Annotated in this window: 47 protein-coding genes and 1 tRNA gene (1 of these 48 running past the window's edge); 28 read left to right on the forward strand and 20 right to left on the reverse strand. The window is 66.9% G+C overall.

Going from position 1 to position 44,772, the window contains the following annotated elements; all coding sequences use genetic code 11:
• Window positions 1-888, reverse strand: the 5' portion of a protein-coding gene (locus QUV18_RS21370) for a long-chain fatty acid--CoA ligase (RefSeq protein WP_366914694.1). It extends 750 nt beyond the left edge of the window; the window shows 888 of its 1,638 coding nt (coding positions 1-888); the start codon lies at window positions 886-888; the stop codon falls past the left edge of the window.
• Window positions 889-1,042: 154 nt separating this feature from the next.
• Here QUV18_RS21370 and rpe point away from each other — a divergent pair, with 154 nt between their 5' ends.
• Complete coding sequence (gene rpe, locus QUV18_RS21375; protein ID WP_300896170.1) at window positions 1,043-1,741, forward strand: ribulose-phosphate 3-epimerase; 699 nt, start codon at window positions 1,043-1,045, stop codon at window positions 1,739-1,741.
• A 319-nt stretch (window positions 1,742-2,060) separates the two neighbouring features.
• Complete coding sequence (locus QUV18_RS21380; RefSeq protein WP_300896171.1) at window positions 2,061-3,344, forward strand: acetylornithine deacetylase/succinyl-diaminopimelate desuccinylase family protein; 1,284 nt, start codon at window positions 2,061-2,063, stop codon at window positions 3,342-3,344.
• Between the two features lie 109 nt (window positions 3,345-3,453).
• Here QUV18_RS21380 and QUV18_RS21385 read toward each other — a convergent pair whose 3' ends face one another.
• Both QUV18_RS21385 and panC read right to left on the reverse strand, forming a co-directional pair.
• On the reverse strand, window positions 3,454-4,638 hold the full coding sequence (locus QUV18_RS21385; RefSeq protein WP_300896172.1) for an alpha/beta fold hydrolase: 1,185 nt from the start codon (window positions 4,636-4,638) through the stop codon (window positions 3,454-3,456).
• Window positions 4,639-4,702: 64 nt separating this feature from the next.
• Window positions 4,703-5,548, reverse strand: a complete 846-nt coding sequence (panC, locus tag QUV18_RS21390; RefSeq protein WP_300896173.1) for a pantoate--beta-alanine ligase — start codon at window positions 5,546-5,548, stop codon at window positions 4,703-4,705.
• Window positions 5,549-5,711: 163 nt separating this feature from the next.
• On the opposite strand from panC, the gene QUV18_RS21395 reads away from it, so the two are divergent.
• The 6 genes from QUV18_RS21395 (at window position 5,712) to QUV18_RS21420 (ending at window position 12,726) form a co-directional block, all read left to right on the forward strand.
• Window positions 5,712-7,187 carry an ABC transporter substrate-binding protein gene (locus QUV18_RS21395; protein ID WP_300896174.1) on the forward strand — a complete coding sequence of 492 codons (1,476 nt, stop codon included), beginning with the start codon at window positions 5,712-5,714 and terminating at the stop codon, window positions 7,185-7,187.
• Between the two features lie 178 nt (window positions 7,188-7,365).
• On the forward strand, window positions 7,366-8,313 hold the full coding sequence (locus tag QUV18_RS21400; RefSeq protein ID WP_300896175.1) for an ABC transporter permease: 948 nt from the start codon (window positions 7,366-7,368) through the stop codon (window positions 8,311-8,313).
• Window positions 8,310-9,125: an ABC transporter permease gene (locus QUV18_RS21405; RefSeq protein ID WP_300896177.1), complete on the forward strand. Its 816-nt coding sequence runs from the start codon at window positions 8,310-8,312 to the stop codon at window positions 9,123-9,125. Before QUV18_RS21400 ends, QUV18_RS21405 begins: the two co-directional genes overlap by 4 nt.
• Window positions 9,122-10,696: an ABC transporter ATP-binding protein gene (locus QUV18_RS21410; protein ID WP_300896178.1), complete on the forward strand. Its 1,575-nt coding sequence runs from the start codon at window positions 9,122-9,124 to the stop codon at window positions 10,694-10,696. The genes QUV18_RS21405 and QUV18_RS21410 overlap by 4 nt, the downstream gene beginning before the upstream one ends.
• A gap of 57 nt (window positions 10,697-10,753) precedes the next feature.
• Window positions 10,754-11,539 carry a hypothetical protein gene (locus tag QUV18_RS21415; RefSeq protein ID WP_300896179.1) on the forward strand — a complete coding sequence of 262 codons (786 nt, stop codon included), beginning with the start codon at window positions 10,754-10,756 and terminating at the stop codon, window positions 11,537-11,539.
• Window positions 11,536-12,726: a crosslink repair DNA glycosylase YcaQ family protein gene (locus QUV18_RS21420; RefSeq protein ID WP_300896180.1), complete on the forward strand. Its 1,191-nt coding sequence runs from the start codon at window positions 11,536-11,538 to the stop codon at window positions 12,724-12,726. The genes QUV18_RS21415 and QUV18_RS21420 overlap by 4 nt, the downstream gene beginning before the upstream one ends.
• A gap of 96 nt (window positions 12,727-12,822) precedes the next feature.
• Here QUV18_RS21420 and QUV18_RS21425 read toward each other — a convergent pair whose 3' ends face one another.
• The gene (locus QUV18_RS21425) at window positions 12,823-13,443 is read right to left on the reverse strand and encodes a cysteine hydrolase family protein (protein WP_300896181.1); all 621 of its coding nucleotides are present in this window, start codon (window positions 13,441-13,443) and stop codon (window positions 12,823-12,825) included.
• A 274-nt stretch (window positions 13,444-13,717) separates the two neighbouring features.
• Here QUV18_RS21425 and gmd point away from each other — a divergent pair, with 274 nt between their 5' ends.
• From gmd to QUV18_RS21440, 3 genes are read left to right on the forward strand one after another with little or no spacing between them, the layout of a single operon-like run.
• Complete coding sequence (gene gmd / locus QUV18_RS21430; RefSeq protein WP_300896182.1) at window positions 13,718-14,764, forward strand: GDP-mannose 4,6-dehydratase; 1,047 nt, start codon at window positions 13,718-13,720, stop codon at window positions 14,762-14,764.
• Window positions 14,757-15,707, forward strand: a complete 951-nt coding sequence (locus tag QUV18_RS21435; protein ID WP_300896184.1) for a GDP-L-fucose synthase — start codon at window positions 14,757-14,759, stop codon at window positions 15,705-15,707. The genes gmd and QUV18_RS21435 overlap by 8 nt, the downstream gene beginning before the upstream one ends.
• A gap of 12 nt (window positions 15,708-15,719) precedes the next feature.
• Entirely contained in the window at window positions 15,720-16,271 is a 552-nt protein-coding gene (locus QUV18_RS21440; protein ID WP_300896185.1) for a methyltransferase domain-containing protein, read from the forward strand.
• A 429-nt stretch (window positions 16,272-16,700) separates the two neighbouring features.
• On the opposite strand, the gene QUV18_RS21445 is transcribed toward QUV18_RS21440, so the two are convergent.
• Window positions 16,701-17,660: a KpsF/GutQ family sugar-phosphate isomerase gene (locus QUV18_RS21445; protein WP_300896187.1), complete on the reverse strand. Its 960-nt coding sequence runs from the start codon at window positions 17,658-17,660 to the stop codon at window positions 16,701-16,703.
• Between the two features lie 116 nt (window positions 17,661-17,776).
• Between QUV18_RS21445 and QUV18_RS21450 the strand changes: the two genes are divergently transcribed.
• Window positions 17,777-18,997 carry an MFS transporter gene (locus tag QUV18_RS21450; RefSeq protein WP_300896188.1) on the forward strand — a complete coding sequence of 407 codons (1,221 nt, stop codon included), beginning with the start codon at window positions 17,777-17,779 and terminating at the stop codon, window positions 18,995-18,997.
• Window positions 18,998-19,033: 36 nt separating this feature from the next.
• Here QUV18_RS21450 and QUV18_RS21455 read toward each other — a convergent pair whose 3' ends face one another.
• The 3 genes from QUV18_RS21455 to QUV18_RS21465 form a co-directional block, all read right to left on the reverse strand.
• Entirely contained in the window at window positions 19,034-19,948 is a 915-nt protein-coding gene (locus QUV18_RS21455) for a rhodanese-related sulfurtransferase (protein WP_300896189.1), read from the reverse strand.
• Window positions 19,949-20,003: 55 nt separating this feature from the next.
• On the reverse strand, window positions 20,004-20,552 hold the full coding sequence (locus tag QUV18_RS21460) for an NAD(P)H-dependent oxidoreductase (RefSeq protein ID WP_300896191.1): 549 nt from the start codon (window positions 20,550-20,552) through the stop codon (window positions 20,004-20,006).
• A gap of 365 nt (window positions 20,553-20,917) precedes the next feature.
• A complete protein-coding gene (locus tag QUV18_RS21465; RefSeq protein ID WP_300896192.1) occupies window positions 20,918-21,499 on the reverse strand; it encodes a TetR/AcrR family transcriptional regulator in 582 nt (193 codons plus the stop codon).
• Window positions 21,500-21,594: 95 nt separating this feature from the next.
• Here QUV18_RS21465 and QUV18_RS21470 point away from each other — a divergent pair, with 95 nt between their 5' ends.
• From QUV18_RS21470 to QUV18_RS21490, 5 genes are all read left to right on the forward strand, one after another.
• The gene (locus QUV18_RS21470) at window positions 21,595-22,050 is read left to right on the forward strand and encodes a cupin domain-containing protein (protein WP_300896193.1); all 456 of its coding nucleotides are present in this window, start codon (window positions 21,595-21,597) and stop codon (window positions 22,048-22,050) included.
• A gap of 263 nt (window positions 22,051-22,313) precedes the next feature.
• Entirely contained in the window at window positions 22,314-22,910 is a 597-nt protein-coding gene (gene pncA / locus QUV18_RS21475; RefSeq protein WP_300896194.1) for a bifunctional nicotinamidase/pyrazinamidase, read from the forward strand.
• The gene (locus tag QUV18_RS21480; protein WP_300896195.1) at window positions 22,911-23,498 is read left to right on the forward strand and encodes a uracil-DNA glycosylase family protein; all 588 of its coding nucleotides are present in this window, start codon (window positions 22,911-22,913) and stop codon (window positions 23,496-23,498) included.
• Window positions 23,491-24,282 (forward strand): SseB family protein, encoded by a 792-nt coding sequence (locus tag QUV18_RS21485; RefSeq protein ID WP_300896196.1) that lies wholly within the window; start codon window positions 23,491-23,493, stop codon window positions 24,280-24,282. The genes QUV18_RS21480 and QUV18_RS21485 overlap by 8 nt, the downstream gene beginning before the upstream one ends.
• Window positions 24,283-24,338: 56 nt before the next feature.
• Window positions 24,339-25,016: an SH3 domain-containing protein gene (locus QUV18_RS21490; protein ID WP_300896197.1), complete on the forward strand. Its 678-nt coding sequence runs from the start codon at window positions 24,339-24,341 to the stop codon at window positions 25,014-25,016.
• Between the two features lie 78 nt (window positions 25,017-25,094).
• Here QUV18_RS21490 and QUV18_RS21495 read toward each other — a convergent pair whose 3' ends face one another.
• The 12 genes from QUV18_RS21495 to QUV18_RS21550 all read right to left on the reverse strand — a co-directional run bounded on the left by QUV18_RS21495 (window position 25,095) and on the right by QUV18_RS21550 (window position 36,416).
• Entirely contained in the window at window positions 25,095-26,027 is a 933-nt protein-coding gene (locus tag QUV18_RS21495) for a glyoxylate/hydroxypyruvate reductase A (protein WP_300896199.1), read from the reverse strand.
• Between the two features lie 3 nt (window positions 26,028-26,030).
• Window positions 26,031-27,170 carry a rod shape-determining protein RodA gene (rodA, locus tag QUV18_RS21500; protein ID WP_300896201.1) on the reverse strand — a complete coding sequence of 380 codons (1,140 nt, stop codon included), beginning with the start codon at window positions 27,168-27,170 and terminating at the stop codon, window positions 26,031-26,033.
• Window positions 27,167-29,110 carry a penicillin-binding protein 2 gene (gene mrdA / locus QUV18_RS21505; protein WP_300896203.1) on the reverse strand — a complete coding sequence of 648 codons (1,944 nt, stop codon included), beginning with the start codon at window positions 29,108-29,110 and terminating at the stop codon, window positions 27,167-27,169. The genes rodA and mrdA overlap by 4 nt, the downstream gene beginning before the upstream one ends.
• Window positions 29,107-29,646, reverse strand: coding sequence for a rod shape-determining protein MreD (locus tag QUV18_RS21510; RefSeq protein ID WP_300896205.1), 540 nt, complete (start codon window positions 29,644-29,646; stop codon window positions 29,107-29,109). The genes mrdA and QUV18_RS21510 overlap by 4 nt, the downstream gene beginning before the upstream one ends.
• Entirely contained in the window at window positions 29,639-30,571 is a 933-nt protein-coding gene (gene mreC / locus QUV18_RS21515; protein WP_300896206.1) for a rod shape-determining protein MreC, read from the reverse strand. Before mreC ends, QUV18_RS21510 begins: the two co-directional genes overlap by 8 nt.
• 146 nt (window positions 30,572-30,717) lie before the next feature.
• A complete protein-coding gene (locus QUV18_RS21520) occupies window positions 30,718-31,764 on the reverse strand; it encodes a rod shape-determining protein (protein WP_057820969.1) in 1,047 nt (348 codons plus the stop codon).
• A 125-nt stretch (window positions 31,765-31,889) separates the two neighbouring features.
• Window positions 31,890-32,690, reverse strand: coding sequence for a DNA-binding domain-containing protein (locus tag QUV18_RS21525; protein ID WP_300896207.1), 801 nt, complete (start codon window positions 32,688-32,690; stop codon window positions 31,890-31,892).
• Between the two features lie 3 nt (window positions 32,691-32,693).
• A complete protein-coding gene (locus tag QUV18_RS21530) occupies window positions 32,694-33,548 on the reverse strand; it encodes a DUF692 domain-containing protein (RefSeq protein ID WP_300896208.1) in 855 nt (284 codons plus the stop codon).
• Window positions 33,549-33,641: 93 nt separating this feature from the next.
• Window positions 33,642-33,905, reverse strand: coding sequence for a hypothetical protein (locus QUV18_RS21535; protein WP_300896209.1), 264 nt, complete (start codon window positions 33,903-33,905; stop codon window positions 33,642-33,644).
• A 112-nt stretch (window positions 33,906-34,017) separates the two neighbouring features.
• Window positions 34,018-34,914 (reverse strand): ABC transporter permease subunit, encoded by an 897-nt coding sequence (locus QUV18_RS21540; protein ID WP_300896210.1) that lies wholly within the window; start codon window positions 34,912-34,914, stop codon window positions 34,018-34,020.
• Window positions 34,915-35,073: 159 nt separating this feature from the next.
• Window positions 35,074-36,147, reverse strand: a complete 1,074-nt coding sequence (locus QUV18_RS21545; protein WP_300896211.1) for a hypothetical protein — start codon at window positions 36,145-36,147, stop codon at window positions 35,074-35,076.
• Between the two features lie 194 nt (window positions 36,148-36,341).
• Window positions 36,342-36,416, reverse strand: a tRNA-Thr gene (locus QUV18_RS21550).
• Window positions 36,417-36,618: 202 nt separating this feature from the next.
• Here QUV18_RS21550 and QUV18_RS21555 point away from each other — a divergent pair.
• From QUV18_RS21555 to QUV18_RS21605, 11 genes are all read left to right on the forward strand, one after another.
• Entirely contained in the window at window positions 36,619-36,780 is a 162-nt protein-coding gene (locus QUV18_RS21555; protein ID WP_300896212.1) for a hypothetical protein, read from the forward strand.
• A gap of 6 nt (window positions 36,781-36,786) precedes the next feature.
• Window positions 36,787-38,055 (forward strand): UDP-N-acetylglucosamine 1-carboxyvinyltransferase, encoded by a 1,269-nt coding sequence (gene murA, locus QUV18_RS21560; protein ID WP_300896213.1) that lies wholly within the window; start codon window positions 36,787-36,789, stop codon window positions 38,053-38,055.
• Window positions 38,052-38,522, forward strand: coding sequence for a DUF2948 family protein (locus QUV18_RS21565; RefSeq protein WP_300896214.1), 471 nt, complete (start codon window positions 38,052-38,054; stop codon window positions 38,520-38,522). Before murA ends, QUV18_RS21565 begins: the two co-directional genes overlap by 4 nt.
• 4 nt (window positions 38,523-38,526) lie before the next feature.
• Window positions 38,527-39,012, forward strand: a complete 486-nt coding sequence (locus tag QUV18_RS21570; RefSeq protein ID WP_300896215.1) for a GNAT family N-acetyltransferase — start codon at window positions 38,527-38,529, stop codon at window positions 39,010-39,012.
• A 44-nt stretch (window positions 39,013-39,056) separates the two neighbouring features.
• Window positions 39,057-40,361, forward strand: coding sequence for a histidinol dehydrogenase (gene hisD / locus QUV18_RS21575; RefSeq protein ID WP_300896216.1), 1,305 nt, complete (start codon window positions 39,057-39,059; stop codon window positions 40,359-40,361).
• Window positions 40,362-40,435: 74 nt separating this feature from the next.
• A complete protein-coding gene (locus tag QUV18_RS21580; RefSeq protein ID WP_300896217.1) occupies window positions 40,436-41,398 on the forward strand; it encodes a LuxR C-terminal-related transcriptional regulator in 963 nt (320 codons plus the stop codon).
• Window positions 41,399-41,530: 132 nt separating this feature from the next.
• A complete protein-coding gene (locus QUV18_RS21585; protein ID WP_300896218.1) occupies window positions 41,531-42,523 on the forward strand; it encodes an MBL fold metallo-hydrolase in 993 nt (330 codons plus the stop codon).
• A gap of 168 nt (window positions 42,524-42,691) precedes the next feature.
• The gene (locus QUV18_RS21590) at window positions 42,692-43,171 is read left to right on the forward strand and encodes a UPF0262 family protein (RefSeq protein WP_300896219.1); all 480 of its coding nucleotides are present in this window, start codon (window positions 42,692-42,694) and stop codon (window positions 43,169-43,171) included.
• A gap of 4 nt (window positions 43,172-43,175) precedes the next feature.
• On the forward strand, window positions 43,176-43,637 hold the full coding sequence (locus QUV18_RS21595) for a low molecular weight phosphatase family protein (RefSeq protein ID WP_300896220.1): 462 nt from the start codon (window positions 43,176-43,178) through the stop codon (window positions 43,635-43,637).
• On the forward strand, window positions 43,634-44,029 hold the full coding sequence (locus QUV18_RS21600) for a ketosteroid isomerase-related protein (RefSeq protein ID WP_300896221.1): 396 nt from the start codon (window positions 43,634-43,636) through the stop codon (window positions 44,027-44,029). Before QUV18_RS21595 ends, QUV18_RS21600 begins: the two co-directional genes overlap by 4 nt.
• Window positions 44,029-44,610, forward strand: coding sequence for a GNAT family N-acetyltransferase (locus QUV18_RS21605; RefSeq protein WP_300896231.1), 582 nt, complete (start codon window positions 44,029-44,031; stop codon window positions 44,608-44,610). The genes QUV18_RS21600 and QUV18_RS21605 overlap by 1 nt, the downstream gene beginning before the upstream one ends.
• Window positions 44,611-44,772 lie beyond the last annotated feature (162 nt).

Raw genomic sequence — 44,772 nt, forward strand, 5'->3', positions numbered from 1 at the left:
GAGGTCCTCGAAGCCCTTGGGCGGCGTGTTGCCGCGTTTCTCGATCTCGGCCTGAAGCCCCGCCCAGACGGTGGGCACGCCCCAGGCGCTGAAGACGTTCTCGGCCTCCATCAGGTCGAAGAGGCTGGCACCGTCGAGGAAGCGGCCGGGCATGACCATGGTCATGCCGGCGAGCGGCGCGGTGAAGGGCAGGCCCCAGGCGTTGACGTGGAAGAGCGGCACGACGGGCAGCACGCGGCGCCCGGAGACGAGGCTTTCGCGGTGGCCGGTGACCACGTAGAGCGCGTGCAGCAGGGTGGAGCGGTGGGAATAGAGCGCGCCCTTGGGGTTGCCGGTGGTGCCGGAGGTGTAGCAGAGGCCCGCGGCGGTGGTTTCGGGGAACTCGGGCCAGTCCATATCGGTCGGCTGGCCGTCGAGCAGCTCCTCGTAGCAGAGCACGTCGAGATCGGTGTCGGGCATGTGGGCGCGGTCGGTCATGACGACGATCTTCATGCCCTCGGGCACGTCGCCCTTGAGCGCCTCGACAAGGCCGATCAGGCTGAGGTCGACGCAGAGCACGCTGTCCTGCGCGTGGTTGAGGATGTAGCTCATCTGCTCGGCCGGCAGGCGGGGGTTGAGCGTGTGGCAGACCGCGCCGATGCCGGAAATGCCGTAGTAGAGCTCGAAATGGCGGTGGCCGTTCCAGGCGAGGGTGGCGACGCGGTCGCCTTCCTCGATGCCCAGTTTCTTCAGCCCGTGGGCGAGCTGCGAGACGCGGCCCAGCACCTGCGGGTAGGAAAGGCGGTTCACGTCGCCCTCGTCGCGGGCGGAGACGATGCCCTGGTCCGGAAAAGCCTCGGCGGCGTAGGTGAGGATGTCGATGATCCTCAGGTCTCGGTGCATCATCATGCCTTGCATGGGGCGGTGCCTTTCGCAGTCTACGTCCTGTTCCGGGGGACGGTGGCACAAAGCCCCGGGGCATTCAATGCGATGCCGCCAGCCTTGACCGCGCGGCGCGGCGGGCCTAACCGGGGGGCGTGCCTTCCCTGCAGGAGAATCCCCCATGCCGTTCGACCGTTCCATCAAGATCGCCCCCTCCATCCTGTCGGCCGATTTCGCCAATTTCGGCGCCGAGATCCGGGCGATCGAGGCGCAGGGGGCCGACTGGGTGCACGTGGACGTGATGGACAACCATTTCGTGCCGAACCTGACCTTCGGGCCGCAGGCGGTGAAGGCGTTCCGGCCGCATGTGACCACCTTCATGGACGTGCACCTGATGATCTCGCCGGTGGACGCGTCGATTTTGGCCTATGCCGAGGCGGGCGCCGACATGATCACCGCCCATGTCGAGGCGGAGCCGCATATCCACCGGACGATGCAGGCGATCCGCGCGACGGGGAAGATGGCGGGCGTGTCGCTCAACCCGGCGACGCCGCTGGAGAGCATCGAATACCTGCTGGATGACGTGGACATGGTGCTGCTGATGACGGTGAACCCCGGTTTCGGCGGGCAGAAGTTCATCGAGAGCGGGGTGGAGAAGACGCGGAAGCTGCGGGAGATGATCGGCGAACGGCCGGTGCATATCCAGATCGACGGCGGCGTGACGCCCGAGACGGCGCCGGCGGTGGTGGCGGCCGGGGCGGATGTGCTGGTGGCCGGGTCGGCGGTGTTCAAGGGCGGGTCTGTAGATACGCCGGAGGTTTACGGGGCGAATATGAAGGCGCTGCGGGAAGCGGTGGCCGGGGTGCAGACGGCGGGGTGACGACTGGCACGCTTGCGCGGAACAAAGGGCGAAGCCCGCCGCGCATCGACCGCTGGCCGGCAGGCGATTGCAGGGCAATCGCCGAGAGGTGGGCCGTCCCGACGGCACGGCGATTTGGTGAGGGCAGCGCGACGTTCTTAGGGTGGAGGGCCTTGGCGGGCATAAAGCGGCATCCACAACCGTTGGATCGCCGTACCACGGCCCGTCGATGCACGGCTTCTCAGCCGATGGATCTAACGATGGCGTCATCAGGTATGGCTGACCTTCCGTTGCTGGCCAAACCGGTGCTACGCTTGCCCCCAAAGGCAAGGAGCATCGCATGGGTATCGCAGACAGGCTGAAGGCGGAGATCGCGGCGCGGGAGGATGACCTCGTCGTGCTGACGCAGGACCTGATCCGCATTCCCACGCTGAACCCGCCGGGGCGGGAGTACCGGACGATCTGTGACTATCTCGACCGGCGGCTGCTGCGGTCCGGCTTTCATACCGAGCTGATCCGGGCCGAGGGGGCGCTGGGCGACAGTGACAAGTACCCGCGCTGGAACATCGTGGCGCGGCGAGAGGGCCGCGCGCCGGGACAATGCGTGCATTTCAACTCTCACATCGACGTGGTCGAGACCGGCCATGGCTGGACGGTCGACCCGTTTGGCGGCGAGGTGAAGGACGGGAAGGTCTATGGCCGGGGCGCCTGTGACATGAAGGGGGGCCTCGCGGCGAGCATCATCGCGGCGGAGGTGTTCATCGAGCTTTGCCCCGGCTATTCCGGCGCCATCGAGATCTCCGGCACGGCGGACGAGGAATCGGGCGGGTTCGGCGGTGTCGCCTACCTGGCCGAGAAGGGGTATTTCAGCCCCGAGCGGGTGCAGCACGTGATCATTCCCGAGCCGCTCAACAAGGACCGCATTTGCCTGGGTCATCGCGGTGTCTGGTGGGCGGAGGTGGAGACCAAGGGCGAGATCGCCCATGGCTCGATGCCGTTCCTGGGCGATTGCGCGGTGCGGCATATGGGGGCGGTGTTGCAGGAGATGGAGACGAGCCTTTTCCCCGCGTTGGCCGAGAAGCGGACGGAGATGCCGGTGGTGCCCGAGGGGGCAAGGCAGTCGACGCTGAACATCAACTCGATCCATGGCGGCGAGCCGGAGCAGGAGGAGGATTACTCGGGGATGCCGAGCCCGTGCGTGCCTGATCGGTGTCGCATGGTGATCGACCGGCGGTTCCTGATCGAGGAGGATATCGAGGAGGTGCAGGCCGAGATCCGCGCCGTGCTGGAGCGCGTGCGCGACGGGCGGCCGGGGTTTGACTACGAGATAAAAGAGCTGTTCCGGGTGCTGCCGACGATGACCGAGCGCGAGGCGCCGGTGGTGACCTCCGTCGCCGGCGCGGTGAGCGAGGTGTTCGGGCGCGAGGCGAGTTACGTGGTCAGCCCGGGCACCTATGACCAGAAGCATATCGACCGGATCGGGCGGCTGAAGAACTGTATCGCCTACGGGCCGGGCATCCTCGACCTGGCGCACAAGCCGGATGAATATGTCGGGATCGAGGACATGGTCCAGTCGGCGCAGGTGATGGCTCTGGCGCTGAACGATCTGCTGGGTGGGGCCTGAGGGTCATCTTTCCGAAGATACTCCAAGGCCGGCGCCTGCGGTGAGCGGGGGATTCGAGTATTTGGAGAAAGATGAAAGCCGAAGGCGCGCCAGGGTGTGACGGCGCGGATCAGTCGCGGGCGAGGAAGTCGAGCGTGGCGGAGAGTTGCTCTTCCCACGCCGGTTCGGAGGGCATGCAGGCGATGTTGGTGCTTTCGATCACCATCAGCTCGGCGCCGGGGATGGCGCGGGCGATGAGCTGGCCCTCTGCGAGGGGGTGGGCGACACAGTTGCGGGGGTGGATGACGAGCGTGGGGATGGCGACGCGGTCGAGGCAGTCCTCGGCATAGAGCCCGTCGACGACGCGGCGCTGTTCGGCGATGTGGTCGGGGCTGCTGGCGGCGCCGAGGAGTTCGATGAACTCGGTCAGTTCCTCGCGGGTGGCGCCGGGCATGAACATCGACAGCCATGCGCGCATGAAGCCGTTGTCCGGATCACCCCAGCCTTCGCGCAGGAGGGCGATGCTTGGGTCGGCCTCGGGGTCGGCATAGGCCGTCTCGCGCCGGGCGCGGCCGCGCACGTAGCCGCATTGCACGACCAGCCGGGTGACGCGGCCGGGGTTTTCGGCGATGTAGCGGATGGCGGTGGGTGTGTTCTGCAGCGTGGCGATCATGGCGAACCGGTCGAGCCCGGCGGCGTCGATCACCGCGGCCATGTCCTCGACATGGGTGTCGATCCCGCTGCCCGGCGTGAGCGGGTCGGAGAGGCCGGAGCCGCGGATATCGAAGCGGATCAGCCGATGCGCGGCGCCGAGCCGGTCGAATTCGGGGCGCCAGATGCTGCTGTGCCAGTCGCGTTCGAGATGTGTGACGTGGTGCCCCGCCCGCAGGAGCGGCGGGCCGGAGCCCGAGACCGCCCAGGCGATGCGGCTGCCGTCGCGGGAGGTGGCGTAGCGGATGGTCTGGCGGCTGGTGGAGGCGGGTGCCGGGCTGGCCGGCGGGTGGCCTGTGACCTCGACCGGCGCGACCAGCTCGAACCCGCGGCGGGTGATCGTGCGGATGATCCCCTGGGCCTTGCCGGTGTCGCCCACCGCCGCGCGGGCGGCGCTGATCCGGGCGCTGATCGCCGCCTCGGAGACGATGCGCCCGCCCCAGATCGTGTCGATGAGCTGATCCTTGGTGACCACCTGCCCGGCATGTTCGGCGAGGTATCTCAGAAGGTCGAAGACCTGCGGCTCCAGCGGTACCGGGGTTCCGTCGCGCCGGAACTGGTAGCTCTCGGTGTCGAGGAGGCAGTTGGCGAAGGCGTAGCGCATCCATCTTTTCCGCGGCTCTGATCGGAAAAGCTTAGCCGGGGCGCGAAGGTTTGGGCAAGCGGGATCAGACCGCGATGTTGTCGATGAGGCGGACGCCGGCGAGCCAGGCGGCGGCGAAGAGGCGGGCGGGGCGCGTGGGGGCGTCGAGAAGGTGCAGGTCGTCGGCGGCGCGGAGGTCGAGATATTCGACCTGGGTGAAGCCGGTCTTTTCCAGCCGGTCGATGGCGGCGCGCTGGAGCGGGCCGAAGGGCTGGCCCTCGGCGAGGCCTTGGGCCACGGTTTCCATTTCCTCGAAGAGGCGCGGGGCGAGGGTGCGGGCGCGGTCCGAGAGCAGCAGGTTGCGGGAGGAGAGCGCCAGCCCGTCGATGTCGCGGATCGTCGGGCAGCCGTGGATGGTGATCTGAAGGTCGAGGTCGCGGGCGAGGCGGGTCACCACCTGCAATTGCTGGAAGTCCTTTTCGCCGAAGAAGGCATCGGTGGCCGTGGTCTGGGTGAAGAGCTTGGTGCAGACCGTGACGACGCCGTCGAAATGGCCGGGCCGCAGGATGCCGTCCATCATGTCGGTGAGGCCCGAGACCGAGACGGTGGTGGCGAAGCCGTCCGGGTAGATCTGGTCGGGGTCGGGCACGTAGAGCGCGTCGACATCGAGGCGGGCGAGCTTGCGGGCGTCCTCCACTTCGGTGCGGGGGTAGTTGGCGAGATCCTCGGGGCTGTTGAACTGTTTGGGGTTCACGAAGATCGTCACGATCACCCGGTCGCAGCGGTCCTTGGCCGCCTGGACCAGCGAGAGGTGCCCGTCATGCAGCGCCCCCATGGTGGGCACGACGCCGATGGTTTCATGCGCGTCGTGCCAGGTGCGGGTCAGGCCGCGCAGGTCGGCGAGGCGGCGAAGGATGGGGGGCGGTGTCATCGGCGGGCCTTCGGGTCATTTGCGTGTGTCGGAGCGGGTTCTATCCGCTGTGCGGAGGGGAATCCACCGCTTCGCGCGCGGCTTGAGGTTGATTGCGCGGCGGTTTCCGGAGAGACTTCGCCCACAGGGTGGGATTCCACGAGGGTATAGGAGACCGGGAAGGATGAAGACGTTCCGTATGGCCGCGTTGGCTTGTGTGATGGCGATGGCGGCGGGGGCCGCGCAGGCGAAGACCGACATCGTCGTGGGGCTGAACCTCGAACCGCCGCATCTCGACCCGACAAGCGCCGCGGCCGGGGCCATCGACCAGGTGCTTTATGCCAATGTTTTCGAGGGGTTGACCCGGTTCGGGCCGGATGGGTCGGTGAACCCCGGCCTGGCCGAGAGCTGGGAGATTTCCGAGGACGGGCTGACCTATACCTTCACGCTGCACGAGGGGGTGACGTTCCATGACGGCTCGGCGCTCGATGCCGGAGACGTGAAGTTCAGCCTCGATCGCGCGCGCGACGGGGACAGCCAGAACGCGCAGAAGGCGCTGTTCGAGGGGATCGAGAGCGTCGAGACGGTGGATGACCTGACCGTGAAGGTCACGCTTAAAGCGCCGGACGGAAGCTTCCTGTTCAACATGGCCTGGGGCGACGCGGTGATCGTGGCGCCCGAGAGCATCACCGAGATCGCGCAGGAGCCGGTGGGCACCGGCGCCTTCGTCTTCGACGACTGGGTGCAGGGCGACCGGATCACGCTGGTGAAGAACCCCGATTACTGGGGGGAGCCGGCGAAGCTGGACCGGGTGACGTTCAAGTTCATCTCGGACCCGACGGCGGCCTTTGCCGCGGTGATGGCGGAGGACGTGCATGCCTTCCCCGGCTTCCCGGCGCCCGAGAACCTGCCGCAGTTCGAGGCGGACCAGCGCTTCCAGGTACTGGTGGGCTCGACCGAGGGCGAGACGATCCTGTCGACCAACAACAAGATGAAGCCGTTCGACGACGTGAAGGTGCGCGAGGCGATTGCCCACGCGATCGACCGGCAGGCGATCATCGACGGGGCGATGTTCGGGCTGGGTACGCCCATTGGCACCCATTTCGCGCCGCATAACCCGGATTACGTGGATTTGACGGAGCTGTCGCAATACGACCCGGAGAAGGCCAAGGCGCTTCTGGCCGAGGCGGGCTATGCGGATGGGTTCACCACCACGCTGAAGCTGCCGCCGCCGTCTTATGCGCGGCGCGGGGGCGAGATCATCGCGGCGCAGCTTCGGGCCGTGGGGATCGAGGCGGAGATATCGAATCTCGACTGGGCGCAGTGGCTGGAGCAGGTGTTCAACGGCAAGGATTTCGGCCTGACCATCGTGAGCCATACCGAGCCCTTCGATATCGGGATCTATGCAAGGCCGGATTACTATTTCCAGTACGACGATGCCGGGTTCCAGGAGATGAACACCGAGTTGGGCGGCGAGGCGGACCCGGCGAAGCGCACCGCGTTGCTGGAGAAGATGCAGCGGAAGATCGCGGAGGATTACGTGAACGGGTATCTCTTCCAGCTTGCGACGCCGACGGTGGCCAATGCGAAGATCCGCGGGCTGTGGAAGGATGCGCCGACGCAGGCCACGGACCTGACGGGGGTCTATTGGGAAGACTGACCGCGGCGAGGCCGTTTTCCGCGCGGAAAACGGGGAAGAAAACGGGGGTTTTCTTGCCCGGAATTTCTGAAAATTCCGGGGCGCGGGCGGTGGCGGTGTGCCGCCGCCGCAACCGGGCGGGAGGTCCGGAGAGGTCGGATTTGAGTATTTCGGCCAAGAAGAAGCCGGGGGTGGCGTGATGCTGCGCTACGTGGGGCGGCGGCTGGTGTCGCTTGCGGTCTCGCTGTTGGTGGCGTCGGTGGTGATCTTCCTGGCGCTCGAGGTCGTGCCGGGGGACCCTGCCGCCTACATGCTGGGGATCAACGCGCAGGAGGATACGCTGGCCGCCTTGCGCGCCGAGCTGGGGCTCGATCAGTCGCGGGTGGAGCGGTACTTCAGTTGGGTGGGCGGCATGGTGCAGGGGGATTTCGGGACCTCCTACACGTACCGCACGCCGGTGGCGGAGATGATCGGCGACCGGTTGTGGGTGAGCCTGCCGCTGGCGGTCTATGCGCTGGTGCTGTCGACACTCATCGCCTTTCCGGCCGGCATCTGGGCGGCGTCGAGGCGCGGTTCGCCCGTCGACTGGGGGGTGATGGGGGTGACGCAGCTTGGCGTGGCGATCCCGAATTTCTGGTTCGCGATGCTGATGGTGCTGGTCTTTGCCATCAACCTGCGCTGGTTCAGCGCCGGCGGGTTTGCCGGGTGGGAGAACGGGCTGCTGGCGGGGATGAAGAGCCTGACCCTGCCCGCCATCGCGCTGGCGCTGCCTCAGGCGAGTATCCTGGCAAGGGTGATGCGCTCGGCGCTGCTGGACACGCTGGGGGAGGACTTCATCCGGACGGCGCGGGCCAAGGGGCTGACGCGGGGGCAGGCGCTCCGGCGGCACGCGGTCAGGAACGCGATGATCCCGGTGCTGACGATCATCGGGCTGCAGTTTTCCTTCCTGCTGGCCGGCGTCATCATCATCGAGAACGTGTTCTTCCTGCCCGGGCTGGGGCGGCTGGTGTTCCAGGCGATCAGCTCGCGCGACCTGATCGTGGTGGAATCGGTGGTGATGTTCCTGGTCTTCGCCGTGGTGATGGTGAATTTCGTGGTGGACCTGACCTATGCCTGGGTCGATCCGCGCCTGAGGGGGCGGCGGTGAGGGGGGCGCTCACTTTCGGGGCCTGCCTGTCGGCGGTGTTTGCCGGGGCGGCGGTGCTGTCGTTCCTGTGGGTGCCGTATGACATCGAGGCGCTGGACATTGCCAACAAGATCCAGCCGCCTTCGGCCGCGCACCCGCTGGGGACGGATCATTTCGGGCGGGATATCCTGTCGATGATCATGGTGGGGGCGCGGACCTCGATTGCCGTGGCGCTGGTGGCCGTGGGGATCGGCATGGGGCTGGGCGTGCCGCTGGGGCTGGCGGCGGCGGCGCGGCGGGGGAGTTGGCTGGACGAGGTGATCAGCCGGGGGAACGACCTGATCTTCGCCTTTCCGAGCCTGTTGATCGCGATCATGATCACGGCGGTGTTCGGGCCGAGTGCCGTGAACGCGATCATCGCCATCGGGATCTTCAACATTCCCGTTTTCGCGCGCCTGGTGCGGGGGGCGGCGATGAGCCTGTGGACTCGGGAATACGTTCTGGCGGCGCGGGTGGCCGGGAAGGGGGCGGTCAGGATTTCGTGGGAGCATATCCTGCCCAATGTCGCCAACCTGCTGATCGTGCAGGGGACGATCCAGTTCAGCTTGGGGATATTGGCGGAGGCGGGTCTGAGCTACGTCGGATTGGGTGCGCAGCCGCCGGTGCCAAGCTGGGGCCGGATGCTGGCCGACAGCCAGACGATGATTTCCTTCGCGCCGCACATGGCGCTGTTTCCGGGGCTGGCGATCCTGCTGACGGTGCTGGGGCTGAACCTGATGGGGGACGGGTTGCGGGACCTGCTTGACCCGCGGCTTCGGAGGGCGCGGCAGTGAGCTTGCTGGCGATCGACGGGCTGGGGTTGCGCATCGGGACTGTGTCGGTGCTGGAGGACGTGTCCTTTGCCGTGGGCGCGGGCGAGATCGTGGGGGTGATCGGCGAGTCGGGGAGTGGCAAGTCGATGACCGCGCTGAGCGTGATGCAGTTGCTGCCGCAGGGGGCAAGCTGCACCGGCCGGATCACGTTGGCGGGGCGGGACGTGCTGGCGATGAAGGAACGCGCGCTCTGCCGGGTCCGGGGGAAAGAGGTGGGCATGGTGTTCCAGGAGCCGATGACGGCGCTGAACCCGTTGCAGACCATCGGCGACCAGGTGGCGGAGACGGTGCTCATTCACGAGCGGGTGGGCCGGGCCGAGGCGATGAGCCGGGCGGCGGAGGCGCTGGAGCGGGTGGAGCTGCCGCAGGACAGGTTTCCGCTGGGGCGCTATCCGCACGAGCTGTCGGGCGGGCAGCGGCAGCGGGTGGGGATCGCGATGGCGATCGCGTTGCGGCCGAAGCTGCTCATTGCCGACGAGCCGACGACGGCGCTGGATGTCACCACGCAGGCGGAGGTTTTGCGGCTGCTGAAGCGGCTGGTGCAGGAGGACGGGATGGGGCTGATGCTGATCTCGCACGACTTGGGGGTCGTGGCGGGGATGGCGGACCGGATCGTCATCATGCGGCAGGGCAAGGTGATGGAGGAGGGGCGGTTCGGGGCGTTGAGCCATCCGTATTCCCTGAGACTGCTGGAGGCGTCGGACCACGTGCCCGAGCGCGAGGGGCAGGCGGGCGAGGTGCCGCTGCTGGAGGTGCGGGACGTGGTGCGGGAGTATGACGCGCCGCGGCAGGGCTGGCTGGGAAAGCCGGGCGTCTTCCGGGCGGTGGACGGGGTGAGTTTCGACGTGCGGCGGGGGGAAAACCTTGGCCTGGTGGGCGAATCGGGCTGCGGGAAGTCGACGCTGACGCGGGCGATCCTGGGGCTGGAGGAGGTGCAGGGCGGCACGATCCGGCTGGACGGGCAGCCGGTTTTCGTGGGGCACAGGCCGAACCGGGATGTCCGGCGGCGGATGCAGGTGGTGTTCCAGGACCCTTACGGCAGTTTCAACCCGCGTCACAAGGTCGGGCGGCTGGTGGCGGAGCCGTTCCACCTGCTGGACGATGCGCCGACGGGTGAGGCGCGGGCGGCGGCGGTGGCCGAGGCGCTGGAGAGCGTGGGGCTGAAGGCGGAAGACGCCGGGAAGTACATTCACGAGTTCAGCGGCGGGCAGCGGCAGAGGATCGCGATTGCCCGGGCGCTGATCATCCGGCCGGAGCTGATCATCCTCGACGAGGCGGTGAGTGCGCTCGACGTGCAGGTGCGGGCGCAGATCCTAGACCTTTTGGCGGGGCTGTCGGACCGGCTGGGGCTGACATACCTCTTCATCAGCCATGACCTTTCGGTGGTGCGGAACGTGACCGACCGGGTGCTGGTGATGCAGGACGGCCGGATCGTCGAGCAGGGCGGGACGGAGGAGGTGTTCACCCGGCCGCGCCACGCCTATACCAGACAGTTGATCGCGGCGGTGCCGAAACTGCCGAGGTCGGCATAGCCAACCGCGCCCGGCTCGCCTACAACTGGGCGGTAAGCCCCCGACACGGAGTTCGCCTTGCGCCTGATCATCGCCCTTTGCCTGAGCCTGACCTTCCTGCCTGTCTCCGCGTCCGCCGCGCCGGAGGAGGATGTCGTCGTCGTGACCAAGCAGGACATCATGGCGCTTCTGGCGCAGATTCCCGACATTGCGCCGGTGCGCGAGGACATGCGCGCGCTGGGCTTCCGGGGGGAGAACCTCGAGCTGGCGGTGGCGCAGAACCGGGCCTTCTATACCGATCCGGTGATCGCCGGGCATATCGCCGAGCAGGTGATGATGGCCTATGCCAACCCCGGCCAGCCGGGGCAGGCGCAGGGGCTGATCTGGCCGCTGATCGACCGGGGGCTGGGGCATCTGCCGACGCGGAAGCTGAAATACTATTTCGAGGTGGAATCGACGATGATCCACGCGCTGCCGGTGGCGCAGTGTGGGCGGATCATCCGCAACGACCTGTCGGCGGAGGCGCATTCGGACACGATGAGCCGGATGGCGGCGCGGCTGAACGCGCCGGCGCTGAAGGAGTATTACGCGATCCAGCTGCGCGCCGCCCGGCTTGGGGCGAGCCGGAATGCGGTGCGGCTGTCACGGTCGCAGTTCGACCGGGTGAAGGCGGGGCTCGACCGCGAGATGGAGGTGCTGATCGCCGGCACGCCGAGGCCCGAATCGATCGTCGATGCGATGCGCGACCTGCGGCGGGCGGACAACCGGCGGGCCTGCGTGATCGGGCGGCTGATGTATGACGCGGTGATGCGGCTGGAGGGACAGGTTCAGCGGGATGCGCTGATCTTCATGAGTTCCCCGTGAGCGCGCCGCTTCGCATCGGCAACCGCGACGCGCGGCGGCTGTGGCTGTGGACGAACGGGTTGTCGGGCACGCCGGTGGGGCCGGTCGATGTGATGGGGATGATCCGGGCGCTGGGATTCGTGCAGATCGACACGATCCGCAACGTGACGCGGGCGCATCATCATATCCTGTGGAGCCGGAACCAGAATTACCGCGAGAAGATGCTCTGGCCCCTGCTGCGACAGCGGGAGATCTTCGAGCATTTCACCCATGACGCCTCGCTTATCCCGATGGATGTCCTGCCGATGTGGCAGCGCCAGTTCCGGCGGTTGGGCGAGCGGGCGGCGCGGCATGGCTGGTACCAGTCGGGGCTGGGGCAGGAGCAGATTTCCAGCATCCGCGCGCGGATCGCGGCGGAGGGGGCCCTGTCGACCCATGCCTTCGAGACCAAGGCGGAGAGCCGCGAGATGTGGGCCCGTCCGCCGCACAAGAAGGCGCTGGACCAGATGTGGTATTCGGGGGAGCTGGCGACCTGTCACCGCGAGAATTTCGTGAAGTTCTACGACCTGGGCGAGCGGGTGTTCCCGGCGCATCTGCGCGAGGGGCCGGGGGAGGCGGAGAGCGCGCTGTGGCTGTGCGACGCGGCTTTGGACCGGCTGAGCGTCGGGACAACCGGCGAGGTGCAGCGGTTCTGGGAGGCGATGGACGCGGGCGAGGCGAAGGGCTGGGCCGAGGCGCGCCGACCGGTGCCGGTGGAGGTGCAGGGGGCCGACGGGGCGTGGCGGGCGGCCTGGGGCGCGCCGGATATCGAGGCGCGGCTGGCGGCGGCGCCGGGGGCGACGAGCCGCCTGAGGATTTTGAACCCGTTCGACCCGGCGATCAGAGACAGGGTGCGGGTGGAACGGCTGTTCGGGTTTGCCTACCGCAACGAGATGTTCGTGCCGAAGGAGAAGCGGCTCTGGGGCTACTACGTCTATCCGCTGCTGGAGGGCGACCGGTTCGTGGGGCGCTGCGAGCTGAAGGCGGACCGGGCGGCGGGGTGGCTGCGGGTGACCGGGTTCTGGCCGGAGCGCGGCGTGAAATGGGGGCCGGCACGGGTGGAGAAGCTGGAGGCGGAGCTCGGGCGGTTCGCGCGGCTGGCGGGGATACGGGAGATTCACTGGGACGTGGCGCGGCCGGGCGAAGGGGTGGTCGCGCCCCGGCCTTGAGCCGGGGTCTCTGGCGGACCGGTACGGGGAGATCTTGGCACGAGGTCCCGGGTCAGGCCCGGGACGGGTGAAGTTTACAGGGCCGCGGAAGGAGTCTTACTCGTTGCCTTGCGCGCGCTCCAGATCGGGCGCGTCGCCCTTCGTCAGCGCAAGCGCCTGATCGGTCGTCAAGGCCGTGCAGAATTCGCCATGCAGCGACGCCACCGACAGGGCATGCACCGTCTCGGGGTCGTGATCCGTGCCGTCCGGGCCCACCCGGTTGGTCGTGGCGCAGGCATCCGGCACGAGGTAGGTGTCGTAGCCCATGTTGCCCGCCATCCGGGTCGAGGTCTCCACGCAGAAATTGGTGAAGAAGCCGACCACGACCAGCCGGGTGATGCCGTGCTGGCGCATGCGGAGTTCGATGTCGGTGCCGATGAAGGCGGAGTTCACGTCCTTCCTGACGATGATCTCGCTGGCCGAGGGTTCGAACCCCTCGATCATCGCGCCGGTGGGCAGGGAGAGTTTCAGGGGGGAGGCGGCCTCGCGGCTGTCATGCTGCGTGAAGATCACCGGCAGGCCGTTCGCGCGCCATGCTTTCAGAAGGCGGGCCATCTCGGCCTCGGCGCCGGGGTTGTTGCGGCGGCCGGTGGGCCCGCCCCAGTGCTCGAGCACGTTCACGCCCTTCTGCACGTCGATGAGGAGGAGGGCGGTTTCGGGGCCGAACTGGCGGATCATGACTGTCCCTTTCATTTCAAGTTGCCGGTGCCGTCGCGCATCCGGGGACGTGGATGTCTGGTACAGCCGCGACGGGGGCGGGAGCAAGAGCGTCAATGCCGGCGCAGCCGGGTGGCCGGTGTCGATCGTGGCGAAGGGCCCCGGCGCGGGGGGCGGGACGGGGGCGCCTGGGGGCGGCGGGCCGGCGCCACAGCCCTCGCGCCCCGCCCAACCCCCTTTTCAACCGGGCGGGAAGCCTTTATCGGGTGAACCCCGAAGCCAAGGCGAGACAGACATGAGCCAGAAGACAGCACTCATCACCGGCGTCACCGGTCAGGACGGCGCCTACCTGGCGGAGTTCCTGCTGGACAAGGGCTACGAGGTGCATGGCATCAAGCGGCGCACGTCGCTGTTCAACACCGCCCGGATCGACCACCTGATCGAGGGGGAACCGGGCCGCGAGGGGCGGTTCGTGCTGCATCACGGCGACATGACCGACAGCTCGTCGCTGACGCATATCCTGCAGAAGGTGAAGCCCGACGAGGTGTATAACCTCGCCGCGCAGAGCCACGTGGCCGTGTCGTTCGAGGAGCCGGAATACACCGCCAATTCCGACGCGCTGGGCGCGCTGCGGCTGCTGGAGGCGATCCGGTTCCTGGGGCTGGGCGAGAAGACGCGGTTCTACCAGGCCTCGACCTCGGAGCTGTATGGCCTCGTGCAGGAGGTGCCGCAACGGGAGACGACGCCGTTCCACCCGCGCTCGCCTTACGCCGTGGCCAAGCTTTACGCCTACTGGATCACGGTGAACTATCGCGAGGCCTACGGGCTTTACGCCTGCAACGGGACGCTCTTCAACCACGAGAGCCCGCTCAGGGGCGAGACCTTCGTGACCCGCAAGATCACGCGGGCGCTGGCGCGGATCAAGCTGGGCACGCAGCAGGAGTTGCGGCTGGGCAACATGGATGCCAAGCGTGACTGGGGTCATGCGCGGGATTACGTCAAGATGATGTGGCTGATGCTGCAGCAGGACAAGCCCGAGGATTACGTGATCGCCACGGGCGAGCAGTATTCGGTGCGGGAATTCGTTGCGCGCGCGGCGGAGGTTCTGGGGATGAGCATTACCTTCGAGGGCGAGGGTGTCGACGAGGTGGGCCGGGACGAGAGCGGCCGGGTGATCGTGCGGGTCGATCCGCAGTATTTCCGGCCGGCGGAGGTCGAGACGCTCCTGGGCGATGCCTCGAAGGCGCGGCAGGAGCTGGGCTGGACCCCGGAGACGAGCTTTGACGAGCTGGTGCGCGAGATGGTCGAGAGCGATTTCGAGGAGGCCAAGCGCAATGGCTGAGCCGGTCTATGCGCTTGCCGGCAAGCGGGTCTACGTGGCCGGGCACCGGGGCATGGTGGGGCAGGCGATCTGCCGCCGGCTGGAGCGGGAGGACTGCACGGTTCTGACCGCGGGGCGCAAGGATGCCGACCTGACGCGGCAGGCGGAGGCGGAGGACTGGATGGCGGAGAACAAGCCGGATGCCGTGTTCGTGGCCGCCGCCAAGGTGGGTGGGATTCTCGCCAATGACTCATTTCCGGCAGACTTCCTTTACGAAAACCTGATGATCGAGGCCAATGTTATCCACGCTTCGCACCGGTCGGGTGTCGAAAAGCTGATGTTTCTCGGATCGAGCTGTATTTATCCCAAGCTGGCCGAACAGCCCATGCGGGAGGATGCGCTCTTGACCGGGCCGCTGGAGCCGACGAACGAGTGGTACGCGATTGCCAAGATCGCCGGCATCAAGCTGTGCCAGGCCTATCGCAAGCAGCACGGGGCGGATTTCATCTCGGCGATGCCGACGAACCTGTATGGCACGGGCGACAATTACGATCTCGAGACCAGCCATGTTCTGCCGGCGCTGATCCGCAAGATGGTCGAGGCGCGGGACGAGGGACGCGAGGAAGTGGTGATGTGGGGAACGGGCAGCCCGCTGCGCGAGTTCATGCATGCCGATGACCTTGCGGATGCGCTGGTGTTTTTGATGCAGCATTACTCGGGGCATGAGCATGTGAACGTGGGCTCGGGGCAGGAGATTTCGATCCGGCAACTGGGCGAGACGATTGCCGACGCGGCCGGGTATAAAGGTCGGATCGTGCAGGACACGTCGAAGCCGGACGGGACGCCGCGGAAGCTGATGGATAGCAGCCGTTTGCACGGGCTGGGGTGGCGGCCGGGGATTTCCCTCGACGAGGGGATCGCGCGGTGTGTCAGGGAATTCGAAGAGATGCGCGCGACCGCGTGAAGGAGAGATCCGATGGGACAATATGACAAGATCCACCTCGGCTGCGGCGTCAAGCATCTGCCGGGCTGGTTTCACGTGGATGCGCTGGCGTATGACCATGTCGACCATGTCGGCCGGGTCGAGGATTTGTCGTTCATTCCGGACGGGTCAGTGAAGCTGATCTATGCCTGCCACGTGCTCGAGCATTTCGGGCGGAACACCTACAAGGCGGCGCTGGCCGAGTGGTGCCGGGTGCTGGCGCCCGGTGGGGTGCTGCGGCTGGCGGTGCCGGATTTCGGTGCGGCGGCCAAGCTCTACATGTCCGGCATCCTGCCGCGCGGGATCGAGGATGTGCGCGGGCTGGTGACCGGGGGGCAGCGGGACGAGTATGATTTCCACGGGATGATTTTCGACGAGGCGTCGTTGGCGGAGGCCTTGAAAGAGGTCGGGTTTTCCGAGACGCGGCTGTGGGATTGGCGGGAGACCGAGCATTCCCACATGGACGATTATTCGCAGGCCTATTTGCCGCATATGGACAAGGAGAACGGGGTTCTCGTGTCTTTGAATATCGAGGCGGTGAAGTAGGGGTTCAGGTGCCCTTCGGGGGTATTGGACCGTGCCCGCCCCGGACGTGATCCGGGGTCGCTGGTCGTTCGAGGTCCCGGCTCGGAGGCCGGGACGGTGGGACGTATTGGCGGGCTGATTTCCGGGGAAATGCAACGTCGGTATCACGTCGGTATTTTGTCGGTATTGCGTCGGTGCGGGGTGTTGGGTTTTCGGGGGTGGTGGGTTTCACCCACCCTACGATTTGCACACGCCCGGAATCGAGCCGAAGGCGCCGGGCGAGCGCCGGCCCGTCCCGGCGGGCAGGCGCTTTGGCGGGTGTTGCGTTACGTTCAGAGGGAAGATGTGCTCGGCGGGATAAAGTGGCAGCCACGGGTGTTGCGGCGCCTCCCCACGGGCCGGCGCTCGCCCGGCTTCGTCAGAGGCCCCGGGTGGGTCCTGGAGGGTGGGTCAGGCCACCCCGGCCCGGAGCGCGTCGTGGATGTGAACGAGGCCGACGAGGTGGTCTTCCGTATCCGTCACCAGCAGTACAGTGCGCTTGTTGGCGTTCATGACGCCGAGCGCCTCGACCAGCAGGGCGTCGGGGGCGGTGACGAGGGGGGAGCGGGTGGCGACCTCGCCGGCGGTGCGGGTCATGAGGCCGTCCATGTTCCGGCGGAGGTCGCCGTCGGTGATGATGCCGGTGAGGCGGCCGCCGGAGACGACCGCCGCGACGCCGAAGCTTTTATGGGTCATCTCGACCAGCGCCTCGCCCATCGGCGTGTCCTCGGCCACGACGGGCAGTTCGTCGCCCTTGTGCATGACCGCCGAGACCAGCAGGAGCTGCGCCCCCAGCGTGCCGCCGGGGTGGTAGGCGAGGTAGCTGTCCTTGTCGAAGCCGCGCAGGCGCATGAGCGCCACGGCGAGCGCGTCGCCCAAGGCCAGCGTGCAGGTGGTCGAGGTGGTGGGGGCCATGCCGATGGCGCAGGCCTCGGGCGCGTCGGGGAGGGGGAGGACGTGGTCGGCCTGACGCCCGAGCGTGCTGTCGGGTTTCTTGGTGATGGCGATCATCGGGATGGCGAAGCGGCGGGTGTGGCCGATGATGTCGGCCAGTTCGCGCGTCTCGCCGGAGTTGGAGATCAGGATCACCGCGTCGGCGCTGGTGATCATGCCCATGTCGCCGTGGCTGGCCTCGCCCGGGTGGACGTATTGGGCGGGCGTGCCGGTGCTGGCCATGGTGGCGGCGATCTTGGCGGCGATATGGCCCGACTTGCCCATGCCCGAGACGATCACCCGGCCGGGCACGTTCAGCAGCAGCTCGGCGACGGTGTCGAAGCTGTCGGGCATCTCGTCGCGCAGGCGGGCGAGCGCCGCGCCCTCGATCTCGAGCACGTCGCGGGCAATGTCGGTGGGGCGGGGGGAGGAGGTCATCTTGCCGGCTCCGGAGCGTTGCTTGTGGCGCAGCCATACCGTGCTGTCGCGTCGAGGCCAAGCCCCGCCGGTTTTCGCGCTGGCGCATCGCCGGGCGCGCGACTAACGTCGCGGCCATGACAGGCCCTGATGTTCTCGACAGCCGGTATTCGTGGTTCCGCCTTGCCGTTTCGCTTCTGATCGCGACGGTGGGGAACGTGGGCATCTGGGTGATCGTGATGGTCATGCCGGCGATCCAGGCCGAGTTCGGCATCGACCGGGGCGAGGCATCGTTTCCCTACACGATGACGATGATCGGCTATGCGCTGGGCAATTTCGCGGTGGGGCGGATCATCGACCGGTTCGGGGTGACCGCGGCGCTGAGCCTGTCGGCGGTGATCATCGCGGGCGGCATGGGGCTGGCGGCGATCAGCCCGTCGGTGCTGTTGCTGGCGGGGCTGCAGCTTGTGATCGGGTTCGGCACGGGGGCCAGTTTCGGCCCGCTGATGACGGATGTGTCGATGTGGTTCTTGAAGCGGCGGGGGATCGCGGTGGCGATCACGGCCTGCGGCAATTACCTGTCGGGCGCCGTGTGGCCGCTGATGCTGGCCGGGGTGCTGGAGGCGGACGGGTGGCGGGCGGTTTACGTGTGGCTGGCGGTGATCACGGTGGTGACGATGGTGCCGCTGTCGTTCCTGTTGCGCCGGCGGGTGCCGCTGGAGGCGACGGCGCGGTCGGACGCGATTTCCAGCCTGCGGGCGAAGGCGGCGGGGTTCTCGCCCCGGACGCTGATGCTGATGCTGGGGCTGGCGGGGATCGGGTGCTGCGTGGCGATGTCGATGCCGCAGGTGCATATCGTGAGCCTGTGCACCGACCTGGGCTATGGCCCGGCGGTGGGCGGGCAGATGCTGGCGCTGATGCTGTTGGGCGGGGCGGCGTCGCGGCTGGTGTTCGGGTTCGTGGCGGACTGGCTGGGCGGGGTGAAGACGCTGTTGATCGGGTCGTCGCTGCAATGCCTGGCGCTGTTTCTGTATTTGCCGACCGGGGGGCTGACCTCGCTTTACGTGGTGAGCGCGGTATTCGGGCTGTCGCAGGGCGGGATCGTGCCGAGCTATGCGCTGGTGGTGCGGGAATACATGCCGAGCGTCGAGGCCGGGCGGCGCGTGGGGTTCGTGATCATGGCGACGATCATGGGCATGGCACTGGGCGGGTGGATGTCGGGGTGGATTTACGATGTCACCGGGAGCTACCAGATGGCGTTCGTGAACGGGATCGTCTGGAATTTCCTGAACATGGGGATCATGGTGCTGATCCTGCTGCGGACGCGGCCGCGGAAGGCCGTCGCCGTGGCGGCCTGAGGGCGCTGCTCGTCAGCCCTTGCGGGCGGCCTCGCGTCAGTCTTCGTGGACGATGCGGATGTGTTTCTCGCCGCGGGCCTCGGCCAGCGCCATCTGTTTCTGGCGTTCCCGGAAGCGTTGCTTGTCGTCTTCCGTGGTCTCGGCAAAGCACTGGTGGCAGGAGACGCCGTGTTCGTATTCGGGGCGGTCGCGGTCGGCGGGCAGGATCGGGCGGCGGCAGGCGAAGCAGAGCTGGTGCGGGCCTTCCCGTAGCCCGTGGCCCACGGAGACGCGGTTGTCGAAGACGAAGCATTCGCCGTTCCAGGTGGATTGATCCTCGGGCACCTCTTCGAGGTATTTCAGGATGCCGCCCTTGAGGTGGTAGACGTCTTCCACGCCCTGGCCCAGCAGGAAATTGGTGGATTTCTCGCAGCGGATGCCGCCGGTGCAGAACATGGCGATGCGCTTGTTGTGGAAACGGTGCTTGTTGGCCTCCCACCAGGCGGGGAAGTCGCGGAAGCTGGCGGTCTGGGGGTCGATGGCGCCGTCGAAGGTTCCGATGGCGACCTCGTAGTCGTTTCTTGTGTCGATCACGGCCACGTCGGGCGACTGGATGAGGGCGTTCCAGTCCTGCGGGTCGACGTAATGGCCGACGCGGGCCTGCGGGTCGACATCCGGCTGGCCCATGGTGACGATCTCCTTCTTGAGCCGCACCTTGAGGCGGCGGAAGGGCTGGTGGTCGCTGGTGCTTTCCTTCCAGTCGAGATCGGCACAGCCGGGCAGGGCGCGGATATGGGCGAGCACCGCGTCGATGCCGGCGCGGGGGCCGGCGATGGTGCCGTTGATGCCCTCCTGGGCCAGCAGGAGCGAGCCGGAGATCTTTTCCCGCTCGCAGAGCGCCAGCAGCGGCGCCTGGATGGCGGCCGGGTCGGGGAAGCGGGTGAAGTGGTAGAGGGCGGCGATGGTGTACATGGGCCGTTCCTCTAGCCCCTTGCCCGGGGCCGGGCAAGGGGCCGGAATGCCGCGCTCAGCCCCGGATGCGGTTGGCGAGGCGCGAGAGGTTGTCGGCGATGAACTCCTTGGTGTCGTCATGGGTGAGCTTGCCGTCGTTGATCTTGTCGTTCGACTTGCTGACCGCGATCTCGAAGCCCGGCACGATCTCGGCGTTGATGACCGAGAGCATCTTGCGCAGGTCGTATTGCGCGGTGAGCCCGCCGGTGGCGCTGGGCGACTGGGTGATGATCAGGACGGGTTTGCCGGCGAAGGGGGTGTTTGGCTCCTTCGACATCCAGTCGATCACGTTCTTCAGCACGCCCGAGGTGCCGCGGTTGTATTCCGGCGAGGAGATGACCACCGCGTCGGCGCCCTCGATGGCCTGGGCGAGGTCCTGCACCTGCGCGGGGGAGCTTCCGTTGGTCTTGAGGTCCTCGTTGTAGAGCGGGATGTCGTGGATGTCCTGCGGGACGACGGTGACGCCTTCCGGCACCAGTTCGTGCAGGCTGTCGGCGATCTTGGTCGAGAAGCTTTCCTTGCGCAGCGAGCCGCTGATCACGGCGAAGGTGAGGGCTTTGGCCATGGGGGTGTCCTTTGTCCTGTAGCGGGTTTGGTACGGTAACGCGCCGCGGCGCAGAAAGTTCACCGGGACGTGGCGGGAGCCATGGGGTGGCCGGGCCCGTGGAGGAGGCGGCGGAGGTCTACGAGAAACGTGGGCTGTTCCGGACGCGGTATTGAGGGGCGGCGATTCGTTGGTTAACGGCGTTGTTTCGAAGGGATTTCGACGTCGGTATCACGTCGGTATTTCGTCGGTATCGCGTCGGTTCCGGGGTCTTTTACGGCGGGAATTGATGTATCGCCCCGCGCGCAACACGCGAGATGTGGGGGGCGGCGCAACACCCACGGCGGCAGGCCTGCCCGACCGTCAATGCAGGACGGCAGCGTGGGTCAGAGCGTTCGGTCGAGCATCGCATCGACCATGAAACCGACCACGTCCCGGGCCTGGGCCGGGGACGCGCCGGCGACATCGATCAACGCGATCAAGGCTTCCATTCCGGTCGAGGCCGACAGGGCGCAGACGAGCGTTTCCTTCTGGTCGTCACTCAGCCCGGTGTCATGTTCCGAGAGCGCACGGTGAAACATGGCGACGCGGCGACCGCCCCGCGCGGCCACCCTGCTTTCGGCGGACCATGCGCGCATCGACGCGGCGAGGAACTGCCGGAACTCGGGTTCGTTCTCGAGCGCGAGATCGAGGAAGTACAGGCAGATCGCCTTGAGCTTGCCGTGCAGGTCCGGGGCGCCGCTGATGACGGCGTCGTAAGGCTTCACCGCGATGTCGAGAACAGCTTCTGCCACAAGGAGGTCGGCGTCGGAAAAATACCGGTAGCTGGTGGCCTTGGAGATGCCGGTTTCGGCAGCGGCCGCGGCGACGGTTACGGGTTTGCCGTCCGAAAGCAGTTTGCGGGCCCCGTCGAGAATGGCCTGTCGCGTGCGCGCGCGCTGTGCGGATCGGCCTTTGGTCTTGGGCATCGCGGAATCCGTAGCTTGAAGTTCGTGAGACTATTGTCTTATTGTGAGACATATGTATCATTAATCGGGTATCGCTGCAAATAAGGATTGTCGACATGGCACCGCTACCGCGCACCTATGATGTCTTGAATATTCTGCTGAAGTTCCATGCCTTTCCGGAAGAGACGGACGGGAAGTACTGTCTCGTCGAGTGTCTCGTGCCCGTCGGGGCCGGTGCGCCGCCCAACCATCATGCCGGCGAGACGGAGGGGTTCTTCATCCTTGACGGGCAGGTTGCCTTCAACATCGGCGGAACGGACAGGATCGCGGGAGCCGGTGAATTTGTCGCGGTGCCCGACGGTGAGACCCACGCGTTCCAGGCCATTGGCGAGGGCCCGGCGCGGCTGCTCATCCTGAATGCCCCCGGGCATATGCACAAAGCCTTCTTTACCGGCATCGGCAGGCCGCTTCCGGAGGACCAGACGACATTGCCAACGCCGTCGGAGCCGGATTTGGGTGTGGTTCTGAAGGTTGCGGAACAGGCGGGCATGACGATCTCGGCCCCGCAATAATCATCCGCTTGGGCAAAGCGGAGGGAAATTCGCCTCGCAGCATCGGTCAGTCCGGGGTCGGATCGGTCGTTGAGCCCTTGTCCGGGGTCACTCTTGTGCACCCGGACATGCAGATGGGCGGCGGCCGGGGCCGCCTTTGTGCCCGTCTGCCGGCACATGCGCCTCGGGCGAGGCCGGGATCGTCGGCCGTGTCGTTGGCGGCGGGGCGACGTTGACGGGGGGCGCCGGCCCGCTTAGGTCTTTGGGAAACGGAGGATGGCCCGATGACCGAAGCGCTGATCGTGATCGACATGCAGTATGATTTCTGCCCCGGCGGTGCGCTGGCGGTGGAAGGGGGCGACGAGATCGTGCCCGGGATCAACGCGCTGATCGACGAGTTTCCGGCGGTGATCCTGACGCAGGACTGGCACCCGGCGGGGCATTCCTCCTTCGCGTCAAGCTACAAGGACAAGGCGCCGTTCGAGACGGTCGAGATGTCCTATGGCACGCAGGTCCTGTGGCCCGATCATTGTATCCAGGGCAGCGACGGGGCGGCGTTCCATGCGGACCTGGACACCGACAGTGCCGACATGATCGTGCGCAAGGGGTTCAACCCGTCGATCGACAGCTACTCGGCCTTCTTCGAGAACGATCACGAAACGCCCACGGGCCTGCATGGCTATCTGCAGACGCGGGGGATCGAACAGCTGACCATGGTGGGGCTGGCCACGGATTTCTGCGTGAACTTCTCGGCCGTGGATGCGGCGAAGCTGGGCTATGACGTGACGGTTCTGACCGAGCTGTGCCGGGGGATCGACCTTGACGGGTCGCTTGCCGCGGCGCTGGAAGGGATGAAGGGCGCGGGCGTCAAGGTGGTCTGAATGGCCGGGCTGGAGCGGGAGATCGCGGCCTGCCGGATCTGTGCCCAGCGGTTTGCGGAGACGGCTACGGGGCATGAGCCGCGCCCGGTGGTGTGGTTCCGGCCCGGGGCAAGGATGCTGATCGCGGGGCAGGCGCCGGGGGCAAGGGTGCACCAGTCGGGCAAGCCGTTCGATGACCCGTCGGGCGACCGGCTGCGCGACTGGCTGGGGCTTTCGGCCCACGAGTTCTACGATACCGCGCGGGTGGCGATCGTGCCGATGGCGTTCTGTTTCCCGGGATACGATGCGAAGGGCTCGGACCTGCCGCCGCCGAAGGTGTGCGGGCAGACATGGCATGACCGGGTGATGCAGGAGCTGGCCCAAGTGCGGCTGCGCGTGCTTGTGGGGGGATATGCGCACAAGTATCACCTTGGCGTGAAAACCGGGGTGACGGAGACGGTGAAGGCGTGGCGCGAGCGGGCGCCGGAGGTGTTCACCCTGCCGCACCCGTCGTGGCGGAATACCGCGTGGTTGCGGAAGAACCCGTGGTTCGAGGCGGAGGTGCTGCCGGCGCTGCGGGCAAGGGTGAAAGAGGTGATGGATGACTGAGGCGACACGGCTCGACGCGGCGCATGCGAGGATGGAAGCGGCGCCGGAGGACGAGGGCGCGCGGCTCGATTTCTACGGGCAGTTGGCGGCGTCGGAGCTGTTCCTTTTGCTGGAGCGCGAGGCGGAGGGCGAGCGGGTGACGCCGCGGACCTTCGACGTGGAAGGGCAGGCTTTCGTGCTGGTCTTCGACGGCGAGGACCGGCTGGCGCAGTTTGCCGGGGGCGAGGCGCCCTATGCGGCGCTGTCGGGGCGGGCCGTGGCGGAGATGCTGGCGCCGGCGGGGCTGGGGCTTGGGTTGAACCTCGACGTGGCGCCCTCGGCGATGCTGTTGCCGTCCGAGGCGGTGGCGTGGCTGGCCGGGACGCTGGGGCAGGGCCCGCGCGAGGTGGAGACGAAGGTGCGGGCGTTCACGGCGCCGGGCGGTCTGCCCGAGCGGTTGCTGACCGCGCTCGATGCGCGGCTGGCGAGCGCGGCGGGGCTGGCGGCGAGCGCCTACCTTGTCGGCGTGGAATACGAGAGCGGGGCCGAGGGGCACATGCTGGGCGTGATCGACGCGGTGCCCGGGGCCGAGGGGGCGCTGGCGCGGGCGGTGTCGGACCTGTTGCAGTTTTCCGGGCTGGAGGCGGCGGCGCTGGACGTGGCGTTCTTCCGGGCCGAGGACGCGGCGGCGGCGCGGCTGGCAAGGGTGGGGTTGCGGTTCGACCTGCCGGGGCCGGAGGTGGTGCGCGCGGCGCCGGGCGCGGCGCCGGGGATGGACCCGGCGAAACCACCCCGGCTGAAATAGGCGCGCGGTGCGACACGACGATTGACCGGCGCGGCGGGCGAGGCGATATTCCCCGCATGGTACGGATTTTCTTCACTCTTCTGCTGCTTGCCCTGCCGCTTCCCGTGATGGCGCAGGCGCTGAGTTTCCCGCCGGTGGACGAGGCCGGGCAGGATGAAAGCTTTGCCGCCTATCGCGAGCGGCTGATCGAGGCGGTGGTCGCGCGGGATGTCGAGGCCATCGTCGGGATGGCCTCGGAGGACATCAAGCTGAGCTTCGGCGGTGCCTTGGGTCACGCGGCGCTGCGCGAGTTCCTGACGGTCGATCCGCAGACCTTCCCCGAGGGCCAGCGACACGAGGCGCCGGCGCTGCGGCAGCGCAACTGGGCCGACCTGGAGACGGTTTTGCGGATGGGCGGGGTGTTCGACGGCGAGGGGCGGTTCGTGGCGCCCTATACCTGGTCGTTCCAGCAGCCGGACGGGATGGACCCGTTCGAGGTGATGTTTGTGACCGGCACCGGCGTGGCGATGCGCGACCGGCCGATCCGGTACGGGGAGGTGACCGCGTGGCTCGACCATGACGTGGTGCGCCATCTCGACTGGGTCAGCGGCACGCCCTATGTCGAGGTCGCACGGTCGGATGACACCAGGGGGTTCGTGCACCGCGACTACTTGCGGGCGCTGGTGGACTACCGGGCGTTTTTCGAGAAGCGGGACGGCGCGTGGAAGATGGTGACCTTCATCGCGGGGGATTGAGGCCGGGCCCGCTGCTTCTTCTGGCCGAAAATATCCCGGGGAGTTTGAGGGGCTGGCCCCTCAATCCCACCTTCCAACCTAGTACCCCTGGTCGCGGTCGACGAGATACAGGAACGGCTCGCCCGCTTCGCCCCGGCGGATGTTCTCGGCCACCACGCGGGCCGCGGTGGCGGGGCGGGTTTCGGCGGCGATGTGGGGGGTGACGGTGACTTTCGGGTGGTGCCAGTAGGGGTGATCCTCGGGCAGCGGTTCGGTGCGGAAGACGTCGAGCGTGGCGTGGGCGACCTGGCCGAGGTCGAGCGCCGCGAGGAGGGCGTCGTCGTCGATCAGGGGCCCGCGGCCGGGGTTGAGGATGACCGCGCCTTTCGGCAGGAGGGCCAGCGATTCCGGGTTGATGATGTTCGTGGTGGCCGGCGTGTCGGGCAGCAGCAGGACGAGCACCTGCGCCGTCTTCAGCGCCTCGATCAGCCCCTCGTCGCCGGAGAGGCAGGTGATGCCCTCGATATCCTTCTGCGTGCGGCTCCAGCCGGTGACGGGGAAGCCGATGCCGGCCAGCATCTGCCCCGCCGCCTGGCCGAGCTGACCGAGGCCGAGGATGGTGACGGGCCGGTCTCGGGCGAGCGGGGGGTTGTGCTGCGACCAGTCGCCCGGCTTGCGCGCGAGGTCGAGATCCATCTCGAGATGGTAGCGCAGGGTGTGGCCGGTGACCCATTCCGCCATGCCGCCCGTGAGCCCTTCCTCGACCATGCGGGTGAGCGGCTGGGTCAGGGTCTCGTTGCCGACGATCTGCTCGACCCCGGCCCAGAGGTTCATCACCGCCTTGCAGCGCGTGTAGGCCGTGAAATCCTGCACCGGGCCGTTGGGGGCGTAGATGATGTAGTCGACGGTTTCGGGCGGATGATCGGTGGAAAGCGCCACGTCGAGGCCCTGCCGGGCGAATTCGGATTTCAGGATGGGTTCGTAGCTTTCCCACCGCTCGGGGCGGGCCGCGAAGAGGACGTTGAGGGTCATGGATTACCTTGGTCTGTGGATATGGGCGCTTTGCACGAGGCCGAAGCCCAGCATCAGGATCAGCATGGCGGAGCCGCCGTAGCTGACCAGCGGGAGCGGTACGCCGACCACGGGGGCGAGGCCCATCACCATCGACATGTTGACCGCGAAGAACAGGAAGAAGGTGATCGCCACGCCCAGCGTGAGGAGCGAGGAGAAGCGGTCTCGGTTGGTCATGGCCGAGGAAATGCAGAACACGATGATGAGCGCGTAGAGCGCCAGCAGCGAGACCGCGCCGACGAAGCCGAATTCCTCGGCGAGGGTGGTGAAGATGAAGTCGGTATGCTTCTCGGGGAGGAAGTTCAGCCGCGACTGGGTGCCCTGCATGAAGCCGCGCCCCGTCCAGCCGCCGGAGCCGAGGGCGATCTTCGACTGGGTTATGTGGTAGCCCGCGCCGAGCGGGTCGGTGGAGGGGTCGAGGAAGGTGTCGATGCGGCGGTACTGGTAGTCGGCCAGCATCTGCCAGTCGGTGCCGCGGCTGCGGAACACCGCCGTGATCAGCCCGCCGATGGCGGCGATCACCACGGCGAAATAGGCCCAGTGGACGCCGGCGAGAAACATCAGCGCGCCGCCGCCCATGATCAACAGGATCGAGGTGCCGAGGTCGGGCTGGCGCAGCACGAGCGCCACCGGCACGATGATCAGGATCACCGGGAAGATCACCCAGAGCGGGCGGGAAAGGCGCGACATGGGCAGCCAGTCGTAATAGGCCGCGAGCACCATGATCAGCGTGACCTTCATCAGCTCGGAGGGTTGCAGGCGCATGACGCCGAGGTCGATCCAGCGCTGGGCGCCCTTGCCCTCGGTGCCTACCAGTTCCACCGCCACCAGCAGGATGACCGACACGAGGTAGGCCAGCACGGACATGTTGCGCCAGAACCAGATCGGCACCATGCCGATCATGAACATCGCCACGAAGCCGAGCGCGTAGCGTTTCATCTGCGGCTCGGCCCACGGGTTGAACGAGCCGCCGGCGACCGAGTAGAGCATCAGGAAGCCGATGCCCGCCACCGCCGTCAGCAGGATCGCGAGGCCCCAGTTGAAATAGAGCACCTTGCGGATGCCCGCCGGCGTGGTCTTGACCGTGTACTCGAGATAGCTCATGCGCGGTCGCTTTCGTCACCGGTGGGGCCGGGGCGGTACTGGCGCAGTTGCTCCTGCTGGGTCTGGATGCGGCCGCGGTCCTTCGAGGGGTAGGCCGAGAGCGGCGGATCGCCGCCGTAGAGCGCCTGCAGGGTGATGTCGCGGGCGATGGGGGCCGCCACGGACGAGCCGCCGCCGCCATGTTCGACCACCACCGCGACCGCGACCTTGGGGTTGTCGAAGGGCGCGTAGTCGACGAAGAGCGCGTGGTCGCGCTGGCGCCAGGGCAGGTCCTCGTTGCGGCGCACGCCGGAGGCGCGCTCGCCCGAGGAGATGTTGCGCACCTGGCTGGTGCCGGTCTTGCCGGCCATGCGGAAGGCATCCTCGATGATGCGGCTGGAATAGGCCGTGCCGCGCCGGTCGTTGGAGACGGCGAACATCGCCTTGCGGACCTCGCGCAGGCTGTTCTCGTTGATGCCCAGCGACGGCCCCACGCCCGAGGGCTGTTCGACCCCGTCGATCGACTTGATGACCCGCGGTTTCACCTCGCGCCCGGTGGCGATGCGGGCCGACATCAGCGCCAGTTGCAGCGGCGAGGCCAGCACGAAGCCCTGCCCGATGGAGGCGTTGACGCTGTCGCCGACCACCCATTCGGCGTCGCGGTTGATGAGCTTCCATTCCTTGGTGGGGGCAAGCCCCGCGGCGACCGAGGTGAGGGGCAGGTCATGCTCGATGCCCACGCCCAGCTTGCGGGCCATCTCGGATATCTTCTCGATGCCCACGCGCAGGGCCATGTCGTAGTAGAACACGTCGCAGCTTTCGCGGAGCGAGCGGTGCAGGTCGACATTGCCGTGGCCGGCGCGCTTCCAGCAGTGGAAGCGGCGGTTGCTGACCTCGAGATGGCCGGGGCAGTAGACGGTTTCAGTGAGGTCCAGCTCTCCGGCCTCGAGCGCGGCCAGCGCGACGACCATCTTGAAGGTCGAGCCGGGCGGGTAGATGCCCTGGACCGCCTTGTTTGGCAGCGGGCGATACTCGTTTTCGAGCAGCGCCTGGTAATTGGCGACGGAGATGCCGCGCACGAAGAGGTTGGGGTCGTAGCTGGGGGTCGAGGCGCAGGCGAGCAGGTCGCCGGTTTCGCAGTCGATCACCACGGCCGCCGCGCTTTCCTCGGAGAGCCGGGCGTGGGCGTAGGTCTGGAGCGCGTTGTCGAGCGAGATCTGGATATCCTTGCCCGAGGTGCCTTCCTGCCGTTCGAGTTCGCGCATCACCCGGCCGGCGGCGTTGACCTCGACCCGCTTGGTGCCGGCCTCGCCGCGCAGCAGCTCCTCGCGCTTGGCCTCGAGCCCGATCTTGCCGATCTGGAAGCGGGGGATCAGCAGCAGGGCGTCGGGCGCGTCGATCCGCTCGAGGTCGCGGTCGCTGACCGGGCCGACATAGCCCACGACATGGGCATAGGCCTCGCCATGCGGGTAGCGGCGGGACAGGCCCACGTCGGGCGTGATGCCGGGCAGGGCGGGGGTGTTGACGGCGACGCGGCTGATGTCTTCCCAGCTGACGCGGTCGGCGATGGTGACGGGCGTATCGCCGCGCAGGCGTTCGAGGTCGCGGCGGGCGCGCTCCAGCTCCTCGGGGTCGAGCGTGACCAGCTTTGACAGGCGGGCGATCACGTCCTCGACGTCGCCCGCTTCCTCGCGGACCATGGTGATCCGGTAGCTGGGCACGTTCTCGGCGATGGTCATGCCGTTGCGGTCGAAGATGCGGCCGCGGGTCGGCGGGATCAGGCGGATGTTGATGCGGTTCTCGTCGGCGAGCAGGCGGAACTGGTCGGCCTGCTCGACCTGGAGATAGCGCATCCGGAGCGCCAGCGCGCCCACGAGGCCGGACATGCCCCCACCGACGATCAGCCCGCGGCGGGTGATCTTGCGGTAGCTTTCGGCGCTGTCGCGTGTCGGGCGTCTCATGAGCCGGGCCTCATCGCGTCAAGTTCGCCCGGCGCGACCTTGCGCACGCCGAGCAGGGATTGCGAGACCAGCACCACCAGCGGATAGGCGATGAGGGTCATGAGCATCTGCATCAGGCTGAGGCCCAGCGGCGCCTGGTCGACCATCATCACGCCGAGGATCAGCCGGTAGCCGATGGTCATGGCCGCGAGCGTGGTGGCGACGCTGACCCATTCGACCGGGAAGGTCAGGTCGCGCAGGTCGGGGGCGCGGGCGCGGAGCGTCTGGCTGCCGATCAGCACCAGCGCCGCCCAGAGGCCGGGCGGGCGGTGAAACAGCAGGTCGCAGAGCAGGAAGATCGCCGCCACCAGCAGGGGCGGGACGAATTCGGGCCGTCGCAGGCCCCATGCGAGCGTGAAGGCGAGGATGAAGTCGGGCCCCGCCCAGCCGCGCGGCAGCGTGTCGAGCGGCAGCAGGCGCAGGAAGACGAACAGCGTGCAGATGCCGACGAAGAGGGCGCGCATGGCCCAGAGATATGTCTGGCTGCGCTCAGCCATCGGCGGGCTCGGCTGCAATGGCGCCGGTGGCGGCGGCCTCGGGCGTGACGGGGTTGGGGATCGGGCCGAAGGGGGTGACGAGGCCGCCCGGGTCGGTGATCCGCTCGTCGCGCCAGTTGCGCAGGACGCGGAGGAATTCGAGCCGCTCGTAATCGGCCGAGAGGCGCACGCGGAGGCGGCCGCCGGGATCCTTGGCGAGCTGGCCCACGTGCAGCCCGGCGGGGAAGACCCCGCCATCGCCCGAAGTGATCAGCCGGTCGCCGGGGCGCACGCGGTCGGGCGCCTCGATGAAGCTGACGGTGGGGGAGGGAGTGTTGTCGCCCGAGACCAGCGCCTGCTGGCCCGAGGGTTCGATGGTGACGGGGATGTGGCTGGAGGTGTCGGTGAGCAGGATCACCCGCGCGGTGTTGTCGCCCACGCCCGAGATGCGCCCGACGAGGCCGAGGCCATCCATCGCCGCCCAGCCGTCGACGATGCCGTCGCGGGCGCCCACGTTGATCAGCACCGATTGCCGGAAGGGCGAGCCGCTGTCGGCCAGCACCACGCCGGTGACGAAGGTGAGGCGCGGGTCGAGCTGGACGTTGTTGAGATCGAGCAGGCGGGCGTTTTCCTGTTCGAGCTGGAGCGCGGCCTCTTTCCAGGCCTTCATCTGCTGCAGCTCGCGGCGGAGTTCCTGGTTCTGCTGGTAAATGCGCTGGTAGCTCTGGAAGTCGTGGATGATGTTGACCGCGCCGGTGACCGGCGCCATCGCCCAGTCGAAGCTGGGCACGACTCGGTCGATCACCTGGGCGCGGAAGCGTTCGATGCGGGGGCTGTCGATGCGCCAGATCAGGAACAGGCCGAGCAGGCACAGCAGAAGCACGCCCACCAGAAGGCGCCTGAGCTGGCCGGAATAATCCCCGTCCTGGTTTCTGTCCTTTGCCAACGGCTGCCCCTTCGTCAGACAGGTGGATGGCGTGGAGTGGCCGGAACGTCAGCCGGTCTGCGGCATGGGCTCCGGTCCGCCTTCTACATCAATGGGTTCGCGGCGGTCCGCGCCGGTCTTTCCGGTCGAGGATAGCGCAGATCGCCTTAGCTGTCGTAGTCTATCGCGTGTCGGAGCTGTTTTTCAAACTCCAACGCCTTGCCGGTGCCGAGGGCCACGCAATTGAGGCTGTCATCGGCTATCGAAACGGCAAGGCCGGTCTGTTCGCGCAGGGCGAGGTCGAGATCGCCCAGAAGGGCGCCGCCGCCGGTGAGCATGACGCCCCGGTCGACGATATCCGCCGCGAGGTCGGGCGGGGTGGTCTCGAGCGCGGTCATCACCGCCTCGCAGATCGCCTGGACGGGCTCGGCCAGCGCCTCGGCCACCTGGGCCTGGGTGATCTCGGTTTCCTTGGGCACGCCGTTCAGCAGGTCGCGGCCGCGGATCTGCATCGAGGTGCCGCGCCCGTCATCGGGCATGCGGGCGGTGCCGATCGAGGTCTTGATGCGCTCGGCCGTCGACTCGCCCACCAGCAGGTTCAGCTGGCGGCGCAGGTAGTTGATGATCGCCTCGTCCATCCGGTCGCCGCCGACGCGGATCGAGCGGGCGTAGACGATGTCGCCCAGCGACAGGACGGCCACCTCGGTGGTGCCGCCGCCGATATCGACGACCATGTTGCCGGTCGGGTCGGTGATGGGCATGCCCGCGCCGATCGCCGCGGCGATGGGTTCGGCCACGAGGCCCGCGCGGCGGGCGCCGGCGGAGAGCACCGACTGGCGAATCGCGCGTTTTTCCACCGGGGTGGCGCCGTGCGGGACGCAGACGATGATTTTCGGTTTCGAGAAGGTCGAGCGCTTGTGCACCTTGCGGATGAAATGCTTGATCATCGCCTCGGCGGTGTCGAAATCGGCAATCACGCCTTCGCGCATCGGGCGGATCGCCTCGATGCTGCCCGGTGTCCGGCCCAGCATGAGCTTGGCGTCTTCACCGACGGCGAGCACTTTCTTGACCCCGTCCTTGACGTGGTAGGCCACCACCGAGGGTTCCGACAGGATGACGCCGCGACCCTTGACGTAGACCAGCGTGTTCGCAGTCCCGAGGTCGATCGCCATGTCCGACGAGAAAAGCCCGGGGATATTACTGAAGATTGACATCTGCGCCTGCTGATCCATCGCCCAATTGATACCTTGGCCGCCGAGTCGCGAGCCCGGAAGCCGTGTGAGTTATAGAGTGGGTGCGGCACGGGTGAAAGGGGCAGTTTTCAAAGGGGTGAGCGTTATTATGCCGGATCGCGGGCCGTGGCGCGGCCCATGGCGGAGATCATGCCGTTTTCGAGCCAGCCGCGAAGATGGGCCGCCATGCGCGCGGCGGTGGTGTCGGGCTCGTCCAGCATGGCGGCGGCCTCGCACAGGCGGGCGAAGTTGTGGCCCTGTCGGGCGAGGTCGAGCAGGGGGCCTTCCCCGCCGGTCAATTCCGCGTGATGGCTGTTCAGGTCGCGGCGCCACGCGACGATCCACCGCAGGTCCCGGGCCCTGGCGGGGGGCGGCGGGGTATTCCCGGCGCGGAGCGCGCGGAAGATGTCGTAGGCGTTGGTCTGCATCGGCAGGAGGGCGAGCGAGGGGTGGAGGGTGAAGACCGTCGCCTCGGGCTGGTCGGCGATGGCGGCGAGGTCTTCGGGCGTGGCCACGGGCGCGTCGGGCGCGTCGAAGGCATCGCGGATGGCGCGTTCGAGGCGGGCGATCTCGGGCAGGGCGGGGATCTGGGCCGCGATGGGTTGCCCGGCGAGGTATTCGGGCAGGGCGTGGCCGATCCAGCGGGCATTGCGCGAGGTCGAGGGGTGGGCGCGGAGATAGGATGTGGCGAGGTCGCGGAAGGCCGTGTCGCCCATGAAGCTCCAGAGCGTGTCGTAGTCTTCACCAAGGATGTTGACGAGGCGGATTTCGTAGGCGTTTTGGTAGACGGCGAGGCGGCTTTCGGCGGTGGTGCCTTCGGGCACGGAGAGGCTGTCGAGACTGGTGGACTGGCGGTGGAGCACGTCGTTCTGCAGCGCCGCCTGCAATTCCGCGAGGGTGCGGGCCATGGATCAGGCGACCTTGAGCTGATCGGGGGCGAGGGTGTCCCGGGCGATCTGCCGGGCGCGGGCAAGCTCGGCCAGCAGCTCGGACAGGGGCGGGATGTTGTCGTCGCGCTCGATCATGGTGGAGACGGGGCCGAAATGGCCGATGGCGCGGCGGTAGAGCTCGAACACCTCGTCGCAGACCGGCTGGTCATGGGTATCGATCAGGCAGTCATTGCCCTCGCTGTGGCCGGCGAGGTGGAACTGCACGACGCGGTCCGTCGGGATCGCCTCGATGAATTCGGCGCCGTCGAAGCGGTGGTTCTGCCCCGAGACGAAGACGTTGTTCACGTCGAGCAGCAGCCAGCAATCGGCACGGCGGGCCAGTTCGCCGACGAATTCCCATTCGGTCATCTCGGATTCGGCGAACTCGATGTAGGAGGATACGTTCTCGATGGCGATGCGGCGGCCGAGATGGTCCTGCACGCGGGCGATGCGGGCGGCGATGTGGGTCAGCGCCTCCTCGGTATAGGCGACGGGCATCAGGTCATGCAGGTTGATGCCGTGCACGCCTGTCCAGCAGAGGTGGTCGGAGATCCATTTCGGCTGAACGTGATCGGCGAGGGATTTCAGACGGTCCAGGTAGGCCCGGTCGAGCGGGGAGGACGAGGCGATGGACATCGACACGCCGTGCATCACCAGCGGGTAGCGTTCCTTCACGCGGTCGAGCATGTGGCGGGGGCGGCCGCCGGCCTCCATGTAGTTTTCCGAGATGATCTCGAACCAGTCGACGGGCGGGGGCGTGTCGGCGTCGAGGATCTCGGCGTAATGCTGGGGCCTGAGGCCAAGGCCGAAGCCAAGGAACGGGGGGCGGTCGACCATCATGCTCCTCCTGTCGTGGTGCGGGGCAGTGTAACGGCAAACCGGGCCCCTGTCCGCACTGGAAGAGGCCCGGTGGAATTGCCCTGTGACGGATCAGCTTTCGACGGTGCCGCCGGCCTCGTCGCATTCGGCCTTGGTCATCGACAGGAAGCCTTCGCCCTTGCAGGAGTTCTGGCCGGCGCAGGAGTTGCTGGCGGTGGCGCAGTCGCTGGTGCCCTTGCAGCTGTTGACGCCCATGCAGTGGATCTTGGCCTCGTCGGCGGCGGCGGCCGTGGGGGCAAGCGCGGCGGGGCCGGACAGGGCAAGGGCGAAGGCGGCGGATGCGATGGCGGCGCCGGATCTGGTGGTATGTTTCATCGTTAAGCTCCTCTTCTTTGTACGATGGATCGCAAACCGACCATCGGGCGGAAGGTTTGTAACGGGCAACTAAACTTATCGTTACGTCGCGTAAGGTGGGGGTGAGGCGTGGTTACCGCTGGATGTCCCAGGCGGGGCCGTAACTCCGGAAGCTGGGCACAAGGGGCCGCCCGGAACGGCGCTGCAGCCAGTCGACGAGGAGGGAGACCGACGTGGTGAAAACCACGATGAGGACGAGAATGTAGATCGGGATGAAGTCACCGAAGGTGAGCAGGGTCATGTTTTGAACGGCGGTGGCCCCGATGGACGCCAGCGGATAGGGCACGCCCATGCCGAAGAACGACATCGCGACCTCGGTCAGGAAGGCGATGTTGAAGACGATGCCGAACATGGCCGCCAGAAGCACGCCGTCGTTGCGGAGGAGAGCGGTCACGAGGCGGAGCATGGGCAGGCGGGAGGCCGAGGCGGCGAGGGCGTAGCGCTGGGTGGCCTGCATGGTTTCGGTGCTGCACAGCCGGAAGACCCGTGGCGCCAGCGCCAGGGTCAAGGCCGTGACCAGGGCCGGGCCCGACGGGGGGAAGACGGCGATGATGAAGAAGGCCCAGTAGAAGGCCGGGAAGGTCGACAGGGTCTGGGCCAGGAGGAACAGGATGGCGGAGGGCCATGCCCCGAGGGCCGTGGCGAGCGCGCTGGCGGCCACGCCGATGCAGAGCGACAGGACGGCCACGGCAAGCGCGAGCCCGACGCTGTTGCGCAGGCCGTAGATGATGCGCGTCATGAAATCCCGCCCGTAGGCATCGGTTCCGAGAAGGTGGGTGTTGTCGGGCGGCTGGAAGGGCTGGCCCACGATGTCCGTCTGGCCGAACGGCGCGATCAGGGGCGCGAGAGCCGTCACGAGCAGGACGGCGAGCGTGATGGCCAGGGGGATGGCGACGGCGAAACGGGCCGAGGGGCGGATGGCGTCGGGATGTGGGTGATGGAGGGGGGTTTCCCGAAATAACCGTTTCATGCCAATGCCCTGCCCTCTTTCGGGAAGTTTAGGCGCAGGCGGCCGGCAAGTAAACCTTGGGCGGGCGTTGGGCGGCGGTGGCGGGTTGTTTTCCGGGTGCCAGAGGGTGGGGGAAGGGACGCGGCAATCAGCATGCGGCGTCTAAACAGAGATATGCCGTCACCAGATGTACGCGTCGCGGTCAAACCTGTATTCGAATGGAAAGACGGACGCATACTCCGACTTGCCACCTGGATTGCCATCTCCTTGATCTGGAGCGACCAAGGCTCTCGGTGGCAGAGGCGGCTTGTTTCCAAAGCGATCAGTGGTCACCAAATGATGATGTTCACCAATCTTCCTGCCGGATTTGAGAAATTCGGGCCAAACCTCCTGGTAAGCTCTTCCCACACAAATCGTATGTGCCTCATGATCGGGTAGACCATACCAACACCAACCACCCCGATTGTCGGTTTGCACGATCTCCGCGTACACAACATCGAAGGTTATGCACAACGACTCGAAAAGAGATTTGAGGCGGTCAAGATTTGCTGGATGTGTGAACAGTTTTGGACGGAGCTCAAAGCACACGCGGCACAGCAGAAATTCTCGACGGACAAAATGTTGTGGGTGGTATCTCTCGAACGTCTTTTTACAGGGAACATCCAGGAAAATGTGTCCGAAAGGCGATCTGGATTTCATGAAGATATCCGTTTCAGTCTTGAAGGATGAAACCAGTTCCGAGACGTCGCCGTCTTCGACTTTGCCTTGCAATGGTTCGTAGTAGCCGAACCTTGCCGGAGCGGCTTCAGGCATCAAAAGAGAAATCTCCCGAAGCAACTGTTCAAATCCACTCTCGTAGAATTTCTCGCCGCCCTCGAAGTAGAATGACATCCAGCCACTGTCGTTCGGCTGAATTGCCTTTTCCTCCAGCTTCCCGGATTTCGTTGGCGTTTCAAAATGCTCGGTTTGCAGGTCAATCAGAACGCCCTTTGTTTCAAGGACAATTGCGCCAAGCCATGAATCAACGGCAGCTCGATCGGATGACGTGTGATTGCCTTCTAAGCTGATCCTGAAGAGGATACGCTTCTTGCCCAAGACGGGTAGATAGTTGGCCGGTATATCCTCTTCTTCCACGACATCCGGGCCATCAACGCGAATGTATTTTCCGACACTGGTTTGTGGCGGATCAAGTGTCAGCTTTCGGCTCGTATAAAGCTCGAAGTCATAGCTCAAATTAACCGCCTCGCTTTCCATATACCGGATCAGTGTCTTGCAACTCGAATATACCCTGCTCCACAGGATGCGTGAGCGCCAAAAGCAGTCATTGACAACAGGAATTTGGACTGCACGGACGTCCGCACTGCGGCTATTTCGGCACAGGGTGCCCCTGTCGGACGCATCGCGTCGGATGAAGGCTGCGGGGCAGTCCGGCAATTTTCGGGAGGGACTGGTGCTGCTGGGGAGGATTGAACTCCCGACCTCACCCTTACCAAGGGTGCGCTCTACCACTGAGCTACAGCAGCCTCGTCGATGGCGGGCCTCTTAGACCGTTCCGCGGCCCCGCGCAAGGGCTATCTGGCCGGGTTTTCGTACCGGTTTGCCGCAATGCCGGGAAAAACCGCCGGGGCGGGATTTCACGGGGCGCCGTACCGCATTATATGACTGGCTTCTGGTTTCGCCGGCTTGATTTCTCGGGTACAAAGCGGAACACAGTAGGACGGCACGATGACGAAAAAGACCCCCGACAAGGCCCGCCCCGCCGGAAAGGACAGCCGCGAAGACCGGCTGAAGGCCGCGCTGAAGGCCAACATGGCGCGGCGCAAGGCACAGGTGCGGGGCAGAAAAAACGCCGCCGGGGCGGACGAGGCAGACAAGGACGAGGGATAGGAACCGATGGATTCGATACTGGTAAGGGGCAATGGCCAGCTGAACGGGGATATCCCGATCGCCGGGGCCAAGAATGCCTGTCTGACGCTGATGCCGGCGACGCTTCTGAGCGAGGAGCCGTTGACGCTGACCAATGCGCCGCGGCTGTCGGATATCCGCACGATGAGCCTGTTGCTGCAGAGCCTTGGCGCCGAGGTGATGAGCATGCAGGAGGGCAAGGTGCTGACCATGTCGAGCCATGCCCTGAAAAGCCACGTGGCCGATTACGACATCGTGCGGAAGATGCGCGCCTCGATCCTGGTGCTCGGGCCGCTGCTGGCGCGGGACGGGCATGCGGTGGTGTCGCTGCCCGGCGGCTGTGCCATCGGGGCGCGGCCGGTCGACCTGCACCTCAAGGCGCTGGAGGCGATGGGCGCGGAGCTGGAGCTGAAGGACGGCTATGTTCACGCCAGCGCCAAGGGCGGGCTGAAAGGCGGCGTGGTGGAGTTTCCGCTGGTGTCGGTGGGGGCGACGGAAAACGCGCTTCTGGCCGCGACGCTGGCCAAGGGCACGACGGTTCTGAAGAACGCCGCGCGGGAGCCGGAGATCGTCGACCTGGCGCGCTGCCTGCGCCGGATGGGCGCGCAGATCGACGGTGAGGGCACCAGCGAGATCACCATCCAGGGGGTCGACCGGCTGAACGGCGCGACGCATCCGGTGGTGCCCGACCGGATCGAACTGGGCACCTACATGCTGGCGCCGGCCATGTGCGGCGGCGCGGTGGAGTGTCTTGGCGGGCGGCTTGAGCTGGTCGCGGCGTTCAGCGAGAAGCTGGACGAGGCCGGCATCTCCGTCGAGGAGACCGAGCGCGGCGTGAAGGTGTCGCGCGGCAACGGGCGGGTGAAGGCGGTTGATGTGACGACCGAGCCGTTTCCGGGCTTTCCCACGGATTTGCAGGCGCAGATGATGGCGCTGATGTGCATTGCCGAAGGCACGAGCGTGCTGGAGGAGAAGATCTTCGAGAACCGCTTCATGCACGCGCCCGAACTGATGCGGATGGGCGCGAGGATCGACGTGCAGGGCGGCACCGCGAAGGTGACGGGCGTCGAGCGGATGAAGGGCGCGCCGGTGATGGCGACGGACCTGCGGGCGTCGGTCTCGCTGATCCTTGCCGGGCTGGCGGCCGAGGGCGAGACGCTGGTCAACCGGGTCTACCACCTGGATCGCGGCTACGAGAGTGTCGAGGAGAAGCTGGGCAACGTGGGCGCGCAGATCGAAAGGGTGAAGGGCTCGTGAGCGATGACGCGAGATTCGAGGACGGGCGCGAGGCGCCGCTGAACCTTGGCGCCTTCGACCTGGAGGATTTGCAGGTTCTGTCGTCGCTGGTGCAGGATGCCGTGTTCCCGGTGACCGAGATGGCGTGGCGCCCGCGCGAGCGGCGGTTTGCCCTCCTGCTGAACCGCTTCCGGTGGGAGGATGCCGGCCGCGAGCGGCACGGGGCCGAGCGGGTGCGCTCGGTTCTGGCGGTGGATCATGTTCTGAAGGTGGCGAGCCAGGGCATCGACCGGGGCGACAAGGACACGATCCTGTCGGTGCTGACGGTCGAGTTCGAGCCGGGCGAGGACGGCACCGGCCACGTGCTGCTGACGCTGGCGGGCGACGGGGCGATCCGGCTGGCGGTCGAGGCGCTGGAGGTGACGCTGAAGGACGTGACGCGGCCCTACAAGGCTCCCTCCGGCAAGGCGCCGGAGCACGGGGACTGACGCGATGAGCGAGGTGCGTGCCGCCCGGCCGGAGGACGCGGTGGAGATCAGCGCCGTGCTGATCGCCTCGATCCGGGAGCTGTGCGCGCCCGATCATGAGGGCGACGCCGCCGCCATCGAAGCCTGGATTGCCAACAAGACCCCCGAGCACGTGGCCGTCTGGCTGGAAGGCGCGCACGGGGTGCGCGTGGCGGTGGAGGGCGAGGAGATCGTTGCCGTGGGCGCGGTTTCGGGGTCGGTTTCGGGCGGGGGCGAGGTGCTGCTGCTCTACGTGGCGCCGGAGCATCGCGGCCGGGGTCACAGCGCCGCGCTATTGCAGGTCCTGGAGGCGGAACTCGCCAACGCCGGGCACACGGAGGCGACGCTTGTCAGCACCAAGACGGCGCATGGCTTCTACCTGTCGCGCGGCTGGCGCAATGACGGGCCGGAGGTGGATTGCTTCCGCACCCGGGGCCAGCCGATGAGGAAGGCGCTGGGCGGCGGCCCTTGAGCCCCCGGCGGGGGCCGTTTAAGGGTTCCGCGAAAGGATCTGCCATGCCCCATTTTCTGAACGCCAACGATGCCGGTTTCGAGGAGGCTTTCGCCGCCCTGCTGGGCGCCAAGCGGGAAGAGGCGCAGGATGTGGACGAGGCCGTGGCCGCGATCATCGCCGATGTTCGGGCGCGGGGCGATCAGGCGCTGATCGACCTGACGGCGAAGTTCGACCGGATGGAGCTGTCGCCCGACCGTCTGCGGTTCACCGCCGCCGAGGTCGACGCGCTGGTGGCGCAGGTGTCGCCCGGGGACCGCGCGGCGCTGGAACATGCGGCGGGCCGCATCCGGGGCTATCACGCCCGGCAGATGCCCAAGGACGAAAGCTGGACCGACCCGGAGGGCGCGACGCTGGGCTGGCGCTGGACGCCGGTCTCGGCGGCGGGTTTGTATGTGCCCGGGGGGCTGGCGTCGTATCCGTCGTCGGTGCTGATGAACGCGATCCCTGCCAAGGTGGCCGGGGTGGAGCGGCTGGCGATCACCGTGCCCACGCCCGATGGCGTGGCCAACCCGCTGGTGCTGCTGGCGGCGCGCATTGCCGGGGTGGACGAGATCTACCGCGTGGGCGGCGCGCAGGCGGTGGCCGCGCTGGCCTATGGCACCGAGAGCATCGCGCCGGTCGACAAGATCACCGGGCCGGGCAACGCTTACGTGGCGGCGGCCAAGCGGCGGGTCTTCGGGCGGGTCGGGATCGACATGATCGCGGGGCCGTCGGAGATCCTGGTGATCGCCGATGCCGAGAACGATCCGGACTGGATCGCCGTGGACATGCTGAGCCAGGCCGAACATGACGAGAGCGCGCAGGCGATATTGATCACCGACGATGCGGGGTTCGGCGAGCAGGTGAAGGCCGCGGTCGAAAAGCGGCTGGAGACGCTGGAGCGGCGCGAGATCGCGGGGGCGAGCTGGCGCGATTTCGGCGCGGTGATCGTGGTGCCGGACCTGGAGATGGCGGCAAAGCTGGCGGACCGGATCGCGCCCGAGCACCTCGAGCTGTGCGTGGCCGATCCCGAGGGGCTTTCGGGCAAGATCCGCCATGCCGGGGCGATTTTCCTGGGCGCCTGGACGCCCGAGGCGATCGGCGATTACGTTGGCGGGCCGAACCACGTGCTGCCGACGGCGCGGTCGGCAAGGTTCTCCTCCGGGCTGTCGGTGATGGATTTCCTCAAGCGGACGACGCTGGCCAAGATGACGCCCGAGGCGCTGAAGGCCATCGGGCCGGCGGCGGAGCGGCTGGCGATTGCCGAGAGCCTGGAAGCGCACGGATTGAGCGTTCGGGCGCGGCTGGACCGGCTGAACGAGGGCTGAGGCCCGCGCCACGTTGCGCGAAAAGGATTGCCGTTGCTAAGATACCCGGGGCCGAGGCCCACGGGAGAAAGGGCATGGATCAGCCAAGACCGGTCATTCCGCCGGAGACGATGGCCAGCTGGCAGAGCATCGTCGACCTGATCGCGCGGCTGGCGGAGGTGCCGGCCAGCCTGGTGATGCAGACGCGGGCGCCCGATCACGCGGTGCTGGTGACGAGCGCGAGCGAGGGAAACCCCTACACGGTCGGGCAGAATTTCGTGCTCAATGAAAAGCTGTACTGTTACGGCGTCATGAAGAATGACGGCGAGCTGGTTGTCGAGGATGCGACCTGCGAGCCGGACTGGGCGGACAATGACGACATGGAGCACGGGATGAGCTTCTATGTCGGGCTGCCGCTGAAGTGGCCCGACGGGGGGCTTTTCGGCACGATCTGCGTGCTTGACCGGCGACGAAACCCGCAGGCGCTTCTGTTCCGGCGGGGCTTGCAGGAGTTCGCCCGGGTGATCGAGGCCGACCTGGAACGGCTGACCGAAATCGCCCGGCGACAGGCGCTGGAGGCGGCGTTGCAGCAGACGCTGGACACGCTGGAGCAGCGGGTCGCCGATCGCACCTCGGAGCTGGAGGAGGCCAACACCGCGCTGCGGGTGCTTCTGGCCAATGTCGAGCGGTCGCGGGAGGAGTATGACGAGAAGGTGCTGCGCCAGATCAAGGGGCTGGTGATGCCGCACCTGGGCCGGCTGCGGCGGCGGCTGGGCGGCGATCTTGCGGCGGCGGCCTACCTGGACCTGGCCGAGGAAAATCTGGGCGACATCACGGCCGCCATGTCGGGGCAGCTGACCACGGTCTTCGAGAAGCTGACCCCGACCGAGCAGGAGGTCGCGCAGATGGTGATGCGCGGCCAGACCACCAAGGATATCGCGCAGACACTGGCGCGCGAGCCCAGTACGATCGAGTATCACCGCAACAACATCCGCCGGAAGCTGGGCCTGCGCCGCAGCGGCCAGAACCTGCGGAGCCTGCTTTTGTCGATCCAGTGAAACCATGGGGGTGACCCCCATGTTATGCCCCGGGTTTTCCCATACGCGCGGATCGGCTTTCCGTTGCTACCCTGACCGTCCCGGGCCACGCCCGGCGCAGAACAAAGACTTCGATCAACAGGGAGCAATTTCATGGAAAAAGAAGATCTCAATCTCGAACCCGTCCTGCTTCACGGTGAGCGGGACGACCTGTCGCCGGGACTGTCGCGGCGATCGTTCTTCATGGCCGCCGGGGCGGCGGGCGTGGGCGGCGCAGCTTCGCTGCTGGGCGGCACGGCGGCGCGGGCGCAATCGACCGACTGGACCCAGCCGGGCAACAACAATGGCGTGATCGAGCTGCAGAAGACCACCGGCAGCATGGTCGAGGGCGACGTGGCCATCGACTATTACGGGCATTGCGCGCTCAAGTTCACCTCTCCCGGCGGGGCGACGGTGCTGTTCGACCCGTTCCGGGATGACCCGTCGGGCGCCTGGGGGATGTGGTTCAAGAGCGAGTTTCCGGAAACGCCGGTCGATATCTGCATGTCGACCCATACTCATTTCGACCATGACGCCATTCACCGCCCGGTCTCGACCATGGTGCTGGACCGGATGGTGGGGAATTTCGAGTTCGCCGACCTGAAGATCACCGGTTTTGCCGACAAGCACGCCTGCGTGGCGCCGGGCTGGTACAGCTGGACCGACGCGCTGGCCGAGTTCGGGGCGAATGCCTGCCCGCCCGACAATGTGAGCCACATGGACATGGTGGTCTACCTGGTCGAAACCGGGGGGCTGCGCACGCTGATCTGGGGCGACAACCGCCACAATCCGCCCGAGGAATTCTGGGAGGCCGTGGGCGAGGTCGATATCCTGACCCTGCCGGTCGACGGGTCGATGCATATCCTGAGCTACGAGATGGGCGATGCGATTGTCGAGCGGCTGAAGCCCAAGGTGGTGATACCGACCCATTACCTGAACGAGACCACCAGCTACACGCTGACCACGCTTCAGGATGCCGACGAATGGGTCACCGGTCAGAAAAGTTACCGGATGCTCGACAATGGCAGCCTCTCGCTGAATGCGGGCGAGGTGGCGGGGATGGACCGGGAATTCCTGTATTTCGGCCATAACGCGCTGACCGCCTGAGGCTTTTCGGGTGCCAGGCAGGGCAGGGGCCCGCCGCGCCGCAGCGTGGCGGGCCTTTTCATCCGCCACACCGCCGCAAAATCGCCATGCCCCGTCGCTTGGCCGCATTGCCGAGCCGGTTCGGCTGGGCTAGTCAGGGCCACGCGAACAGACGGAAAGACAGTCATGATGAGCCGCATCTGCCACATCGAGCTGGACGACGCGAACCTGCCGCCGCCCACGCCGGAAATCGAACAGGAGCGCAAGGTCGCCATGTTCGACCTGATCGAGGAGAACTCGTTCACCCTGCCCAAGCGGGATGACCGGGTCGTGCCCGAGGGACCCTATCGCGTGGGCCTGTCGATCCGCGAGAAGCGGCTGGTCTTCGACATCCGCACCGAGGAGAACGAGCCGGCGGCCGAGTTCCACCTGTCGCTGTCGCCCTTCCGGCAGGTGGTCAAGGATTACTGGTCGATCTGCGAAAGCTATTTCGACGCGGTCAAGAACCTGCCGCCCGGCCAGATCGAGACCATCGACATGGCCCGCCGCGGCATCCACAACGAGGGCGCCCGCGTGCTCGAGGAACGTCTGGAGGGCAAGGCCGATGTCGACAGCGACACCGCGCGGCGCCTTTTCACGCTGATCTGCGTTCTGCATTTCGGGGGCTGACGCCGTGGCGCAGGAGCTTCCCCAGTCGGTGCTCTTCTGCTGCGACCACAACGCCGTGCGCTCGCCGATGGCCGAGGGCGTGATGAAGAAGCTCTACGGCACCGACACCTACGTGCAGTCGGCGGGCGTCAAGGGCGACATGGATATCGACGGCTTCGCCATCGCCGTCTGCCGCGAGCTGGGGGTCGAGCTTGACCGCCACCGCACCAGAAGTTTCGACGAGATGGAGCAATGGGGCGACGACCTGTCGTCGTTCGACCTGATCGTCGCGCTCAGCCCCGCCAGCCAGCGCAAGGCGCTGGACCTGACGCGGCTGTTTCACCTCGACGTGGTCTACTGGCCGATCATGGACCCGACCGGCCTTGGCGAAACGCGGGAGGCCAAGCTGAACGCCTATCGCCAGACACGCGACCAGATCATCAAGCACCTCAAGGACAGATGGGGCGACCCGGGGATTGGATTATGAACGAGACCGTCAAAGCCTATTTCGATGCGTTCAACAACGGCGACACCGCCGCGATGCTGGCCTGCCTGGCCGATGACGTGGCGCACCACGTCAACGAGGGGCAGGTGCGCGTGGGCAAGGAGAAGTTCCGCGCCTTCTGCGACCACATGAGCCGGTGCTACCGCGAGGAGCTGACCGACATGGTGATCTTCGAGGCCGAGAAGGGCACGCGGGCCGCCGCCGAGTACGTGGTGAACGGCACGTATCTTCAGACCGACGAGGGGCTGCCGGAGGCCGAGGGGCAGAGCTATCGCCTGCCCGCCGGGTCGTTCTTTTCGTTGCAGGACGGGCTGATCACGCGGGTCGTCACCTATTACAACCTCGCCGACTGGACGCGCCAGGTGTCACGGTGATCCGCGTCGAGCGGCTGACGGGTCAGTCGCTGGCCGAGGCGCTGGACGACGTCGCGCGTTTGCGGATCGAGGTGTTCCGGGCGTGGCCGTATCTCTATGACGGGGATGCGGGGTACGAGGCGGAGTATCTCCAGACCTACCGCGAGAGCGCGGATGCGATCCTCGTGGGGGCGTTCGATGGCGACCGGCTGGTCGGCGCCTCGACCGGCACGCCGATGGAGGATCACGCCGAGGATTTCGGCGCGGCCTTCGCCGGGCAGGGCATTCCGCTGACGGATATCTTCTACTGTGCCGAAAGCGTGCTTTTGCCGGAGTACCGGGGCCACGGGCTGGGGCACCGGTTCTTCGACGCGCGCGAGGCGCATGCGCGGGCGCTGGGGCGGAGGTATTGCGCGTTCTGCGGGGTGGTGCGGCCGGCGGATCACCCGTTTAGGCCCGCGGATTACCGCCCGCTTGACGGGTTCTGGCGCAAGCGCGGCTACGAGAAGGTCGAGGGCGCTGTGGCCGAGTTCCGCTGGAAGGATCTCGACCGGGAGGAGGAGACGGCGCATCCGCTGCAGTTCTGGATGCGCCGGCTGTGAAGGGGGGTCCCCGGGATGCAGAAAGGCCCGCCTTTTTGGCGGGCCTTTTTCTTTGGCGCGTGGGTTACTGGCTCAGTAGCACTGCCAGACGGTGACCCAGTTGCCCCAGTAGTCGTAGACGGTGATCCATTCGCAGTAATAGGCGGTGTCGACGGCGGCTTC

The organism is Roseovarius sp. (assembly GCF_030373445.1).
Classification (GTDB): Bacteria; Pseudomonadota; Alphaproteobacteria; order Rhodobacterales; family Rhodobacteraceae; genus Roseovarius.

Bases quoted from the DNA above. Each gene is read 5' to 3' on its own strand.
- rpe (WP_300896170.1), top strand. From the start codon at position 1,043: ATGCCGTTCGACCGTTCCATCAAGATCGCCCCCTCCATCCTGTCGGCC.
- QUV18_RS21380 (WP_300896171.1), top strand. From the start codon at position 2,061: ATGGGTATCGCAGACAGGCTGAAGGCGGAGATCGCGGCGCGGGAGGAT.
- QUV18_RS21385 (WP_300896172.1), bottom strand. From the start codon at position 4,638: ATGCGCTACGCCTTCGCCAACTGCCTCCTCGACACCGAGAGCTACCAG.
- panC (WP_300896173.1), bottom strand. From the start codon at position 5,548: ATGACACCGCCCCCCATCCTTCGCCGCCTCGCCGACCTGCGCGGCCTG.
- QUV18_RS21395 (WP_300896174.1), top strand. From the start codon at position 5,712: ATGAAGACGTTCCGTATGGCCGCGTTGGCTTGTGTGATGGCGATGGCG.
- QUV18_RS21400 (WP_300896175.1), top strand. From the start codon at position 7,366: ATGCTGCGCTACGTGGGGCGGCGGCTGGTGTCGCTTGCGGTCTCGCTG.
- QUV18_RS21425 (WP_300896181.1), bottom strand. From the start codon at position 13,443: ATGATCCGCCAGTTCGGCCCCGAAACCGCCCTCCTCCTCATCGACGTG.
- gmd (WP_300896182.1), top strand. From the start codon at position 13,718: ATGAGCCAGAAGACAGCACTCATCACCGGCGTCACCGGTCAGGACGGC.
- QUV18_RS21435 (WP_300896184.1), top strand. From the start codon at position 14,757: ATGGCTGAGCCGGTCTATGCGCTTGCCGGCAAGCGGGTCTACGTGGCC.
- QUV18_RS21440 (WP_300896185.1), top strand. From the start codon at position 15,720: ATGGGACAATATGACAAGATCCACCTCGGCTGCGGCGTCAAGCATCTG.
- QUV18_RS21445 (WP_300896187.1), bottom strand. From the start codon at position 17,660: ATGACCTCCTCCCCCCGCCCCACCGACATTGCCCGCGACGTGCTCGAG.
- QUV18_RS21450 (WP_300896188.1), top strand. From the start codon at position 17,777: ATGACAGGCCCTGATGTTCTCGACAGCCGGTATTCGTGGTTCCGCCTT.
- QUV18_RS21455 (WP_300896189.1), bottom strand. From the start codon at position 19,948: ATGTACACCATCGCCGCCCTCTACCACTTCACCCGCTTCCCCGACCCG.
- QUV18_RS21460 (WP_300896191.1), bottom strand. From the start codon at position 20,552: ATGGCCAAAGCCCTCACCTTCGCCGTGATCAGCGGCTCGCTGCGCAAG.
- QUV18_RS21465 (WP_300896192.1), bottom strand. From the start codon at position 21,499: ATGCCCAAGACCAAAGGCCGATCCGCACAGCGCGCGCGCACGCGACAG.
- QUV18_RS21470 (WP_300896193.1), top strand. From the start codon at position 21,595: ATGGCACCGCTACCGCGCACCTATGATGTCTTGAATATTCTGCTGAAG.
- pncA (WP_300896194.1), top strand. From the start codon at position 22,314: ATGACCGAAGCGCTGATCGTGATCGACATGCAGTATGATTTCTGCCCC.
- QUV18_RS21480 (WP_300896195.1), top strand. From the start codon at position 22,911: ATGGCCGGGCTGGAGCGGGAGATCGCGGCCTGCCGGATCTGTGCCCAG.
- QUV18_RS21485 (WP_300896196.1), top strand. From the start codon at position 23,491: ATGACTGAGGCGACACGGCTCGACGCGGCGCATGCGAGGATGGAAGCG.
- QUV18_RS21490 (WP_300896197.1), top strand. From the start codon at position 24,339: ATGGTACGGATTTTCTTCACTCTTCTGCTGCTTGCCCTGCCGCTTCCC.
- QUV18_RS21495 (WP_300896199.1), bottom strand. From the start codon at position 26,027: ATGACCCTCAACGTCCTCTTCGCGGCCCGCCCCGAGCGGTGGGAAAGC.
- rodA (WP_300896201.1), bottom strand. From the start codon at position 27,170: ATGAGCTATCTCGAGTACACGGTCAAGACCACGCCGGCGGGCATCCGC.
- mrdA (WP_300896203.1), bottom strand. From the start codon at position 29,110: ATGAGACGCCCGACACGCGACAGCGCCGAAAGCTACCGCAAGATCACC.
- QUV18_RS21510 (WP_300896205.1), bottom strand. From the start codon at position 29,646: ATGGCTGAGCGCAGCCAGACATATCTCTGGGCCATGCGCGCCCTCTTC.
- QUV18_RS21520 (WP_057820969.1), bottom strand. From the start codon at position 31,764: ATGTCAATCTTCAGTAATATCCCCGGGCTTTTCTCGTCGGACATGGCG.
- QUV18_RS21525 (WP_300896207.1), bottom strand. From the start codon at position 32,690: ATGGCCCGCACCCTCGCGGAATTGCAGGCGGCGCTGCAGAACGACGTG.
- QUV18_RS21530 (WP_300896208.1), bottom strand. From the start codon at position 33,548: ATGGTCGACCGCCCCCCGTTCCTTGGCTTCGGCCTTGGCCTCAGGCCC.
- QUV18_RS21535 (WP_300896209.1), bottom strand. From the start codon at position 33,905: ATGAAACATACCACCAGATCCGGCGCCGCCATCGCATCCGCCGCCTTC.
- QUV18_RS21540 (WP_300896210.1), bottom strand. From the start codon at position 34,914: ATGAAACGGTTATTTCGGGAAACCCCCCTCCATCACCCACATCCCGAC.
- QUV18_RS21545 (WP_300896211.1), bottom strand. From the start codon at position 36,147: ATGGAAAGCGAGGCGGTTAATTTGAGCTATGACTTCGAGCTTTATACG.
- QUV18_RS21555 (WP_300896212.1), top strand. From the start codon at position 36,619: ATGACGAAAAAGACCCCCGACAAGGCCCGCCCCGCCGGAAAGGACAGC.
- murA (WP_300896213.1), top strand. From the start codon at position 36,787: ATGGATTCGATACTGGTAAGGGGCAATGGCCAGCTGAACGGGGATATC.
- QUV18_RS21570 (WP_300896215.1), top strand. From the start codon at position 38,527: ATGAGCGAGGTGCGTGCCGCCCGGCCGGAGGACGCGGTGGAGATCAGC.
- hisD (WP_300896216.1), top strand. From the start codon at position 39,057: ATGCCCCATTTTCTGAACGCCAACGATGCCGGTTTCGAGGAGGCTTTC.
- QUV18_RS21580 (WP_300896217.1), top strand. From the start codon at position 40,436: ATGGATCAGCCAAGACCGGTCATTCCGCCGGAGACGATGGCCAGCTGG.
- QUV18_RS21585 (WP_300896218.1), top strand. From the start codon at position 41,531: ATGGAAAAAGAAGATCTCAATCTCGAACCCGTCCTGCTTCACGGTGAG.
- QUV18_RS21590 (WP_300896219.1), top strand. From the start codon at position 42,692: ATGAGCCGCATCTGCCACATCGAGCTGGACGACGCGAACCTGCCGCCG.
- QUV18_RS21600 (WP_300896221.1), top strand. From the start codon at position 43,634: ATGAACGAGACCGTCAAAGCCTATTTCGATGCGTTCAACAACGGCGAC.